The organism is Nitrobacter sp. (assembly GCF_047149785.1).
In the GTDB taxonomy this organism is placed as follows: domain Bacteria; phylum Pseudomonadota; class Alphaproteobacteria; order Rhizobiales; family Xanthobacteraceae; genus Nitrobacter.
On the sequence record NZ_BAAGBE010000001.1, the window covers coordinates 571695 to 628195 of the forward strand.

General features: G+C 60.4%; 53 protein-coding genes (2 of these 53 cut by a window edge). 28 read left to right on the plus strand and 25 right to left on the minus strand.

The window, feature by feature from the left end:
• Both ACMDCM_RS02625 and ACMDCM_RS02630 read left to right on the plus strand, forming a co-directional pair.
• On the plus strand, positions 1-1976 hold the 3' portion of the coding sequence (locus ACMDCM_RS02625; RefSeq protein WP_412772113.1) for a ribonucleoside-diphosphate reductase subunit alpha. It extends 934 nt beyond the left edge of the window; the window shows 1976 of its 2910 coding nt (coding positions 935-2910); its start codon lies off the left edge, out of view; it ends in the stop codon at positions 1974-1976.
• Between the two features lie 61 nt (positions 1977-2037).
• Entirely contained in the window at positions 2038-3207 is a 1170-nt protein-coding gene (locus ACMDCM_RS02630) for a ribonucleotide-diphosphate reductase subunit beta (protein WP_412772114.1), read from the plus strand.
• Between the two features lie 72 nt (positions 3208-3279).
• On the opposite strand, the gene ACMDCM_RS02635 is transcribed toward ACMDCM_RS02630, so the two are convergent.
• Complete coding sequence (locus ACMDCM_RS02635) at positions 3280-3726, minus strand: VOC family protein (RefSeq protein WP_412772115.1); 447 nt, start codon at positions 3724-3726, stop codon at positions 3280-3282.
• 144 nt (positions 3727-3870) lie between these two features.
• On the opposite strand from ACMDCM_RS02635, the gene ACMDCM_RS02640 reads away from it, so the two are divergent.
• Positions 3871-4356 carry a MarR family winged helix-turn-helix transcriptional regulator gene (locus ACMDCM_RS02640; RefSeq protein WP_412772116.1) on the plus strand — a complete coding sequence of 162 codons (486 nt, stop codon included), beginning with the start codon at positions 3871-3873 and terminating at the stop codon, positions 4354-4356.
• Positions 4357-4674: 318 nt separating this feature from the next.
• On the opposite strand, the gene rfbB is transcribed toward ACMDCM_RS02640, so the two are convergent.
• Together rfbB and rfbA are read right to left on the minus strand one after the other, a co-directional pair.
• Positions 4675-5742 carry a dTDP-glucose 4,6-dehydratase gene (gene rfbB / locus ACMDCM_RS02645; protein WP_412772117.1) on the minus strand — a complete coding sequence of 356 codons (1068 nt, stop codon included), beginning with the start codon at positions 5740-5742 and terminating at the stop codon, positions 4675-4677.
• A 25-nt stretch (positions 5743-5767) separates the two neighbouring features.
• The gene (gene rfbA, locus ACMDCM_RS02650; RefSeq protein ID WP_412772118.1) at positions 5768-6643 is read right to left on the minus strand and encodes a glucose-1-phosphate thymidylyltransferase RfbA; all 876 of its coding nucleotides are present in this window, start codon (positions 6641-6643) and stop codon (positions 5768-5770) included.
• 105 nt (positions 6644-6748) lie between these two features.
• On the opposite strand from rfbA, the gene rfbC reads away from it, so the two are divergent.
• Together rfbC and rfbD are read left to right on the plus strand one after the other, a co-directional pair.
• A complete protein-coding gene (gene rfbC / locus ACMDCM_RS02655; RefSeq protein ID WP_412772119.1) occupies positions 6749-7303 on the plus strand; it encodes a dTDP-4-dehydrorhamnose 3,5-epimerase in 555 nt (184 codons plus the stop codon).
• On the plus strand, positions 7303-8217 hold the full coding sequence (rfbD, locus tag ACMDCM_RS02660; RefSeq protein WP_412772120.1) for a dTDP-4-dehydrorhamnose reductase: 915 nt from the start codon (positions 7303-7305) through the stop codon (positions 8215-8217). Before rfbC ends, rfbD begins: the two co-directional genes overlap by 1 nt.
• Before the next feature lie 183 nt (positions 8218-8400).
• Here rfbD and ACMDCM_RS02665 read toward each other — a convergent pair whose 3' ends face one another.
• From ACMDCM_RS02665 to ACMDCM_RS02680, 4 genes are all read right to left on the minus strand, one after another.
• A complete protein-coding gene (locus ACMDCM_RS02665) occupies positions 8401-10752 on the minus strand; it encodes a glycosyltransferase family 2 protein (protein ID WP_412772121.1) in 2352 nt (783 codons plus the stop codon).
• A complete protein-coding gene (locus ACMDCM_RS02670) occupies positions 10749-12995 on the minus strand; it encodes a glycosyltransferase family 2 protein (protein WP_412772122.1) in 2247 nt (748 codons plus the stop codon). Before ACMDCM_RS02670 ends, ACMDCM_RS02665 begins: the two co-directional genes overlap by 4 nt.
• A gap of 306 nt (positions 12996-13301) precedes the next feature.
• Positions 13302-14192, minus strand: coding sequence for a hypothetical protein (locus ACMDCM_RS02675; protein ID WP_412772123.1), 891 nt, complete (start codon positions 14190-14192; stop codon positions 13302-13304).
• A 255-nt stretch (positions 14193-14447) separates the two neighbouring features.
• Entirely contained in the window at positions 14448-14675 is a 228-nt protein-coding gene (locus ACMDCM_RS02680; protein ID WP_412772124.1) for a hypothetical protein, read from the minus strand.
• Between the two features lie 277 nt (positions 14676-14952).
• Between ACMDCM_RS02680 and ACMDCM_RS02685 the strand changes: the two genes are divergently transcribed.
• Positions 14953-16311, plus strand: a complete 1359-nt coding sequence (locus ACMDCM_RS02685; RefSeq protein ID WP_412772125.1) for a glycosyltransferase family 4 protein — start codon at positions 14953-14955, stop codon at positions 16309-16311.
• 75 nt (positions 16312-16386) lie between these two features.
• Here ACMDCM_RS02685 and ACMDCM_RS02690 read toward each other — a convergent pair whose 3' ends face one another.
• Positions 16387-17118, minus strand: coding sequence for an HAD-IA family hydrolase (locus ACMDCM_RS02690; protein ID WP_412772126.1), 732 nt, complete (start codon positions 17116-17118; stop codon positions 16387-16389).
• Between the two features lie 312 nt (positions 17119-17430).
• On the opposite strand from ACMDCM_RS02690, the gene ACMDCM_RS02695 reads away from it, so the two are divergent.
• Positions 17431-17631: a hypothetical protein gene (locus ACMDCM_RS02695; protein WP_412772127.1), complete on the plus strand. Its 201-nt coding sequence runs from the start codon at positions 17431-17433 to the stop codon at positions 17629-17631.
• Positions 17632-18163: 532 nt separating this feature from the next.
• A complete protein-coding gene (locus ACMDCM_RS02700; protein ID WP_412772128.1) occupies positions 18164-18565 on the plus strand; it encodes a PadR family transcriptional regulator in 402 nt (133 codons plus the stop codon).
• 179 nt (positions 18566-18744) lie between these two features.
• On the opposite strand, the gene ACMDCM_RS02705 is transcribed toward ACMDCM_RS02700, so the two are convergent.
• From ACMDCM_RS02705 to ACMDCM_RS02720, 4 genes are all read right to left on the minus strand, one after another.
• Entirely contained in the window at positions 18745-19887 is a 1143-nt protein-coding gene (locus tag ACMDCM_RS02705; RefSeq protein WP_412772129.1) for an acetate/propionate family kinase, read from the minus strand.
• Between the two features lie 10 nt (positions 19888-19897).
• Positions 19898-22291, minus strand: coding sequence for a phosphoketolase family protein (locus ACMDCM_RS02710; protein WP_412772130.1), 2394 nt, complete (start codon positions 22289-22291; stop codon positions 19898-19900).
• Between the two features lie 450 nt (positions 22292-22741).
• On the minus strand, positions 22742-22939 hold the full coding sequence (locus ACMDCM_RS02715) for a hypothetical protein (protein ID WP_412772131.1): 198 nt from the start codon (positions 22937-22939) through the stop codon (positions 22742-22744).
• 94 nt (positions 22940-23033) lie between these two features.
• The gene (locus ACMDCM_RS02720; protein WP_412772132.1) at positions 23034-23327 is read right to left on the minus strand and encodes a hypothetical protein; all 294 of its coding nucleotides are present in this window, start codon (positions 23325-23327) and stop codon (positions 23034-23036) included.
• A 408-nt stretch (positions 23328-23735) separates the two neighbouring features.
• On the opposite strand from ACMDCM_RS02720, the gene ACMDCM_RS02725 reads away from it, so the two are divergent.
• Positions 23736-24164, plus strand: a complete 429-nt coding sequence (locus ACMDCM_RS02725; protein ID WP_412772133.1) for a hypothetical protein — start codon at positions 23736-23738, stop codon at positions 24162-24164.
• A 26-nt stretch (positions 24165-24190) separates the two neighbouring features.
• On the opposite strand, the gene nadC is transcribed toward ACMDCM_RS02725, so the two are convergent.
• The 4 genes from nadC to ACMDCM_RS02745 are packed head-to-tail and all read right to left on the minus strand — an operon-like array spanning position 24191 to position 28580.
• Positions 24191-25054 (minus strand): carboxylating nicotinate-nucleotide diphosphorylase, encoded by an 864-nt coding sequence (nadC, locus tag ACMDCM_RS02730; RefSeq protein ID WP_412772134.1) that lies wholly within the window; start codon positions 25052-25054, stop codon positions 24191-24193.
• Between the two features lie 12 nt (positions 25055-25066).
• A complete protein-coding gene (locus tag ACMDCM_RS02735; RefSeq protein WP_412772135.1) occupies positions 25067-26599 on the minus strand; it encodes an L-aspartate oxidase in 1533 nt (510 codons plus the stop codon).
• On the minus strand, positions 26596-27579 hold the full coding sequence (gene nadA / locus ACMDCM_RS02740) for a quinolinate synthase NadA (RefSeq protein ID WP_412772136.1): 984 nt from the start codon (positions 27577-27579) through the stop codon (positions 26596-26598). Before nadA ends, ACMDCM_RS02735 begins: the two co-directional genes overlap by 4 nt.
• A 50-nt stretch (positions 27580-27629) precedes the next feature.
• Positions 27630-28580 carry an NUDIX hydrolase gene (locus ACMDCM_RS02745; RefSeq protein ID WP_412774643.1) on the minus strand — a complete coding sequence of 317 codons (951 nt, stop codon included), beginning with the start codon at positions 28578-28580 and terminating at the stop codon, positions 27630-27632.
• A 276-nt stretch (positions 28581-28856) separates the two neighbouring features.
• Between ACMDCM_RS02745 and ACMDCM_RS02750 the strand changes: the two genes are divergently transcribed.
• The 4 genes from ACMDCM_RS02750 to ACMDCM_RS02765 are packed head-to-tail and all read left to right on the plus strand — an operon-like array spanning position 28857 to position 32234.
• Positions 28857-29150: a Dabb family protein gene (locus tag ACMDCM_RS02750; RefSeq protein WP_412772137.1), complete on the plus strand. Its 294-nt coding sequence runs from the start codon at positions 28857-28859 to the stop codon at positions 29148-29150.
• A 59-nt stretch (positions 29151-29209) separates the two neighbouring features.
• Positions 29210-30340 (plus strand): 8-amino-7-oxononanoate synthase, encoded by a 1131-nt coding sequence (locus ACMDCM_RS02755; protein WP_412772138.1) that lies wholly within the window; start codon positions 29210-29212, stop codon positions 30338-30340.
• Positions 30337-30978 (plus strand): dethiobiotin synthase, encoded by a 642-nt coding sequence (bioD, locus tag ACMDCM_RS02760; RefSeq protein ID WP_412772139.1) that lies wholly within the window; start codon positions 30337-30339, stop codon positions 30976-30978. Before ACMDCM_RS02755 ends, bioD begins: the two co-directional genes overlap by 4 nt.
• On the plus strand, positions 30975-32234 hold the full coding sequence (locus ACMDCM_RS02765; protein ID WP_412772140.1) for an adenosylmethionine--8-amino-7-oxononanoate transaminase: 1260 nt from the start codon (positions 30975-30977) through the stop codon (positions 32232-32234). Before bioD ends, ACMDCM_RS02765 begins: the two co-directional genes overlap by 4 nt.
• Positions 32235-32240: 6 nt before the next feature.
• On the opposite strand, the gene ACMDCM_RS02770 is transcribed toward ACMDCM_RS02765, so the two are convergent.
• Positions 32241-32717, minus strand: a complete 477-nt coding sequence (locus ACMDCM_RS02770; RefSeq protein WP_412772141.1) for a hypothetical protein — start codon at positions 32715-32717, stop codon at positions 32241-32243.
• Between the two features lie 182 nt (positions 32718-32899).
• Between ACMDCM_RS02770 and ACMDCM_RS02775 the strand changes: the two genes are divergently transcribed.
• The 5 genes from ACMDCM_RS02775 (at position 32900) to ACMDCM_RS02795 (ending at position 38770) form a co-directional block, all read left to right on the plus strand.
• On the plus strand, positions 32900-33571 hold the full coding sequence (locus tag ACMDCM_RS02775; protein WP_412772142.1) for a Crp/Fnr family transcriptional regulator: 672 nt from the start codon (positions 32900-32902) through the stop codon (positions 33569-33571).
• 264 nt (positions 33572-33835) lie between these two features.
• Positions 33836-35191, plus strand: a complete 1356-nt coding sequence (locus ACMDCM_RS02780) for a substrate-binding protein (protein WP_412772143.1) — start codon at positions 33836-33838, stop codon at positions 35189-35191.
• A gap of 117 nt (positions 35192-35308) precedes the next feature.
• Positions 35309-36184, plus strand: coding sequence for a branched-chain amino acid ABC transporter permease (locus tag ACMDCM_RS02785; RefSeq protein ID WP_412772144.1), 876 nt, complete (start codon positions 35309-35311; stop codon positions 36182-36184).
• 13 nt (positions 36185-36197) lie between these two features.
• The gene (locus ACMDCM_RS02790; RefSeq protein ID WP_412772145.1) at positions 36198-38075 is read left to right on the plus strand and encodes a branched-chain amino acid ABC transporter ATP-binding protein/permease; all 1878 of its coding nucleotides are present in this window, start codon (positions 36198-36200) and stop codon (positions 38073-38075) included.
• The gene (locus tag ACMDCM_RS02795) at positions 38072-38770 is read left to right on the plus strand and encodes an ABC transporter ATP-binding protein (protein ID WP_412772146.1); all 699 of its coding nucleotides are present in this window, start codon (positions 38072-38074) and stop codon (positions 38768-38770) included. Before ACMDCM_RS02790 ends, ACMDCM_RS02795 begins: the two co-directional genes overlap by 4 nt.
• On the opposite strand, the gene ACMDCM_RS02800 is transcribed toward ACMDCM_RS02795, so the two are convergent.
• The 3 genes from ACMDCM_RS02800 to ACMDCM_RS02810 form a co-directional block, all read right to left on the minus strand.
• Positions 38767-39207 carry an HIT family protein gene (locus ACMDCM_RS02800; protein WP_412772147.1) on the minus strand — a complete coding sequence of 147 codons (441 nt, stop codon included), beginning with the start codon at positions 39205-39207 and terminating at the stop codon, positions 38767-38769. The genes ACMDCM_RS02795 and ACMDCM_RS02800 overlap by 4 nt on opposite strands.
• Positions 39208-39295: 88 nt before the next feature.
• Positions 39296-39493, minus strand: a complete 198-nt coding sequence (locus ACMDCM_RS02805; protein WP_412772148.1) for a hypothetical protein — start codon at positions 39491-39493, stop codon at positions 39296-39298.
• Between the two features lie 119 nt (positions 39494-39612).
• Complete coding sequence (locus tag ACMDCM_RS02810; protein WP_412772149.1) at positions 39613-39882, minus strand: hypothetical protein; 270 nt, start codon at positions 39880-39882, stop codon at positions 39613-39615.
• 583 nt (positions 39883-40465) lie between these two features.
• On the opposite strand from ACMDCM_RS02810, the gene ACMDCM_RS02815 reads away from it, so the two are divergent.
• Positions 40466-41890, plus strand: a complete 1425-nt coding sequence (locus ACMDCM_RS02815; protein ID WP_412772150.1) for a methyl-accepting chemotaxis protein — start codon at positions 40466-40468, stop codon at positions 41888-41890.
• A gap of 633 nt (positions 41891-42523) precedes the next feature.
• Complete coding sequence (locus ACMDCM_RS02820) at positions 42524-43723, plus strand: pyridoxal-phosphate-dependent aminotransferase family protein (RefSeq protein ID WP_412772151.1); 1200 nt, start codon at positions 42524-42526, stop codon at positions 43721-43723.
• Positions 43724-44032: 309 nt separating this feature from the next.
• Here the strand turns inward: ACMDCM_RS02820 and ACMDCM_RS02825 are convergent, their stop codons facing one another.
• Positions 44033-44509 carry an arsenate-mycothiol transferase ArsC gene (locus ACMDCM_RS02825; protein ID WP_412772152.1) on the minus strand — a complete coding sequence of 159 codons (477 nt, stop codon included), beginning with the start codon at positions 44507-44509 and terminating at the stop codon, positions 44033-44035.
• Between the two features lie 196 nt (positions 44510-44705).
• On the opposite strand from ACMDCM_RS02825, the gene ACMDCM_RS02830 reads away from it, so the two are divergent.
• The 6 genes from ACMDCM_RS02830 (at position 44706) to ACMDCM_RS02855 (ending at position 50357) form a co-directional block, all read left to right on the plus strand.
• On the plus strand, positions 44706-45188 hold the full coding sequence (locus ACMDCM_RS02830; RefSeq protein WP_412774644.1) for an acyltransferase: 483 nt from the start codon (positions 44706-44708) through the stop codon (positions 45186-45188).
• Between the two features lie 17 nt (positions 45189-45205).
• Entirely contained in the window at positions 45206-46303 is a 1098-nt protein-coding gene (locus tag ACMDCM_RS02835; protein WP_412772153.1) for a DegT/DnrJ/EryC1/StrS family aminotransferase, read from the plus strand.
• A gap of 42 nt (positions 46304-46345) precedes the next feature.
• Positions 46346-47104, plus strand: a complete 759-nt coding sequence (locus tag ACMDCM_RS02840; protein ID WP_412772154.1) for a sulfotransferase family protein — start codon at positions 46346-46348, stop codon at positions 47102-47104.
• Between the two features lie 79 nt (positions 47105-47183).
• The gene (locus tag ACMDCM_RS02845; protein WP_412772155.1) at positions 47184-48224 is read left to right on the plus strand and encodes a Gfo/Idh/MocA family protein; all 1041 of its coding nucleotides are present in this window, start codon (positions 47184-47186) and stop codon (positions 48222-48224) included.
• Positions 48221-49237 carry an NAD-dependent epimerase/dehydratase family protein gene (locus ACMDCM_RS02850; RefSeq protein ID WP_412772156.1) on the plus strand — a complete coding sequence of 339 codons (1017 nt, stop codon included), beginning with the start codon at positions 48221-48223 and terminating at the stop codon, positions 49235-49237. Before ACMDCM_RS02845 ends, ACMDCM_RS02850 begins: the two co-directional genes overlap by 4 nt.
• Positions 49221-50357, plus strand: coding sequence for a DegT/DnrJ/EryC1/StrS family aminotransferase (locus ACMDCM_RS02855; protein ID WP_412772157.1), 1137 nt, complete (start codon positions 49221-49223; stop codon positions 50355-50357). Before ACMDCM_RS02850 ends, ACMDCM_RS02855 begins: the two co-directional genes overlap by 17 nt.
• Here ACMDCM_RS02855 and ACMDCM_RS02860 read toward each other — a convergent pair.
• The 4 genes from ACMDCM_RS02860 to cysD form a co-directional block, all read right to left on the minus strand.
• On the minus strand, positions 50283-50801 hold the full coding sequence (locus ACMDCM_RS02860) for a polysaccharide deacetylase family protein (RefSeq protein WP_412772158.1): 519 nt from the start codon (positions 50799-50801) through the stop codon (positions 50283-50285). The genes ACMDCM_RS02855 and ACMDCM_RS02860 overlap by 75 nt on opposite strands.
• Positions 50802-50996: 195 nt before the next feature.
• Positions 50997-51977: a glycosyltransferase family 2 protein gene (locus ACMDCM_RS02865; protein ID WP_412772159.1), complete on the minus strand. Its 981-nt coding sequence runs from the start codon at positions 51975-51977 to the stop codon at positions 50997-50999.
• A 105-nt stretch (positions 51978-52082) separates the two neighbouring features.
• On the minus strand, positions 52083-53969 hold the full coding sequence (gene cysN, locus ACMDCM_RS02870) for a sulfate adenylyltransferase subunit CysN (RefSeq protein ID WP_412774645.1): 1887 nt from the start codon (positions 53967-53969) through the stop codon (positions 52083-52085).
• Positions 53966-54976 carry a sulfate adenylyltransferase subunit CysD gene (gene cysD, locus ACMDCM_RS02875; protein WP_412772160.1) on the minus strand — a complete coding sequence of 337 codons (1011 nt, stop codon included), beginning with the start codon at positions 54974-54976 and terminating at the stop codon, positions 53966-53968. The genes cysN and cysD overlap by 4 nt, the downstream gene beginning before the upstream one ends.
• A gap of 202 nt (positions 54977-55178) precedes the next feature.
• Between cysD and ACMDCM_RS02880 the strand changes: the two genes are divergently transcribed.
• On the plus strand, positions 55179-55415 hold the full coding sequence (locus tag ACMDCM_RS02880; protein ID WP_412772161.1) for a hypothetical protein: 237 nt from the start codon (positions 55179-55181) through the stop codon (positions 55413-55415).
• Positions 55416-55691: 276 nt separating this feature from the next.
• Positions 55692-56501 carry the start of a hypothetical protein gene (locus ACMDCM_RS02885; RefSeq protein ID WP_412772162.1) on the plus strand. 1125 nt of this gene lie beyond the right edge of the window, so only the first 810 of its 1935 coding nucleotides appear in the window; its start codon is at positions 55692-55694; its stop codon lies beyond the right edge, outside the window.

Sequence of the window (56501 nt, forward strand, 5' to 3'; positions counted from 1 at the left end):
TCCTGCATATCCGCGGCACGCGTTTCGAACTGCCGCAAGCGTTCTTCATGCGCGTCGCCTGCGGTCTCGCGCTGCGCGAGATCGATCGCGAAGAGAAAGCGATCGCCTTTTACGACCTGCTCTCGTCCTTCGATTTCATGGCGTCGACGCCGACGCTGTTCAACGCCGGCACGCTACGGCCGCAACTCTCGTCGTGCTTCCTCACGACTGTCGCCGACGATCTCGACGGCATCTTCAAGGCGATCAAGGACAATGCGCTGCTCTCGAAATACGCCGGCGGTCTCGGCAACGACTGGACGCGCGTGCGCGGGCTCGGCGCGCACATCAAGGGCACCAACGGCGAAAGCCAGGGCGTGGTGCCGTTCCTGAAGGTCGCGAACGACACCGCGATCGCGGTCAACCAGGGCGGCAAGCGCAAGGGCGCGGTGTGCGCCTATCTCGAGACCTGGCACATCGACATCGAGGAATTTCTCGATCTGCGCAAGAACACAGGCGACGACCGCCGCCGCACCCATGACATGAATACGGCGAACTGGGTACCGGACCTCTTCATGCAGCGGGTCGAGCAGAACGGCCTCTGGACCTTGTTTTCTCCGGATGAGACCGCGGACCTGCACGACCTCACCGGCAAGGCTTTCGCCGAACGCTACGCCCATTATGAAGAGAAGGCCGCGCGCGGCGAACTGCGCGTGACCAAACAGGTCCGCGCCGTCGACCTGTGGCGGCGGATGTTGACCATGCTGTTCGAGACCGGGCATCCCTGGATCACCTTCAAAGACCCGTGCAACCTGCGCTCGCCGCAGCAGCATTGCGGCGTCGTGCATTCCTCGAACCTCTGCACCGAGATCACGCTCAACACCTCGAACACCGAAGTCGCAGTCTGCAATCTCGGCTCGGTCAACCTCGTCAACCACCTGTATGACGGCAAGCTCGACCTTGACCACCTCGCGCGCACCGTGAAGACCGCGATGCGCATGCTCGACAATGTGCTGGACGTGAATTTCTACACCATCCCGGAAGCGCGCGCGTCGAACCTGCGGCATCGCCCGGTCGGGCTCGGCATCATGGGCTTTCAGGACGCGCTCAATGTCCTGCGGCTGCCCTATGCTTCGGATGAGGCCGTAACCTTCGCCGATGAAAGCATGGAGGCGATTTCGTATTGGGCGATCTCCGGTTCGGTCGATCTCGCCGCCGAGCGCGGCCGCTATCCCTCCTATGAAGGATCGCTCTGGTCGAAAGGCATTCTGCCGCTGGATTCCCTTGCGCTCGTCGATGACGCGCGCGGCGCGCCGATCGACATCGACCGCTCCAGCCGTCTTGACTGGGACGCGCTACGCCAGCGCGTCATGACGATCGGCATGCGCAACTCGAACTGCATGGCGATCGCGCCGACCGCGACGATCTCCAACATCTGCGGCGTTTCGCAGTCGATCGAGCCCGCCTATCAGAACCTCTATGTCAAATCCAACATGTCCGGCGACTTCACCGTGGTGAACGCCCATCTCGTGCGCGAACTCAAGGCCCGCGGGCTGTGGGACGAGGTGATGATCTCGGACCTGAAGTATTTCGACGGCAGCGTGGGCCAGATCGATCGCATCCCCGACGATCTCAAGGCGCTCTATGCCACCGCTTTCGAGATCGACTCCGCCTGGCTGATCGACGCCGCCGCGCGCCGGCAGAAGTGGATCGACCAGGCCCAGTCGCTCAATCTCTACATCGCCAATCCGCGCGGCAAGAAGCTCGATGCGCTCTACCGCCATGCCTGGAAGCGCGGCCTCAAGACGACTTACTACCTGCGCTCGCGCTCCGCGACGCACGTTGAAAAATCCACGCTGAAAGGCACGGACGGCAAGCTCAATGCTGTCTCGGCATCGGTGTCGGCCGCGTCATCGAATGGCCACGCGACCGACGCCATCGAGAGCGAAGGCTGGAAAGCCTGCCGTATCGACGATCCGACCTGCGAGGCGTGTCAGTAAGCCGTCTGGTCGGCCACAAGCCACGCCATGACGAAGATTAAGAAATTCAGGAAACGTCACCATGCTCGACTGGTCCGACACCTCTCCTTCCGCGCCGGCGCAACCTGTTCCGCCGATGACACGCGCGCACGGCGCGACGGTGTCCTCGCCTCGCGCAAAACCAGCGGAAACCCTCACCGACACCACCGGCCTAGGTGACATCGATCGCGGCGCTGCGCGGGTGCGCGTCGACGACAAGCGGATGATCAACGCCGGCGCCGACGTCAACCAGCTCCTGCCGCTGAAATACCGCTGGGCGTGGGAGAAGTATCTTTCCGGCTGCAACAATCACTGGATGCCGACCGAGGTGTCGATGCAGGCCGACATCGCGCTGTGGAAGTCGAAGGACGGCCTCACCGAGGACGAGCGGCGCATGGTCAAGCGCAATCTCGGCTTCTTCGCGGCTTCCGAGTCGCTTGTCGCCAACAACATCGTACTGGCGATCTATCGCCACCTCACCAACCCCGAATGCCGGCAATACCTGCTGCGGCAGTCCTTTGAGGAAGCGGTGCATACCCATACGTTTCAGTACATCGTCGAAAGCCTCGGCCTCGACGAGGGCGAACTGTTCAACATGTATCGCGAAGTGCCCTCCATCACCGACAAGGCAGCCTGGGCGCTTAGGCATACCCGGCATCTCGACGATCCCGGCTTCAAGACCGGCACGCCGGAAGCGGACCAAGCCTTTCTGCGTGACCTCGTCGCGTTCTACGTCGTGTTCGAGGGCATGTGGTTCTATACCGGCTTTGTGCAGATCCTCTCCCTCGGCCGCCGCAACAAGATGGTCGGCATCGCCGAGCAGTATCAGTACATCCTGCGCGACGAATCGATTCACCTGAATTTCGGCATCGACGTCATCAACCAGATCAAGATCGAGAATCCCCATCTCTGGACCCAACCATTCCAGGAGGAGGTGCGCGCTATGCTGAAGAACGCCGCCGAACTCGAGGCCGCCTACGGCCGCGACACCATGCCGCGCGGATTCCTCGGTTTGAACGCGGCGCTGTGCGAGACTTACATGCACGTCATCGCTAACCGCCGCTGCGCCCAGCTCGGGCTTGCGCCGGTGTTCGCCGAGGCCGACAATCCGTTCCCGTGGATGAGCGAGGCGATGGACCTCAAGAAGGAGAAAAACTTCTTCGAGACCCGCGTCATCGAATATCAGAACGGCGGCGCGCTCGCCTGGGATTGAACGCGACCACGGAGGATGCGCCGGCACCCTCGGAGCCGCTATCCAATCGCGTTCCTCGCCTGGGACACGCAGTCAGCCCTGCGTCGGTTTCCAGTCAGCGGTAGGAATGACGTTGATCATCCAGGGGATGCCGAACTTGTCGGTCAGCGTGCCGAAGCCGGGCGACCAAAATGTTTCGCCGAACGGCATGCCTGCCTTGCCGCCCTCAGACAGTTGATCGAACCAGCGCCGCGCCTCGGCCATGTCCTTGGTGTGCAGGGTGACGTCGAAGCCGTTCTTTGGCTTGTCGATGTTGGGCGCCCATCCGACGTCCATGTCGGCGCCCATCAACGCCTGATCGCCGACATCGAGCCAGCAGTGCATCAGCCAGGTCTTGTATTTCTCCTCCGTGATCGGCATGCCCGGCGGCGCATCGCCATAGGGTATGGCCGCCTTGATCTTCCCGCCGAGGACCTTGGCGTAGAACTCGAATGCCTCGCGGCACTGGCCACGGAAACTGAGGCTGGTCACGATTTTCATGATTGTCTCCTTGTTTCGTCGGTGGGTGGTGCGTGCGGTGGCCGACGATCGAATGCTCCTCTGACCGCATCGTATGATGCCGCGTCCAGTTCCATTCCGATTGACGCCCTTTATATATGTTGATATCAACTTATCTGCTCACGGATGTCAACCTTGCAAGCGCGCGCCCCCGCCGATCCCACCTTCGAGACCACGATTCTGGTGCGCGACACCTGCCTGTGCCTGCACGCGCAGAGAGCAGCGCGGGCGATCGCGCGTCGCTTCGATATCGCGCTGAAGCCGATTGGCATCACCAGCGGGCAATTCTCCCTGCTCATGTCGCTCAATCGGCCGCAGCCACCGAACCTCGGCAGCGTGGCGTCACTACTGGCAATGGACAGGACGACGTTGACCGCTAACCTCAAGCCGCTGGAGCGCCGCCGCCTGGTCAAGACGATGGCTGATTCAACCGATAGGCGAGCGCGCCTACTGCGGCTGACGCTGGTCGGCCGGACAGTTCTGGCCAAGGCGGTGCCGATCTGGCGGCATGTTCATGCGGAGATCGAAAAGCAACTATCAGACCCGGATCGTCTGCGGGTCGAGCTCAACGTTCTTTCGAAATCCGGCAATCGTGACGGTGCCGCTGGGTAGGTCAAAGGATTGCACCGGCGTCAACTCTTGTCGTTTCCACCCGTGCCCACCATCATGGCGGCTGTGAAATAACGGCGGGCTTGCCGTCAGCTAGAGCCTTTCCGCTTCTGATGGAATCAGAAGCGGAGCTCTCTGATTTTGATTTGACGCGTTTTCTTGACGCGAACCGGTAGCCACTTTGCTTGAAAACGCTCTAATAAGCGGACGAAAGAACGACAGGTCTCCCGCTGCCGCAACCTCGCGAGCGATCTCCCTGACGCAATGATATTTGGAACGCGAATTAATGCCGGGCCGGTCCCCGACGGCTGGCGGATTGTACTACCCGCTGAGCCCGACGCGTTTCGCTGCATAGCCTCGCTCCAGGATCGCCCGCCACCACGGCCGTGTTTCGACGTACCAGCGAACTGTCTTCTCGATACCGCTTTCAAAAGTTTCCTCCGCCCACCAGCCAAGCTCGCGCTCGAGCTTTGACGCATCGATGGCGTAGCGGCGGTCGTGACCGGGTCGATCGGCGACGAATCTGATCAGACCCCGGCGCGAACCATTTTCTCCCGGTGTGATCTCGTCGAGGAGGTCGCAGATGCTCTCGACCACGTGCAGATTGGTGCGTTCGTTACGGCCGCCGACATTGTAGGTCTCGCCGACCACGCCGTGCTCGAGCACCAGCGCGAGCGCCCTCGCGTGGTCCTCGACATAAAGCCAGTCGCGGATATTCTTGCCGTCGCCATAGACGGGTAGCGGCTCGTCGGCGAGGCCTTTGATGATCATGTGGGGGATCAGCTTTTCCGGAAAGTGATAGGGTCCGTAATTATTCGAGCAATTGGTCACCAGGGTCGGCAGGTCGTAGGTCTCTCGCCAGGCGCGCACCAGATGGTCGGAGGAAGCCTTGCTCGCCGAATAGGGCGAGTTTGGTGCATAGGCCGTGGCTTCCGTGAAGGCGCCCTCATCGCCGAGCGAACCGAACACTTCGTCGGTAGAAACGTGAAGGAAACGGAAATGCCTGCGCTTCTCAGGCGACAGCGTGCGCCAGTAGCGCAACGTTTCCTGCAAGAGCGTGAACGTGCCGACGATATTGGTTTGAATGAATTCGCCGGGGCCGTCGATCGAGCGATCGACATGGCTCTCAGCCGCGAGATTCATCACCGCGTCCGGGCGATATCTTTCGAACAGATGGCGCAGGCCGGCACCATCGCAAATGCATTGCTTCTCGAAGGTGTAGTTCAGATTTTCGTTGGTGCCCGGCAATGAGTCGAGGTTCGCGGCGTAGGTGCACTTGTCGACGTTGACTACGCGGGCGTGGGTATTGCGCAGGAGATGACGAACCACCGCCGAGCCGATGAACCCCGCGCCGCCGGTGACAAAAATGGTCGAAGCTTTGAAGCGCATGACCGACCGCCTCCATGGGCTGGAATCAACACTCATACGAAAGGGCAACTGATTTCAGATATTCGCCGTAGCTGCTTTTTGCGTTCTTCTGGGCTGCTTTTTCGAATGCCTGAAGCGAGATGTAACCTTGTCGCAGCGCGATTTCCTCGGGGCAGGCGATGCGCAAGCCCTGACGCTGCTCCAGGATCTGGACAAAATGGCTGGCCTCGACCAGCGAGGAATGCGTGCCCGTGTCGAGCCAGGCAAAGCCGCGTCCGAGCACCTCGACATAGAGGTTGCCGCGCTCGAGATAGGCGTTGTTGACGTCTGTGATCTCGATCTCTCCGCGTGCCGAGGGCTTGATGCCGGCTGCGATCTCGACGACGTCGTTGTCATAAAAATACAGTCCGGTCACTGCTATGTTGGACTTCGGTCGTTTCGGTTTCTCCTCGATGGAGAGCGCGCGTCCGGTGTCGTCGAGTTCGACCACCCCGTATTGTTCCGGAGTGTTGACGATATAGCCGAACACCGTGGCGCCATTGTTGCGGGCGGCCGCCGCCGATAACATGCGTGGCAGCCCGTGGCCGTAGAAAATGTTATCGCCTAACACCAGCGCGACCGCGTCCGAGCCGATAAAGTCGCGGCCGACGATAAAGGCGTCCGCCAGCCCGCGCGGCGCGTCCTGCGTGGCATAGGCGAAACGCATGCCGATCTCGCTGCCGTCGCCCAGCAGGCGATGAAACAGCGGCCCGTCCTGCGGCGTCGAGATGATCAGAATCTCGCGGATGCCGCCCAGCATCAGCGTCGAGAGCGGGTAGTAGATCATCGGCTTGTCGAAAACGGGCAGGAGTTGTTTTGAGACGACCGTGGTCACCGGGTAAAGGCGCGAGCCCGTCCCGCCGGCAAGAATGATGCCCTTCATAGCCCTTCACATCCTATCGTCGATAACATAACATATAGTGTTAATCGCGCAAGTTTGTTATCAATGAGGAGGTATCATGAGTTAATAAATACGAAGCGACATGAGATGAATGTTATCAAGACGGAAATACCGGACGTCATCATCATCGAGCCGCGGCTGTTCGGCGATCAGCGCGGCTTTTTTCTCGAGACCTATCAATTTCTCCGTTACGCCGATCACGGGGTCGGTCGTCCGTTCATCCAGGACAACCTGTCCCGTTCCTCCCGGGGCGTGCTGCGCGGCCTGCACCTGCAAACTCCCGGCGCACAGGGGAAGCTGGTGACCGTGCTCCGCGGCAAGGTGCTGGATGTTGCCGTCGATGTGAGGATCGGCAGCCCGAACTTCGGCCGTCACGTTGCCGTCGAGCTGAGCGAAGAGAACAGGCAGCAGCTCTGGGTTCCCCGCGGCTTCGCGCACGGCTTTGTCGTTCTCTCCGAGACTGCTGACTTCTTCTACAAATGTGACGATCTCTACAGCCCGAAGGACGAGCTCTCGATCCGGTGGAACGATCCCGCGATCGGCATCGACTGGGGCATGGACACGCCATCCTTGTCGGCCAAAGACGCCGACGCGCCGCTGCTTGCCGACATCAAGAACCTTCCGGTCTATGGGCAGGTCTGATGCGAATACTGCTGACGGGAACCAACGGCCAGGTTGGCGGCGCGCTGCGTCCGCTGTTGGAGAAGGGGGGCACAGTCATCGCCCCGTCGCGGAACGAATTCGACCTGTCGAAACCGGAGACGCTTGCTGGGGCGCTCGACGCTTTCAAGCCCGATCTCATCATCAATCCCGCGGCCTATACCGCGGTGGATCGCGCTGAGGACGAGTGCGAGCTTGCCTTCGTCGTCAACGCCAGGGCGCCCGAGGCGATCGCGACCTGGTCGTCCCGGCATCGCGTGCCGCTGCTCCATTTCTCAACCGACTATGTCTTCGATGGCTCGGGGAATAGGCCGTGGCGCGAGGACAGTGCCACGGGCCCGCTCTCGGTCTACGGAGCGAGCAAGCTCGCCGGCGACCTCGCCATCCAGGCGGCCGGCGGGCCGCATCTGATCGTGCGCACCTGCTGGGTCTACTCTGCGAGCGGAACCAATTTTCTGCGCACCATCGCGCGGCTGGCCGGCGAGCGCGAGGAATTGCGCATTGTCGCCGATCAGATCGGCGCGCCGACCACCGCGAGCGCGATCGCCGATGCCGTTACCGGCGTCGTGTGGTCGAATGCATCGAATCTGGAAGAGGCGTTCACGCGTAAGGGCGGCGTGGTCAATCTCGCGTGCGCCGGCGAGACCAGTTGGCATGGCTTTGCAAGCGCCATTGTCGCCGGGTTGAGGTCGCGTGGCATGAGGCTTGCCGTGAAGACGATCACTCCGATCGCGGCGGCTGATTTCCCGACCAGGGCCGAGCGGCCTGCCAACTCCAGGCTCGACCTGTCGCGCTTGAGAGATCTGTTGGGCGTGACCACGCCGGCCTGGCAGAGAGCGCTGTTGTCGGAGCTCGACAGCCTCGTCGCTATGCAACGCGAGCAGGCCGACCATTGAGTCATTAGAGCGTTTTCAAGCGAAGTGGCTACCGGTTCGCGTAAAGAAAACGCGTCAAATCAAAAATATAGAGCCCCGCTTCTGGTTCCATCAGAAGCGGAAAGGCTCCAGAGCGGTTCACGTTTTGACGGAAGCGCAATCACGGCACTTGATTCCATGTAACGATGAATGGCCGGAGCCTCGTCAGAATCCCAACGGCAGATCGCGCGCGGCCGGCGGCCGATTGTAACGGGGAATCCGTCGTCCCGGAGGCCAGGCCAGGCCGCCGTACGGAACGCCGTCGCGCGACAGTTGCGGATTGTAGGTCGGGTCTTCGTTGAGCAACTCACCCCAGCGCGCGCGAAGCAGATTGAGTTCATGCTCGAGCCGAGTTTTCCGGTCGGCGCGGGTATCGCTGCCCCGGCTCATCGATTCGGCGTGAACCAGTTTTGCGTGCGGCGTAAAGATGATGCGTTTTCCGGCCTCACGCAGGCGCAGGCAATAATCGACATCATTGAGCGTTACGGCGAAGCGGGCTTGGTCCATTCCACCGACCGCAAGATAGTCGCTTCGTCGGGTCGCAAGGCAGGCCGCGGTCACGGCACTGCATTCGTGCGCCACGAGGAGTTGATCGAGAAATCCCGGATCATCGCCGAACCGATCCGTGAAGGCGTGAGCGACCGAAAAGTTCATGCCCAATACGACGCCGCCGTGCTGAACGACGCCGCCTGGCCAGGTCAACAACGCGCCGACCGCGCCGACATCCGGTTCGACGAGGCGCGTAAGCATCTCCTCGAGCCAGTCATCGGATGCTGCCTCGATGTCGTTGTTGAGAAGGCACAGGATGTCGCTGTCGAGCGTTGCTGCGGCCTGATTGTTAAGCCGTGCGAAATTGAACGGCCCCTCGATCCTCAATGTCCTGATGCCGCGCCGCGACAGATTGGACAGATAGTCGATTGTATCCGGATGGGCGCTGTCATTATCCACGACGAGGATATCGGCACCGCAGCGTTCGACCGCGGGCGCGATGCTGTCGAGGCATTTGCGCAGCAGCGACACGCGGTCGCGCGTCGGGATGATCACGGTCGTCCGCTTCTGCGAAAGCGATCGCCCGATTCGAACTGCGGGAAAGAAATGGCCTTGCTGCCCGGATACGGTTGCATCAATTCCGCGCGCCCGCAGGTGCCGGTGGCTCGCGGCCGATAGCAAGGCGCCGGCTTTTGTCGGATCGAGCCTTGGCATCGTCGCCAATGCTCCGGGCAGGTGAAGGATATCTGCGTTCAGCGGACCGGCCCGATCGAGCAGGCTGTTGAAAAGGCGGTAGAGGTTGTCCGGACGTGCCTTGGCGGCCGCCGTCAGGGCGTCGCGCCGGACAGCGAACAGGTGCGCGCAATACCCTTGCTCGAGCATCCTTTCGTAATCGAACGCCGGAAAGGCAAGCGGCCAGACGCGGCCGTCATTGGCGAGAAAGTCGAGGTCGCCGTATATGGCCACCGCGTCGGGATGGTCGTCGAACGCGGCTGCGATGCGCGCCAGAGCGTTTTGCTCAAGCGACATGCCCGCCATGGTCACGACGACGTGGCGCGCATCGGATGCGGCGTCCGCGAGGAACTCCAGCAGGGCATCGCTGTCGATCAGGAGCGGCTGACCGTCGATCGCGCCCGCGGTCCAGCTCTCATGGCTTTGCGCCTCCAGGCTGTCGAGCGTCTGCTGCGCACCGTTGCTGCCGGCGATCACGACGGCCAGCCGAAGCGGGCTTGGCTGCGGCTCCGGCAATGGGAAGCGATCGCGCCAGTCCGCATAGTCGTGCAAGGGCAGCGAAGCGGGAATAAGCTGATCGTACAATCTGCCGCGCAGCCGCTCGGCGTCGTAACCGCCGATGGCGTCGATCATTCCGGTAAGTCCGTCGGGAAACGCAACGAAGACGGCTGTTGCCGGGATTTGTTCGCCGTCCTCCCGCCGCAGCAGGATTCGATGGACACGGCCGTCGGCAAAGCGTTGCGGGACGTGGAAATCGAAGGCGCGAACGTTGCGTGACGTCTCTCCCTCGGCAGCGCCGCCGATATGCGTCCATGCCGCGGCGCGGACCTGCGCGACGGACTCGCCATCCACGATCGCTTCCAGCGTGACGGCGGTTTCGCTATCGATCCAGCCCTGGAAATGCAGGCCACCCAGCCAACGCAGCCTGCAGGCCGGGCGAAGATCGACCGGACACGCGCTGTCATTCTCAAGGTCGATGGGGTGGCCGACGGGAGTCCCGAGATTGGCAAGGCGCGCCGAAAGAAGGCGCGCGGCGCGGAGCAGATCGGGGTCGAGGGTCACCGCAAAGCCGCAAGTGTAGTTCCGGCCTTGCCGAGAGCCTTCCGGCGCGAAAGCATCGGCGTAGGCTGTCTTCAGCACCAGGCCGTCAAGCAGGATGTCGACCGTGAAGCGGCGTTCCGGAGCCTCCGGATCGAACACGAAACCGGACACCGTGCCGTCGTCGCCGAGCGCCAGCCAACTGACAAGCTTTGGCTTGGCGATCGGTGCTTTGCGGACCCGGGTGACGCGCGTCATGTTTTGGATCGCTCAACCCACCCGATAACGGCATCGACAAGCCGCTGGTCGTCCGCATCGGCAGCAACAGCGAGATCGCCCTTGCGGGGTTTGATCGACCCGACGGACCAGTCGCGATATGCGACAGGTATCGAGGCCCGTCTTGCCGTCTCGATGAGAGGATGCCCGAATAGCGGTTCCTCGAAGTCGGCGAGCAGCCAACCCGGATTATGCGGCGCGAGGACAGCACCGATCTCGTCGGCCGCGAGCGCTCCGGTTACGAAAACGTTGGGGTGTGACATCAAACGATCGTCGTTACAGGTCGCGCCGGCAATGACGATCGATCTAAAAGGATTCCGCCGTCGCAGACGCTCCACCAATCTCCGGATCAAGCGAAAGGATGCGGGCGAGGGCGCGGACGGCAGGATCGCAAGCGACCGGCTCGCGCCACGGACCGGTGGCAGGGTCAGCGCGCGGGTTGGCCAATCCTGGAGCACCACCTTGCGGTTGGGCCAGCGGGACTTTGCAAACGCCTTGGCCATCCTGCCGGGAGCAAGAAGGGGCGCTTCGTCGGCAAGCGAGATGACGGCTTCGCCGAGGTCGCCTGCCGTCAGCCACGGATTGATCGAAAGGCCCATTTTTCGTAGCAGCCCGACCAACTGCGGAAACGGATTCGGCTCGACAATCTCGACGCGGTCGGGGTGTAGCCGTGCAATGATGCCTGCAGCCTCGGCGATGGTCGCCTCGGCGCCGAAACTCAACCGGACGGTCTGCGGGCTGCTGCCGTCGGCCGCCTTGAGATGAACGGCGTCGCGCTCCCGCAACAGCAGGATCGCGCGCTCGCCACGCTCGCGGAGATGGCGTGCTCGCTCCTCGGCGACGGCGGCGAAGCTCCGCCGATTGCCGAGAATCAGCACCGAAGGCTCAGAAGGCCATGTCAGCGCACGATCGAGCCTTGCACGCGCGGGCCGCAACGGATCGGCGATTTCAAACGCGCGACATTCCTGCCGGTAGTCGGGAAATCGCCGGTCCAGAATCTCCAGATTGCGAAGCACCAGACCTCGCTTCTCGTGCTGGAAGGATTTCGAGCCGTGATGCCCGACATAGACCGACGGCGCGCAGACGTTGCGAAAACCCCTGGCGCGGGCGCGCAAGCAGAGATCGACATCCTCGAGATAGCCCCGTTCAAAGTTTTCAGATAGCTCCCCGATGGCGGCAAGACAGCCACGCGTAACATAAAGACAGAAGCCGATGCCGCTTGGCACATCGGTGACACCGCCGGCATTGGCTATGCCAGCGACCCGGTCGATCGCGAGAATGCTCTCGTAGCTTTGCATCGGGTTGAAGTCGTTCGGTATCGGAAACGAAAAGATGTCGCCGTTGTTCGACAGCGGGGTAACGGTCCCGATATTCGGCGCGGAGTGCGCCACGTTCGCCAGTCGCTCCACGAAGCCTGGCGGAACGACGGTGTCGGAATTGAGCAGCACGACGTCGCCTGCGGGCGTATTCTCCAGCCCGCGATTGACTGCACCGACGAAGCCGAGATTGGTTTCATTCACCAGAAGGTCGATCGTGCCGGTGGCGGCAAGTTCGCTCAGATAATGTCGCAACTGCGGCTCGGGGCTGGCGTCGTTGATCGCCAGAATTCGGAAAGCCGGTCGTCCGTCCGCATTCCACGCGCGCGACTTGATGAGGCTGTCAAAGCAGTCGAGCGTTGCCCGTACGTCCCGATATACCGGAACGATAACGGTGGGTGCGGTGGGATCGGATCGTAGCGCCACGGATTGGCGCGCATCGATCTGCAGACCGGGCGGAAAGGACAGGTTAGGAGCAAGCCGGCGAACCTGGAAGATCTCGCCGCCGCATGCCAGCGTCAGCATTTGAGGAGTTCTGGATGGCGGACGCCGAACTAGAAAAGCCGTCGCCTGAACGTCCATGCAGGCCAGCGGGTGAAACGAATTGGGTTCGAGTACGGTCGTGAGTGTACCGTTCTCAATGGCGAGGCTGACTTCGATCGTGTTTGCCGTGGTCCAGGCAACCCAGCCCGTCACGTGATTGTCGAACACCGAGCAACTCGCCCAGTGTCGGCCCCCCGCGCGCCGCAGGTCCTCGATGGCTGCCCGCAGAATCGCTGGATTACTGTCGCGTCCGATCAGATTGGCAGCCGCGGCGCGCCGTTGATCGCCTGTTGCCCAAGCGAGCATTCTGCGATTGGCGGCAAGATCTGACGGGTCGATGAGAAGTGCGGCAGCGAGGTCGGCCATGGCCGCATCCCTGCGCTCGAGCTTCCAGTTCGCCTCCGCGCGAAGAACGAAGCAATGGGCAGCCGATGGCGGCCTGACCCTGCACCGTCTGTCCGCGTACTTGAATGCTGAAAGAAAGTCCTGAGTTTTCAGGGCTTGCGCGGCCCTGCGTTCAAGCAGGACATGCGAGGGGAGTTCGAACCGTGCCTGGGTGTCACTGCCGGAACCGGGAATCATCTGGCAGCTTCCTGACCAGTTAACGCTTTGGTTGCTTCGAAGCGGTTGCTGGCCTCCGGAGCACGATCCGAAATTTCGGGAACCGGCTTTTTATCGGGCGGCGGCCGTCTGCCGCTGCTGGCTGCGGAAGACGCGCACCCGCGCCGAACCGGCTGGCTTGCGGGGCGCTGCGGGCGTCGCAACCTTTTCCATGGTCGCGATGTGTTCAATACCTATGCGAATGCCGACCAGCGGTTCGCGATTGGTCGGACCCGACAACACCACGCGCTTGCCGGTCGCGCGGAGGGTTGGCGCATTCAGAAATCCTGCCTCGGCGACAAACTTCAGATCGTCGGTGCCGCTCATTTCGAGAACCACGGCGGTAAGAGGAAGTGCCAGGCCGCGGGTGCCGGCATAGGTGCCAAGCGGCACCATTCTGCCGCTGCCGTTCTGACCGTTGGCGAACTGGACCGCATAACGGATATCCACGCTTGCGGGCCTGTCGGGCCATTCGAGAGCTACTCCCTCCACGCGGGACGGCGCGGCCGGGCCCGCGATCCATGCATTGGGGCCGACAACGACGTCGCCGCGGCCCGCGACGTGGCCGAGCACCTTCAGGCCTTCGGTTGCAATGTGGGTGTGTCCGATGCCGTTGCCCTGACCGGCGGCGGCGTCCGCTCGTCCGGCATGGATCTGTTCGACCCGCACGATAGCGGCCTGCGATCCGCCGGGTCTCGCCGGCTGGACCTGAACCCGCAAAGTGCCGGCCGCGTTGACCCGCACCACCAGACCGGAATTCGGCTTCCACAACGTAGGCTCGGTCGCGTCGGGATGCAGGATGATCTCCATGCGTTGCTCGTGCCCTTCGGCCGGCGCGACCAATACGCGAGGCGGAGAGACGGAATCGTCGGCGCTTTTGTAGTTTATGAAGAACAGCCCGCGGTCGAGACTCAGCACCTTGTGCTGCTCAGCGTCGTTCGTCGTCCCCCGAAACAGATCCACTGTTCATCTCCCTCGATCGTGCCAGTCCGCCATGCGCGCGATCCTGTCGGAAAGTCCGCTATTGTGTAGGCCGCCGCCGACAATCGACGCGGTGCTCAATGGTCGGCTTTCCATTTCAAAATCTCCCGGCCCGGATGCGTTCGTTTCCATTCCCGATAAAACGCAGCGGGAGCGTCGATCAAGATTTCCTTCAAGGTGCCAATCATGTGCGTGATGAATGGAGCTGTCGTTGCAAGGCACATGCGACTCCCAAGATCAGACCAGCAAGGCGGTCGATCGCGTCGGAGAGAGAGACTGCCGAATGCCGTCGGCTTCCACGCTCAGCATTGCGGCCATCTTGCGCAATCTGTCGTTCTCATCGCGCAGCAGAGTAATGGTATCTGCGATACTCTCGGCGGTATCCACCGCGTTAACGCTGTCCAAATCCAGGTGCGGGATCTGCGGCAGTTCGTTGGAAGAACGTTGTGTTAATTTAAGTCTCATTGCGAATGCCTCCGCGCTCACTCTTGTATTTTGGGATTATGCAGCGACTTCGGAATTCGTATCCAGCGGTCTCAACTATTCGACGGCTTTTAGGGCAGGAAGATGTCAGACGGAAGCTAAAGCTCATGAACAAAGGTCCCAGTTCATTTGGAACTTGTCAACGCGCGAAATAATTAGAATGAGAATGCTATTGAAGGCTTCATTGACAAAAAATTTTTATTAAAAGAGGCGACGCGCGTCGCCTTTTTCCAACCGAGATGTGCTTGATGTCACGCCGATGAAGATTTTATTCGTTCACAACAACTTTCCGGCGCAGTATCGCAATCTCGCGTCGGCTTTGGCTGGCGAGCCAGGCTTCGAACTCGCCGCCATTGGCGCATCGAACGCGCAGCCGATGCCTTCGGTCAAGTTGATTAAATATGCGCTTCCGGATTCCGACGTCTCCGGAACGCATCCATTTGCGAGACGTTTCGATCTCGAGTGCCGGCGGGCCGAACAGGTTCTTTATAGCCTTTCGACGCTAGCGAGTGCCGGTTTTGCGCCCGACGTAATTTTCGCTCATCCCGGATGGGGCGAAACGCTGCCGTTGCGCACTATGTTCCCCGAAGCTAAACAAATCGTCTATTGCGAGTTTTTCTACGGCGCTGAAGGCCGCGACATAGGATTCGATCCGGAGTTTCCGATGTCGGGCCGGGACGGCCATATCGGGTTGCAGCTCAAGAACGCGACGACGCTGCTAGCACTCGCAGAGTGTGATGTTGGAATTTCGCCCACATGTTGGCAACAGTCGACTTTTCCAAGGCATTATCAAAGCAAGATCGAAGTGATCCATGAAGGAATTGACACATCGCTCGTGCGGCCGGATGCGCAGGCGCGCCTGAGGCTTCCGAACGGCCGACAGGTCTGCCGTTCGGATGAGATTGTGACGTTTGTGGTGCGCAATCTCGAGCCGCTCAGGGGGTATCACATCTTCATGCGCGCGCTTCCCGAAATAATGGCGCGCCGTCCCAACGCACAAGCTGTCATTATAGGAAGAGATGGATTGTCCTACGGCCTTCCTCCGCCAGCCGGCAGCAACTGGAAGTCGATCTTCCTGGAGGAGGTACGCGACCGGTTGGATATGTCGCGCGTTCATTTCATGGGCGGTGTTCCGTATAACACTTTTATTGAAGCACTTCAGGTGTCGTCGGCGCATGTCTATCTGACATACCCCTTCGTACTATCCTGGTCGGCGCTGGAAGCGATGAGCGCCGGTTGCCTTGTGATAGGATCCGATACGGCGCCGGTGCGTGAAGTCATTAGTTCCGGAGACAACGGGCTGTTGGTTCCTTTTTTTGCCGTCGACGAACTGGCTGAAAAGGTCGTGGAAGCGCTTCAGGAACCGGGTCGCTTCGATGCGGTCAGAGAGGCTGCCCGCCGCTTCGTTATCGAGCGCTATGACGCCGCGCGTGTCTGTATTCCGCGAATGAGGCAGCTTCTCGATATGAATGCGCCCGCAGCGGCCGCGCGTCGAAAGGTGTGGGCGGCGCGGCCCTCGTCGGAATGGCCGAGCGCCGTCAGGCATTCCCCGCGAAAGTCGATCGCTCCGATCGAAATTGAATTGTCGGGCAAGGATGATTCCGGTCTGTCTCGATGAGATGGAAGAAACCTCGAGGAGGGGCGCTACGCTGACATGGAATTCGAGAAGCAGACCAGTGAAGGCTGTCGCCGATCAACGAATGTCTGTCACGTCGGTTAGATCGTCGATCGTACAAGCCGCGCCCGAAAAGTCATCGTCGCTAAAATATGCGCTGCGTGAGATCAGGACAGGGATTCCCGCGTCCGCCGCGGCGGCCAGACCGATTCCCGAATCTTCAACAGCGAGGCATTGATGCGCGGGCAGATCCAGTTTGGACAGCACCTTCAGATATACGTCCGGCGCAGGCTTCTTCCTTGTCACTTCGTCGCCGGCGGCAATAGCGGCAAACCACTTCTCCCAGTCCTTGCCCAGCGAGGCCGAAAGCAACACATCGATATTGTCGCGCGAGGTCGTCGTTGCAATTGCCAGGGGCTGACCGCGCCGCCGCGCCGAATCCAACAGGGCGCGAATGCCTGGTCGAAGCGGGCAGCCGCCTTCGGTTATGAGCTTTGCATAAAGACCGGTTTTGATTCGGTGTAGCTCGGCGATTTCGGAATCCGACAACAGCGGCGGTTGTCCGTCGCGCGCAGTGTCGAACGCGCGGATCCGCTCCTTTCCTCCCGCCACCCTGAGCAATTCCTTGTAGGTCGCGCGGTCCCAGTTCCAGTCAAGGCCGGCTCCGGCAAAGGCTGTGTTGAATGCCTGGCGGTGAGCCTCTTCGGTCTCGGCAAGCGTCCCATCGACATCGAAGATCAGGGCGCGCGCTTGAACAATCAATGCTCGGATACGATCCGGCGGCAAACTTGCGGTAAACGTCTCGCTCATTTTTCTCACATAGTCCGATTCATGATCTTCGGCAACGCATGCCGGCGGCGCAAGTGGCGCGGAGTCGTCCTGGCGTTTGAACGATACCCCGGGTGCGACAGGTGTGCATTGGCTCGATTCCGTCTAATTGACTAAATTCCTAATGCCGTGCATTGAGTGTCGAATCGGTCCGGTCCAGACGCGATAATTGACTCGCCTTCCGGCGGCGGAAGGCGCACACTGCTCTAACCACCACGAAGGTTGTGGCTCTGTTAGGGGATCACGAGAACGCTGCTCGCGCTTCGTCCCCCCTCAAAACAAGGGAGCAACGCCATGACGGTGCGACGTGGTATTATTCAGCAAAAGCCTTTGAAGGATCGTCTGGTCGAGTTTGCGGCAAACGCTCGCAAAGCTGCTGATGAGCTTCCTCCGGGCGCTCGCCGGGAAGAGGCGTTAAAGAGAGCACGCCAGGCGGATACGGCGGCTCATATCGATGCGTGGGTGAATTCGTCGGGACTGCAGACGCCAAAGTAGACGTAGATCCGACGCGCATCCACTAAAGCCAAGCGTTTGGACCCCATGGCGCGGCCCAGAGTGCGCACGAGCGCATTCGACGGCCGAGTGGACCGGCCGGGATCAAAGAAAAAGAGCCATCCCTTTCCGGGATGGCTCGAGGCGAAGCTTGGAGATCGTCCAGCCCTGTGTACTGCCGTTACCTTGTTTGCAGCCATACGGCTCCAGAGTGATCGATGTCCGGCTGATTCGGCTGTGACCGGATTAACACAACGCGCTTTTCTCATACGCCTGTCGTTGCATCAGCATATCGACGCGCGGCATTCCGGGTCGGTTACGATACGGACGCCGCGAGTTCCGGAACGTTACCTCGGAAAGACGGTTACGACAGGTTCGGACGGGCGCCTGATTGAGGCGGCGGACGTCCCGGAGCGCACGGAACACGGTCCAGCCGACCGGAGAAATATGTCTTGCGTTACAGCATAATATGGGTTTCTTTCGTGCAAAGATATCTTCACGGAGAACGAAAATGACGGCTCCATCATCAAAGGGTGTGGCCGAAGACGATCTGCGTCTGGTTGCACTCGCGCTTACTGCCGAGGCCCCCCGTCATGGTTACGATGTCATCCAAACGATCGAGAAAATGACGGCTGACTGGTTTTTGCCCAGCCCCAACGTTGTCCATCCCATGCTGGCGAATCTGGTGGAATCGGGCCATCTGACCGCATCCGCCGATCCTCCGAGGCTCTTTTCCATCACGGACCAGGGGCGCGCTTTCCTGGAGCAGAATCGCGATCGCGCCGACGCCGTCCTCAATCGCCTGAATGCGCTCGGCGAACGCGTCAGTCGCTGGCGGAAAGCGCTCGGACTCGCGGAAAGGTTGAAAGAGGCCGACGAAAACGCCACGGAAGGCCTTTTGGATGTCCTCGCCCGCGCCGCCATGCCGAGAAAATAAAGACGACGGGCAGGAGAGGGTACATGCGCGGGGGCCGGTCGGCGTTCGCTCCGGAGTGAAACCGGCGGCGGAGATAGTTTTGACACGGAGTGGCGCGGAGCCCGAGCGCTTGAGATGGGTTTCTGCCCGTCCGCATGAAGAACCGGCCGCCGCGGTGCCCCGGCGCTGCCGCGGGCATATCAGGTGTTGGCACGCTCGCTCACCTTGACCACTTGTCGTGCGATTACGAGTTCTTCGTTGGTGGGTATCACCCGAACATCGATCGTCTTGCCAGCAGTCGATGCCTTGCTCTTGTTCGAGCGAACACCCAGCCAGTTCAGGCGAGTGCAAACATCCTCGCGAACTTCGGCGCTGTTCTCGCCGATGCCGCCGGTAAAGACCAGCAAATCCATGCCGCCCAATGCGACAGCCATCACGGCGATGTGCTCGGCAACACGCGCGCAAAATTGGGTGACTGCTTCTTTCGCTTTTGGATCCGCACTGCGGAGCAGGACGCGCATGTCTGCCGACAAACCCGACACGCCGAGCAAGCCGGATTTATGGTAAAGCAGCTCCTCGATGTCGCCCAAAGGCATTTGCTCAGCCTGCTGCAAATAAAGGACAACACCGGGATCAAGGGTACCGCAGCGGGTTCCCATCATCAGTCCGTCGAGCGGTGTGAAACTCATGGACGTGTTGACGCTTCTGCCGTGCTGAAGAGCGCAGACACTGCAACCGCTGCCAAGATGCGCTGCGACGATACGCAGGCCGGGCTGGGTAAACTGACCCGCGATATATTCAAATGAAAGCCCGTGAAATCCATAGCGCCGAATACCGCGTGCCTCGAACTCAGCCGGCAGCGGCAAGCGGTGGTAGAGGGACGAAAGTGTGCGATGAAACGCCGTGTCAAAACATGCGACCTGACGCAGACCCGGCCGCGCCGACAAAAGACTGTGGATCGGCCGCAGGCAATCGGGCTGGTGCAGCGGCGCCATCGGCGCTAGCTGATCAAGTCTTTGGATAACGTCCCGATCGATCGAAACAGGCTCGGAAAAATCAGGTCCGCCATGAACGACGCGATGGCCAACGCCATCCAGTTCGCGACCCTCAAGCAAGGGCTCAAGTCGTTCCAGCAACGAGATTGTGAGATCGGCGTCGGGATCGGACGGAGGTTTATCGTCGCGAACGGGCATCCCGGCAGCATTTGTCACAACGAAGCGGCTGTTGTCGGCGCGTCGGTCCAGCATACCTCGGAATAGCAGTTGAGGCGCCGACGCCTGGATGTCGAAAAGAGCGAACTTGACGCTGGATGAGCCGGCGTTGAGCGCCAGAATCGTTTGCACGGTTCGCCCCTCAGTCGATGGTTTGCTTGCCTTGCCAGTGCCAGTTCCGAACCTCCGGCATGTCCTGTCCATGGGCTCGCACGTAGCGATGATGCTCGATCAGTTTGGCGTGAAACGTCTGCGTTGCTGACGCACCTTTCGCAGCAAGCGCCGGGATGCGTTCGATAGCTGCCATGGCGAGATGATATCGATCAAGCTCGTTGAGCACGACCATGTCGAATGGCGTCGTCGTCGTGCCCTTCTCGCGAAAGCCACGGACATGCATATTCGCGTGGTTGGCGCGGTGGTAGGTCAGGCGATGAATCATGTACGGATAGCCGTGATAAGCGAAGATCGTCGGCCTGTCGGGCAGAAAGATCCGGTCGAACTCCTTGTCGGATAGCCCGTGCGGATGCTGTTCTTGCGGCTGCAACGTCATGAGATCGACAACGTTGACGACGCGGATGCGAAGATCCGGAAAAGCCTCTCGCAGCAGCGTGACTGCTGCCAGCGTCTCCAGCGTGGGAACATCGCCGGCGCAAGCCATGATGAGATCGGGTGGTTCTGTTGCTTCCGTACCGGCCCACGGCCAGATGCCGATGCCGGCCGCACAATGCGTTTCGGCCTCCGCCATTGAAAGCCACTGCGGCGCCGGTTGCTTGCCGGCCACGATGACATTGATGCGGTCATATGTCCGCAAGCAATGATCGGTCACCCACAACAGCGTGTTGGCATCGGGTGGAAAGTAGATACGCACAATGTCCGCATCCTTGTTGGCGACGAGATCGACAAAGCCTGGATCCTGATGACTGAAGCCGTTGTGGTCCTGTCGCCAGACATGCGAACTCAATAGGTAGTTCAGCGAAGCGATGGGACGACGCCACGGCAGGCGGCGCGACACCTCGAGCCATTTGGCGTGCTGGTTGAACATCGAGTCGACGATGTGGACGAAGGCCTCGTAGCAGTTGAACAAGCCGTGCCGGCCGGTGAGGAGATAGCCTTCGAGCCAACCCTGGCATAAGTGCTCGCTCAACACCTCCATGACGCGGCCGCTCGGCGCGAGATGGACGTCGTAGGGTTCGATCTTTTCGGCCCAGACGCGATCCGTTGCTTCAAAAACGTCGTCCAGCCTGTTGGAGGCGGTTTCGTCCGGCCCCATCAGGCGGAATATTCTCGCTTCGGCATTAAGCTTGATCGCATCGCGGATAAAGCCTCCCATGATCCGCGTCGCTTCAGCCATGATGCTTCCGGGCGATCGAACCTCGACGGCGGCGGCCCGGTAGTCCGGCAACTCCAACTTGCGTTTCAGCGTGCCGCCGTTGGCATGGGGATTGGCGCCCATGCGGCGCGCGCCTTCGGGCGCCAACGCCTGCAAGTCAGTCACGAGGCGCCCGCCTTCATCGAACAATGCTTCGGGCTGATAACTGCGCAGCCAGGTCTCTAGAATTTCAAGGTGGGCGGGATTTGATCTGACGCCGTCAACGGGTACCTGGTGAGCACGCCAAAAGCCTTCCACCTTCTTGCCGTCGACTTCTTTAGGTCCTGTCCACCCCTTCGGGCTTCGCAAGACGATGAGCGGCCATCGCGGCCGCCGTGGGCTTTTTCCACTTCTTGCCGTTCGTTGGATGTCCACGATCCGGTCGAGCGCTTCGTCGACCGCCTTTGTCATGAGCCTGTGCATCTCGATCGGGTCATCGCCTTCAACCGCCAGCGGCTCGTGTCCATAACCTCTGAGCAGGCTGAACAACTCCTCCTCATCCAGACGTGCCAGAATCGTGGGATTCGCGATCTTGTAGCCATTGAGATGCAGGATCGGCAGCACGGCGCCGTCATGGACAGGATCGAGGAATTTGTTCGAGTGCCAGGAAGCTGCGAGAGGGCCTGTTTCCGCTTCCCCGTCGCCGATCACGCATGCGACCACGAGATCCGGATTGTCGAACGCCGCGCCATAGGCATGAACGAGAGCATAGCCGAGCTCACCGCCCTCGTGGATCGAGCCCGGCGTCTCAGGCGCGGCGTGGCTCGGAATCCCTCCGGGAAAGGAAAATTGCCGGAACAGTTTTCGAAGGCCTTCGGTATCGCGACTGATGTCCGGGTAGATCTCCGTATACGTGCCTTCGAGGTAGGTATTTGCCACCATGCCCGGGCCGCCATGACCCGGGCCGCAGACGAAGATCATGTTCAGATCGCGGGCTTTGATGACCCGGTTGAGATGAACATAGACGAAGTTCAGGCCCGGCGTCGTGCCCCAGTGGCCAAGCAGCCGCGGTTTGATATGCTCCGGCCGCAAAGGCTCGCGCAGCAGAGGATTATCCAACAGATAGATCTGGCCGACCGACAGGAAATTCGCGGCGCGCCAATAGCGGTCCAGCAATTGAAGTCCGGTGTCGGATCGAGTGCGCGCGGTCTTTTCTGTTGCAGACATCTTTGTCATACCCCGAATGGATGAGTGTCGGGCAGACCCGGTTGACGTGCGCCGGACCGTGATCGAAGTTCACACCGGCCTTCCCGAAATCAGCGAAGGCCGGGCGCATTCTCCATCTGGCGTCCGGGCATTTCCGAAGCGCGATCGCGATCGCCGGCCGCCGCCTTTTCACAGGATCGCCTTTGCGGCCCACCCGCACCGCTTCTCAGCTCACTGTGTTCGAGTTCGCGCATCACTCGTCCGGTGATTTGCTTGTCGGACTGATTCCGCCATTTCCGCCTCCTTACTGAGGGACATCTCAGGAAACAAAATCGCTCAAGCCCGGTTCCCGGGCCGTCGTTGTTATCCTAACTGCTCGCCGGGCCAGACGGATGACCGGATGAACGGGATTTATCCGCTCTCCGGGTTTGCCGCTCATGGCATCATGATCGTGATGCCGGTCAACTGGCATCAGGCACCGACAGATGCCGGTTGCCTTTTTATTGGAACGCCATCGCCGAGAGGGTTGAAGGCTTGCACGGTTTGCTCCAGAAAAGGACAGAGAGCCACAACGCGGATGGACAGGATCTCTACGACGGACACATGGCTGTGATCTTGATCCAGCATGGTTTGAAACACGGCCTTTGAAACGACGGAAGCATAAATCATGAACGATCTTCGGCACTGGCGCAGTTCTACGCGGGAATTCGAAGGAGGGAGGGATCGGGGCCGCCGGAACGGTTACATCCTTGGCGTATTGGCGCTATTTCTTGTTTTCATCATTGTCATTGCGCTTTTCAAATATGGAATGCCCTAAGATCACGATGATTTTGGATCGAATCGATCCAAGGTCATGGACGATCGATTCCAATATTTGGAGCGGGCTGCTATTGGGACTTCCTGACGCGCACGTAAAATTAAATTTGGCAGGATCGAAGAAACTCGTGACGTCGGAAATGGTCCGGTGCGTGAAATTACGGCCGACCGTGCCGGTGTTGGCGATCGGATCGTAACGCTCGCCGATTTCCGATAACGGTCGCGCGCTTGCCTGACGCATCGAGGTTGATGCGCGTCACCTTGCTGTTGTCGCGCAGCGACTGCGGTCGCTGCTCCTTGGTGCCTTTGACATAGGGACCGAGCTTGTAGAGACCCGACGAAGAGCCATAGGGACCCTTGAGTTGACGGTCGATAAAGACTGCGCAGGCATCGCCAGCACCATAATGCCGGCGATTGGCGGCGACGCCGATCGCAGATTATATCGCTCGCTCAGCGATCGCGCGCGAACGGTTAGTCTCAGAATTTGGGGGGAACGGCCTGCGCGAACCCAGGTCCCCTATGAAGCCACTGGCGGATTTCCCGATGTGGCTGCAGGGGCATACTCGATAACTGGAAATTAGCCCTGTTGCCCCCTTACATGAGCGCATAGAAGGCTATATAAAGATATATCAAAAATACATCATTGAGGATGCTATCGACCAACAAGGTTCTGATCCGTCCGGCACTCCCACAAGATACGGAAAACTGGACGATCACAATATCGATATGCTCGCCGACGGACCGCGCTTCCGAGGTAGAATTCGCCGGAGCCAGTCGAGAACGGTCAGGCTTACAAACAAAAACGAAAGGCACCGCTATGGAAGGTATAGGCAAAGGCAAAATTGTGATTCTGGTCGTGTTGACGGCCATCCTCATCATTACAGGCGTGTGGATGATCGCAGTCCTCAACCAGACCTCCGGCGCCGCGATGACCATACACGGCTGGATCGCGCTTGGCCTTGGCACGTTTTTTTCGCTTGTCATCGGATGCGGGTTGATGGTCCTGATGTTTATCAGCAGTCGCCGTGGTTATGATGAGGCGGCGGACCCGTTCAGGAAACACCCGCCTTCGAACTAACCCGATCCCAAGACGGCTCTTCGGTATCAGGCGCTTGCCGTGCTTTTGAAATCAAGCCCGATGTCGAGAACGCCGACGCTGTGCGTCAGCCAGCCGATCGAAATCAGATCAACGCCGGTCGAGGCGACGGATGGCGCCGTCGCCGGCGTGATGCGGCCGGACGCTTCGGTCACCGCCCGGTCCCCGACCATCGCGACGGCTTCCCGGAGCATATCGGGGCTCATGTTGTCGAGAAGCACGGCGTCGACGCCCTGATCGAGCGCCTCGCGTAGCTGATCGAGCGTATCCACCTCCAGTTCGATCTTGACCAGATGGCCGACGGAATTCTTCGCGCGCCGCAGCGCTTCGGTGACGCTGCCGGCGATGGCCACATGGTTGTCCTTGATGAGAACGGCATCGTCGAGGCCGAACCGGTGGTTGCTGCCGCCGCCGACGCGAACCGCGTATTTTTCGATCGTGCGTAATCCGGGCGTCGTCTTGCGGGTGCAGACGATCCTCGCCTTGTAGTCTCGAACCGCAGCGACCACCGACGCCGTCGCCGTGGCGATTCCGCTCAGGCGGCACAGGAAATTCAGCGCGACGCGCTCCGCCGTCAGAATGCCTCGCGCGGGGCCGGACAGGGTCGCGATCACGTCGCCAGGCTGGACGGTTGCGCCGTCGTCATGCGCGATGTGCATCTCGATCGCCGGATCGATAAGCTGGAAAGCGAGCCGCGCCAGATCGAGCCCGGCGACCGTCCCTTGCTGGCGAGCGACGACGAGGGTGGTGGCGCGGTGGCCGACCGGCACGATCGCGTCGGTCGTAAGATCGCCCGCGCGGCCAATGTCCTCAAGCAAGGCCGTGCGAACCAGCGGTTCGATCAGGATGCGCGGAAGGGCCGGGGAGGGCATCGTGTTCCTCGGCTAGCTGACCGGATCGGCGATGTAGTCTTGTGCGGCGTCGAGCGCATCGGACAGGCGCAGCGTCGCTCGTGTCGCGCGGACTGCCTGGTCGGGAAAATCGGTGCGCGCATGCGCGCCGCGGGTTTCCTCACGGCGAAGTGCTGCGGTCACGATCATCAAAGCGACGATGGCAGGATCGCTTGCGGCCTGCTGCGAGGCGGCAAGCGGCGACAAGGCGCGCGCGGCTGCGCGCAATCCGTCGCCGTCGCGCAGCACCCCGGCGGCGCGCGACAGGATCGGCCGGACCGGGGACGGATCGCTGCTGCCGATGCGTCCTGCGGGTGCCCTGACGGTTCGCCGCTTCATGGAGGGCGTGCCGGCGATGTCCTGCGCGACGAAGCCTGCGCACACCGCCGCCTCGAGAAGCGAATTGCTGGCCAGCCGGTTCGCGCCATGAAGCCCCGTGCAGGCGGCTTCGCCGCACGCCCAGAGACCGGCGATGGACGATCTCCCCCGTCTATCGACGGAAATTCCACCCATGTGATAATGCGCGGCCGGACGGACCGGGATCGGCTGCGTTACGGGATCGATTCCTGCCTCGCGGCAGAACGAGGTGATCGCCGGGAAACGCCGCGCGAAATCGATCCCTCGCAAGTTCCGCGCATCGAGAAAGACACGGTGGCCGACTGTCATATGTCGCCAGACGGCGCGCGCGACGACGTCGCGGGGCGCGAGGTCGGCGCCGGGCGTATCCGCCATGAAACGATCGCCTTGCTCGTCAATGAGGATCGCGCCCTCGCCACGCACCGCCTCGCTGACGAGTTTCAGCGGGAAGGAGCCGGTGTCGAGCGCGGTCGGATGAAACTGGACGAATTCGAGATCGGCCAGGATCGCGCCGGCCCGCGCGGCGAGCGCCAGACCCTGGCCGCACGATCCCGCCGGATTGGTCCCGTGAAGGAACAACCCGCCGATGCCCCCGGTGGCGATGACGACGCGGTCGGTGACAAACGCCACGGGATCGCGCTCGGTCTGGCAAACGACGCCTCTCACCGTGTTGTCCTCGACGATCAGCCGCTGCGCGCGGGTCGCCTCAAGGACCGTGATCGAGGGCGTCTCGTAGACGCGGCGGGCGAGGGTGCGAATGATATCGCGTCCGCTCGCGTCCCCTCCCGCATGGACGATCCGGCGGCGCGAATGAGCTGCCTCAAGGCCAAGCGCGAGGTTGCCGTTGGCGTCGCGGTCGAAAGCCACGCCGAGTTGCAACAGCCGGTCGATCGCAGCCGGTGCGGCGGCGAGGATTGCCGCGGCGACAGCCTCGTCGCAAAGGCCGTCGCCGGCGGCGAGGGTGTCCGCCAGATGCAGCGATGCGTCGTCATCCGGCCCGATGCTGGCGGCAATGCCGCCTTGCGCCAGGATGCTCGATGTTTCCAGGCCCAATGATGCGCTGCTCAGAAGCAGCACCGGCTGCGGCGCCAGCGCGAGCGCCGTCATCAACCCGGCGAGGCCCCCGCCGATGACGACGGCGGCGCCGCTAGTGTCGTGCATAGTTGTCATTTTATCGCCAGCATTCGCTCGACGGCGAGGCGCGCGCGGGAGGCGATCTCCGGCGCGATCGTGACTTCGTGCCGCATCGTTTCCAGCGCATGGCGGATATTGCCGAGCGTGATCCGTTTCATGTGCGGGCACAGATTGCAGGGACGGATGAACTCGAGCCCGGGATAATCGGTCGCGATGTTGTCGCTCATCGAGCATTCCGTCAGCAACATGACTCTGGGCGGCCGTCGGGTGGCAACATAGGAAGCCATCGCGGCGGTCGATCCGGCGAAATCGGCTTCAGCCACGACCTCCGGCGGACACTCCGGATGGGCCAGGACGACGACGCCGGGGTAATTGTCGCGTAGCTGCCGCACCTCTTCGGCGCTGAAACGCTCGTGGACCTCGCAATGCCCGCGCCAGGCGATGATCTTGATGCGGGTTTCGGCCGCGATGTTCTTCGCCAGATATTCGTCGGGCAGCATGATGACGCGCTCGACGCCGAGCGACTCGACGACGGCTTTCGCATTTCCGGACGTGCAGCAGATGTCGGACTCCGCCTTCACCGCCGCCGACGTGTTCACATAAGTCACGATCGGAACGCCGGGATAGGTCTGCCGCAACAGCCGCACGTCTTCGGGCGTGATCGAATCCGCAAGCGAGCAGCCGGCGCCAAGGTCCGGAATCAGGACCGTCTTTGCCGGATTGAGCAACTTGGCGGTTTCCGCCATGAAGTGCACGCCGGCGAGCACGATGACGTCGGCTTCCACCTGCGTGGCCTCGCGGGCCAGCGCGAGGCTGTCGCCGACGATATCGGAGACGCCGTGAAAGATCTCCGGCGTCTGGTAGTTGTGCGCAAGGATGACGGCGTTGCGACGTTTCTTCAGCTCGATGATCGCATCGACGTCGTCGGCGAATGTGGGCCATTCGATCTCGGGGATCGCGTGCCGCACTCTGGGGTAGATCCGGGTCGACGGTCGCAGTTCCAGGATTGCCGACATGACTACACTCCGATCAACATCCATTATACTGATATTGAGTATAAGTCTTGTCAAGACCCGGAAATGGGTAATTTGGTCCCAGCGATCGCGCGCTCCGCCAGCACCGCGCGGCGGAAACGGAAGAGTTTCGCCGGCCGTCCGCCGGTCTCCTGGCTCGTCGCGCCGGTATCCTCCACAAGCTCCTGCTGCTCGATCAAACGGCGAAAGTTCGGTTTGTGCACGAGTTTCCCGGCCAGCGCCTCAACGCAGCGTTGCAATTGCAGCAGCGTGAACGTGTCCGGCATCAGCTCGAAGACGACCGGGCGATATTTGATTTTGGCCCGGAGTCTCGCGATCCCGGTCGCCAGGATCCGACGATGGTCCAAAATCATGGGATCGCCCGGTATGGTCGCGGCGTCGGCCGCCGGTGCGGACGGACGATCGCCTCGCAGGGCTTCCGGGATCAGCCGCGCCTCGTAGAGCAACTCGTAGCGTTGCAGGACAAGTTCCTCGTTCCAGAGATGACCGTCGAAACCGAACAGCATCGCCGCTCGTTGCCGGCGGTCGCGTCGTGTGGCGCGGTCGGGCGCCGCCCCGGCCCAGGCGGCAAGGCCGGACCGGAGCGCCTTTTCCATGGGCGGCGTGCCGAGGCGATGATCTTCCCATGGAAAATAGTCGTACCAACTGCGCCAGCTTGCCTCATATTGGCCGGACTGGGCCTGCTCCCGGGTGAGGCCGAGGTAACTGATCGAGATGACGCGCTGGTCGGAGGAGCCCGTGCGATCCCGATCCGCGAAGGTGTAGAGTTGCTCGACATAGCCCAGCGGCAGTCCTGTCTGGCGCTCGACCCAGGCGCGGAGTCCCGATTGCAGCGACCGATGAGCCAGTTCGAAAGGGCCTGACGGGAGCGCACGCTGATCCTGAATGGTCAAAACGCGGGGGTCGCCGGCGGTGACCGCCGCCAGCAGCGCGATCAGGTCGGCCGCGATCCCTTGTTTGGATGCGGCGGAGACCGGGCGCATCTGTGCCTCGGGACGTACGTGGCCGGCCGGATCACTCATTGCAAGCGGGTCACTCATCGAGCGTGTTCAGGCGTCGAGATCGGGTGTATCGGTTGCCGACATCGGAAGAGAGCTATCCCTATAAGGGCAGTATTTGACGCAATATTCAACCGGACGTCTCCGGCTTGTGAAAATCACCGCACCAACGGAGACATTGCGCCACGCCGTTAGCGTTGCGTCGGAGGTGATGGCAAGATAGTCATGAGATCAGGATCCTCCTCTACTTTACGGCCAGCCATGATTCGTCACATCGTTTTATTCACCGCGAAAGACAAGCGCGACATCGACGAGATGATCGACGGTCTGTCGCTTCTCATGGCGATCCCGCACGCGCGCCGGCTCGAAGTCACCCGCAACCGGAAGACCGATCAACTCGGCAATGACATCGACATCGTCGTTTACGGGGAGTTCGACAGCGAGGCGGAACTCGCGGCGTACAAGGCGCACGATCTCTACCGGGAATCGACAAGGCGGGTGCGGCCGCTCCGGGATCTGCGCTTCGCGGCCGACTGCGATGTGACGTCGGAGTAGCTCGCCGCTGTCGTTGGCGGCCTGGGCCCGGCGCTTGGTTCTTGCCGGGGGATATCATGATGCACGAAATCTATGACGCAGATCTGAAGGCGCTCGAGGGTCGCGGGCGTCTTCGCGCGCTGCGCGGTCGCTCAGGCATCGATCTCGCTTCGAACGATTATCTTGCGTTGGCGGCATCGGAGGAATTGCGACAAGCCGCTGTGGATGCGCTGAGGCGAGGGGCGCCGATCGGGGCCGGAGGGTCGCGTCTGTTGCGCGGCAATCATCCTGAACATGAAGCGCTGGAGCGCGAAGCGGCGGCCTTCTTCGGCGCTGAATCGGCGCTCTATTTCGGTGGCGGCTATGTCGCCAACTTCGCCATTTTCTCGACGCTGCCGCAGCGTGGCGATCTCGTCGTGCATGACGAACTGATCCACGCCAGCGTCCATGAAGGTGTTCGCCGTGGCCGCGCCGAATCCATCGGAGTCCCGCACAACGATATCAACGCTTTTGAATCGGCGATCTCGAAATGGCGCGCGGCCGGCGGCAAGGGCCGGCCCTGGTTGTCGGTTGAAAGCCTCTACAGCATGGACGGCGATAGCCCCAATTTCGCGGAGTTGTTTGCCGTTGCCGACCGTCACGACGCGATGATCGTGATCGACGAGGCGCACGCGACGGGCGTGCTGGGCCCGCAGGGGCGGGGGCTCGCCGCACCGTTCGAGGGGCGCGACAACGTCATCACCCTGCATACCTGCGGCAAGGCGCTCGGCACGTTCGGTGGATTCATCCTCGCGCCGAAGATCATCCGCGACTTTCTGGTCAATCGCGCGCGCCCGTTCATCTTTGCCACCGCGCCTCCGCCTCTGGTCGCCGCAGTGACACGAACAGCGCTTGAAATCTCCCGGACCGATCCCGAGCGTCGGGAACGCCTGGCGCGTCTGGTGCGATTTGCCGGTAGCGAACTGCGCCGCCGTTGCAACATCGAGCCGTCCGGCTCGCAGATCCTTCCGGTGATCGTCGGCGCCGACCAGGCGGCGGTCGCGCTGGCGGCGTCATTGCAGCGCAGGGGGTTCGATGTTCGGGCGATCCGCCCGCCGACAGTTCCCGAAGGCACCGCGCGGCTTCGCATCGCGCTGACGCTCCACGTCGATGAGGCGATCCTCACCGATTTGTTCGGGGCTTTGGCCGAAGACATGCGAGCCGTTGCGTGAGCGCGCGGATCATCGTCACCGGTACGGATACCGGCATCGGCAAGACGGTTTTCTCGGCCGCGCTTGCCGGCGCTCTCGACGGATTTTACTGGAAGCCGATCCAGGCGGGGCTGGACGAGGAAACGGATTCGCAGGCCGTGCTGCGGCTGTCGGGACTGGCCGCCGGGCGCATTCTGCCTGAGGCCTATCGATTGCGGACGCCGGCGTCGCCGCATTTCGCCGCCGAGATTGACGACGTGACGATCGAACACCAGAACCTCGAGATTCCGGAGAAAGCACGTCCGCTGGTCATCGAAGGCGCGGGCGGATTGCTGGTGCCCTTGACGCGCAGCATCACTTATATCGACCTTATGGCGCGCTGGCGCGTTCCGGTGGTGCTCTGCGCACGTACCGCACTTGGCACCATCAATCACAGCCTGTTGTCGATCGAGGCGCTGCGCGCGCGGGGCGTTGCGATGCTCGGCGTCGCCTTCATCGGGGACGAGAACATCGAAACCGAACGGATCATCATCGAGATGGGCAAGGTGCGGCGTCTCGGTCGGCTGCCGCGCGTTGCGCCCATGACGCGCGATACGTTGCGTCAGGCTTTTGCTGGCGCGTTTGATATCGGCGATTTCCTTGAGGGACTGGACCGATGAAGCCAGCGTCTCCGGTCTGGCACCCGTTCACCCAGCATGCGTTGCAGCCCGAGGCGATACCGGTCGCCACGGGTGAGGGCGCCTGGCTCGAGACCGTCGACGGCCGACGCATCTTCGATGCGATTTCGTCGTGGTGGGTGGTGACGCATGGTCATCGTCATCCTCGGATCGTGCGGGCGATCAAGGATCAGGCCGAGCGTCTCGATCAGGTGATCTTCGCCGGCTTTACCCACGAACCGGCCGAACGGCTTGCGCGTCGGCTTGTCGCCATGACGCCGCCGGGGCTCGACTACGTCTTCTTCTCCGACAGCGGCTCGACCTCGGTCGAGGTTGCGCTGAAAATGGCGCTCGGCTTCTGGCGCAATCGCGGCGAACGGCGCAGTCGCATCCTGGCGCTGGACGGCGCCTATCACGGCGATACCATCGGCGGCATGTCGGTCGGCGCGCGAGGTATTTTCAACGCGCCGTATGACCCGCTGCTGTTCGACGTGGAGCGCATTCCCTTTCCCGCGGCGGGCCGCGAACAGGCGACGCTGGATGCGATCGCGACGGCATGCCGGAACGCCGGCGTCGCGGCGCTGATCGTCGAACCGCTGATCCTCGGCGCCGGCGGCATGCTGATCTATCCGCCCCGGGTGCTCACGGAAATGAAGCGGATCTGCGAGGCCCATGGCGTTCTGTTGATCGCCGACGAGGTGATGACCGGATGGGGCCGCACCGGAACCCGCTTCGCCTGCGAGCAGGCCGGCGTGACGCCCGATATCGCCTGCTACTCCAAGGGCCTGACCGGCGGCACGCTGCCGCTTGCGGTGACGCTATGCCGAGCGGATATCTTCGAGGCGCATTATTCGACGGACCGCGGCAAGACCTTCTTCCATTCCAGTTCCTACACAGCGAACCCGATCGCCTGCGCGGCCGCTTGCGCCAACCTGGAGATCTGGCGGGACGAGCCGGTGATCGAACGGATCGCGGCGGTCGCGCGCGCGCATACACATGGCCTCGATCGCTTTCGCGGGGATCGCCGTTTCACCAACGTCCGCCAGATCGGAGCCATCGCCGCGCTCGATGTCGCGACCGGTGATCCCGGCTATCTGGCCGGCATCGGCCCGCGCCTCTATGATGGTTTCCTCGCCCGCGGGCTGCTGGTCCGGCCGCTCGGCAACACGATCTATCTCATGCCGCCTTATTGCAGCACGCCGCAGGAACTCGATCGCGTGTTCGACGCGATCGGCGAGATTGTCGACGGGATCGGATAACCGCGATCAAAAGATCGACCATCCATGGCTTCCCGCGACCGCGCCGAAGACGGTCACCAGGCTGAGCCCGAGCAGAATCCAATGCGCCCGATGCAGTCGCGCAAAAGCGGCTTCCGGCCGCTCGGTTGCGAACCGATGGAAGTAGCGATGCAATATTAAGGGCTCGCCGATGAAGAGCACGAAGGTGAACAGCAGCCAGAGGCCCACCATGGCGTCCATCCACCAGAACGACGGCATCCGGAACCGGTCCCAGAGGTCGAGCTGCCACGTCATGTAGAGGCCGCTCAAGCCGACGATGATGACTGAGGTGCGGGCTTGCCAGATGAAACGCCGCTCGATCGCCTCGAATGCCTTGAGCCAGTTCTGTCCAAGATCGCCGCGCCGGAGCGCCGGCAGGGCCACCGTTGTCGCCATCGAGACGCCGCCGATCCAGACGACCACGGCGAGGACGTGGAGGGCGCGCGCGAGGACGACGTCATTCATGAAGCACCTGCATCCTTTGGCGACTATGAGGACCATTGAACCTGTACGGCAACGCCGTTCGACAGGAGTTGCGCAAACGCAATTCGCTATCATTTTTGGCGTGGTCGCATTACTGTTCGCGAATGCGTAAAGCTCCGCCTCTGTCTCGGCAGATCCTTTCAAACCTCGAGCTTTTCCGAGGCTTGCCGACGGCAGCGCTGGATGACGTTCTTGCCGCCGCCAGCACGCGTTCATTGGAGCGCGATTTTCGTGTGTTCAACCAGGGCGAGACGCGCGTTCGCGCTCATGTCCTTATCGATGGCTGGATCAGGATTTCCCAATCCGGCAGCGACGGCGCGCAGATCGTCGTGCGCTTCATCGGACCCGGCGACATTTTTGGTGCGATCTCCCTGTTCACGGATCGGCGCTATCCCGCCGATGCCGACACGTTGACGGATGCAACCGAGGTGAGCTGGAGCGATAGAGCCTTGCTCGACTTGATGAACAACCACCCCCAGATCGCCATCAATGCCGTTCGCATCGTCGGCCGTCGGTTGCAGGAGGTACAGCATCGGGTTCGCGAACTCGCAACGCAGCGCGCCGAGCGGCGCGTGGCTCATGCGCTGTTGCGGCTGCTCCGGCAGGTGGGCGCAACGACCCCGCGAGGCATCGTCATCCGTTTCCCGCTTCGTCGGAGAGACATCGCCGATATCGCCGGAACGACGCTTTATTCGGCGAGCCGCATTCTGAGCGGCTGGGAAAAAGCCGGGTGGCTGAAGACGCTCGATCGGCGCATTGCGGTCGAAAGTCTTTCGGAACTGATGCGGATCGCCGAGGACGAGAGCGGAAGCGATATCACGCCACCGCCGCCATGAGCCGCCATGAGCAATCGTCCCCCGGGACCCTCCGGCCGGCTTCGACGATGGCCCCCGAAGAGAGCGTAGCGCGCTGGGCAGACGCCTGATTTTTCGGCGGAAATGCCATTCCCTTCGACGAAAGTGACATTGACAGACCTGTGACGAAGGGGACTTGTAGTGACGGTACCCTGGTCGGCGCTGGTTAACGAGCGCGCCAGCCTGTTTGTTGGATTTCGGCGATGGGTTGAGTTTGCACATAAACGTTTGGGAGGAGCATGCGCGATGACGAAGATTTTTGAGCAGGAATTGAATGCGGCGGTGTCGCGCCGCTCCCTGTTGCAGGGCGGCGCGGCCTTGATCGGCGGCGTGATGCTGCCGGGAGGGTTGATCGTGCCGGCCTTCGCCGACGACAAGCCGCCGATCGGCACCTGGCCCGCCGGCTCGTCCGGTTCATCGGTGTCCATCGGCGTCGCGGTGCCGCGCACCGGCACCTACGCCGTGCAGGGCGAGGACGAACTCAAGGGCTGGGAACTCGCGGTCGACCATCTCAATTCCGGCCACGAACTGATGAAGAAACTGTCGCCGAAGACCAAGAAGGGCGTGCTCGGCAAGGAAGTGAAGCTGGTGGTCGCGGATTCCGGTGCCAAGCCGAACGAAGCCGTGCAGGCTGAGCAGCGCTTCATCAGCGAGAACAAGGTCGTGCTGATGACCGGCTCGACCTCGAGCGCGGTCGCCGTCGCCCTCAACAAGCTGGCGCAGCGCGAGCACGTGCTCTACGTCGCGGGGATCTCCGGCTCCAACGACACCACCGGCAAGGATTGCGTGCGCTACGGATTCCGGCAGGGCTTCTACGGCCAGACCGCGGCCGCCGCCATCGCGCCGGTGCTGATCAAGCAGTTCGGCAAGAACAAAAAAGTCGCCTACATGACGCCGGACTATACCTATGGTCACACGGTGACCAAGTCGATGCAGGACATGACCAAGGATGCCGGCTGGACCACAGTGACCAACCAGGTTTCGCCGCTCGGCGCGCCGGACTACTCGTCCTATCTGCTCAACGTCGCCAACTCGGGCGCGGACCTTCTGATCAACGTCAACTGGGGCCATGATGCGGTGCTGTCGATCCAGCAGGCCAAGCAGTTCGGCGTGCTCGACAAGATGAAGCTCGTGGTTCCCTATCAGGTGCCGTTCCTGGCGCGCGAAGTCGGCGGCGGTCTGATGGCCGGCGTCTATGCCGCGACCGACTATTGGTGGACGGTCGAGGACAAGTATCCGCTCGCCAAGCTGTTCAACGAATCGTTCAAGGCGAAATACGGCTACAATCCGGAGTGGGGCGCGGAAAACGCCTATGTCAGCTTCGCGCACTGGGCGCGCATGGTCGAGGAGGCCGGCACCTTCTACCCGCCTGATGTCATCAAGACCTGGGAGAAGGGCGAGACCATTCCCTCTCTCCTCGGCGATGTTCACTACCGGCCGGAAGATCACCAGTGCGTCCGTCCCGTCATCATCGTCAAGGGCAAGGATCCCAAAGCGATGAAGAACAAGGAGGACTACTACGACATCGTCGAGATCGTCCCGGGCGAGGGCATTATCCAGAAGCCGGACGCCTTCGGCTGCAAGCTCGGCGGCTATACCTGATCGAAAATAGACGACGGCGCCGCGGTCGGTCACCCACCGCCTCGGCGCCGGTTTCGCATTTCCCGATGCGTCTTGTGAACGATCTTCCTTTCCAATCGTCTTTGGCGACAGCGTTTCATGATGAACTGGCCAAATTTGGTCTCGCAACTTTTCAACGGGCTGGCGCTCGGCGCCTTGCTGGCGTTGATCAGTTCCGGCCTGACCATCATCTACGGCACGCTCGGCGTGCTGAACCTCGCGCACGGCGCCATGTTCATGCTCGGCGGTTATGCCGGCTATGCCGCGTACACCTATACCAACTCGTTCGTTGTTGCGGTGATCGCGGGCTCGCTGTTCGTCATGATCCTCGGCATCGTGATGGAGCGCGTGATCATCCGCCACTTCTATCATCGTCCCCATGAAGACCAGCTTCTGGTGACGTTCGGCCTGGGCATCTGTTTCGTCGAAATCGTTCGGTTCATTTTCTCCAGTCAGTCGCAGATCGTGCCGCCGCCGCCGCTTCTCCAGGGCATTACGTCGCTCGGCTTCGTGTTCTATCCGACCTATCGCATCGCGGTCGTCGGCATCGTCGCCGTCGCGCTCGCCGTCCTGTTCATCATGCTCTACCGCACGCGGCTGGGCATGATCGTGCGGGCCGGCATCGAGGATTCCGTCATGGTGGATTCGCTCGGGATCAACGTCTACCGGGTGTTCATGGTTGTGTTCGGGATCGGGGCGATGGCGGCCGGCTTTGCCGGTATCATCAACGCGCCGGTGGTGTCGCTGACGCCCGGCATCGGCGACGACATCCTGGTCCAGACGTTCGTGGTCGTGGTGATCGGCGGCGTCGGGTCGTTTCCGGGCGCCATTCTGGGGGGGCTGATTGCCGGCGAGATCATCAGCATCACCTCGATGATCAATCCCGGTTATGCCTACGTCATGCTGTTCGTGGCGATGACGCTCGTGCTGGTGCTGCGGCCTCATGGCCTGCTCGGCGCACAGGGACGCGAATGAGCGCGATCGTCAGATGCTGAGGCAACGCCGTTTCCTGATTGAAATTCTGACCGTGATCGGCCTGGTCGCCGCGCCGTTCGTGCTGCCGCATCTCGGCTTCGCGCCCAACACGGTGAACCGCATCCTGGTCTGGGGGCTGTTCGGCCTCGGCTTCGACATCCTGTTCGGCTTCACCGGCCTGCTGTCTTTCGGGCAATCGGCGTTCTACGGCACCGGAGGTTTCGTGGCGGCCTACCTGCTGACCCGGGCCGGATTCCCGAACGTCTTTCTCGCGCTGGTGATCGGCATGGTCGCGGCTGCCGTGACCGGCTACTTCATCGGCCTGATCGCGCTGCGCCGGACCGGGATTTATTTCGCCATGATCACGGTGGCGATCGCGGAGGTTTTCTACTTCGTCGAATTCAATCCGTTGGCGGAATGGACTGGCGGCGAGAACGGATTGCCTGGCGTTCCGACGCCGAGTTTCAATCTCGGCTTCACCACGCTCCATTTCACCACCGGCTGGTCGCTCTACCAGTTTCTGGCGGCGTGTTATTTCGTCGGCGTGGTGATCGCGCTGCGCATCGTGCGCTCGCCGGTCGGCGCGATCTTCAGCGCGATCCGCGACAACCCGCTGCGCGCCACCGCCGTCGGCCACAATATTCACGGCTACAAGCTGACCGCATTCGTCATCGCTGCCGCCTATGCCGGTTTTGCCGGCGGCCTGCTCGGCGTGATGCAGGCGTTCATGCCGCCGGACGCCTTCATGTTCGATACGTCCGGTCAGCTCATCATGCAGACCGCGATCGGCGGTCCCGGAACGCTGTTCGGCCCGCTGGTCGGCGCGGCCGTCTGGCTGTTCCTGCAGGATTTCCTGCAGTCGGCTCTCGGTCTGGGCGCAGCATGGAAACTGGTGCTCGGAGCGGTGTTCGTGCTGCTGGTCTGCTTTCTGCGCCGCGGTATCATCGGCGGGATTGCCGATCTCTATCGTCTCGTCGTCGGCCGGCGCGTTCACCGCGAACCGGTCGCAGCGCCGGCGACGGCTTTGACCGCCGAAAAGGAACAGGAGATTGCGGAGGCCAAGCTCGCGAAGCAGCCGGATCCGCCGCCGATGGCCCCGATGCATCGTGCGGCTGACAGTTATGCCGGCCCGATCCTGCAGGCGACCGGGCTGACCAAGCGTTACGGCGGTCTGCTTGCCAACAGCGATATCGATTTCACCGTCAACCATGGCGAGTTGCGCGGCATCATCGGCCCGAACGGCGCCGGGAAGTCGACGTTTTTCAAGATGCTGACCTGCGAAGTCGCGCCGACGTCGGGCAAGATCATATTCGAGGGGCTCGATATCACCGGGATGAACGTCACCGACGTGTGCCAGCTCGGGCTGACCAAGAGCTACCAGGTCAATCAGTTGTTCTCGGGGTTGACGGTGCGCGAGAATCTGACCATCGCGGCGCTCTCGGAACTGCGCGGCAAGTTCCGCCTCGACATGTTCCGCAGTCTTCAGAGCATTCCGGGATTGTCGGAACAGGTCGAGCGCACGCTGGCACTCGTCAACCTGACGACGCGGCCGGACACGCCGGTGTCCGAGCTTGCCTATGGCGAAAAGCGAAGGCTGGAAATCGGGCTGGCGCTCGCGACCTCGCCAAGCCTGCTGTTGCTCGACGAGCCGCTCGCCGGCATGAGCCCGCGCGAGCGCGTGGAAACGGTCAAGCTGTTGAAGTCGATCAGCAAGGGCCGCACCATGATCATCATCGACCACGACATGGATGCGCTGTTCGAACTGGCCGAACGCGTCACCGTGTTGCAGGAAGGCCGGGTGCTGGTCGAGGGAACGCCGGACGAAATCAAGAACAACGCCGCGGTCCAGGAAGCCTATCTCGGGGGCGTGCACGGAGTGCTCGACGCATGAGCCTGCTCGAGGTCAAGGGTCTGAACAGCTATTACGGGGATTCCCATATCCTCTTCGATGTCGCGCTGCGCGTCGAGCGCAACGAGGTGGTGGCGTTGCTCGGGCGTAACGGCGCCGGCAAGAGCACCACGCTGAAGAGTCTGATGGGCGTGGTCACGCCTCGCACCGGCAGCGTGATATTCGACGGCGCCGACGTCGCCGGCCGCAAGAGTCACAAGATCGCACAGGCCGGAATGCAGCTCGTGCATGAGGAGCGGCGCATTTTCGGCAGCCTTAGCGTCGAGGAAAACATCGTGCTTGCGGGACTGACGGCCGCGAAACGCTGGCCGCTCGGCCGCATCTACGAGATGTTCCCGAGGCTGAAGCAACGGCGGAATAACCGCGGCAACGAATTGTCCGGCGGCGAACAGCAGATGCTGGCGATCGCGCGCGCTCTGGTCCGCGATCCCAAAATCGTCCTGCTCGACGAGCCGTTCGAGGGGCTCGCGCCGGTGATCGTGAAAGATCTTATGAGGGCCTGCCGCGATCTGGCGGCAGCCGGACAGACCATCGTGCTGGTGGAGCAGAACCTGGCGGCGACGCTCACGCTTGCCCAGCGCATCTATATCATCAACAACGGTCACATCGTGCATGAGGGGCCGGCGCGGGAACTCAAGGCGCAGCCGGAAATCCTGCAACGCTACCTCGGCGTTTAGGGCCGGGCGAGCGCGGCGATCAGCCGCGCGGCGTGATCCTCGAGCACACTGACATCCTCTTTCCGGCTCTGGGGCGGCAGCAGCTCGACCCCCGACTTCATCGGCATGACGTGCATGTGCAGGTGAAATACCACCTGTCCGCTGGCGGCTTCGCTGAACTGCTGGACGATGATTCCGTCCGCATCGAAGGCCTTCATGGCGGCGATCGCGATCGTCTTCGCGGTTCGCGCGACTTCCGCGAAATCGTCCGCTGAAATGTCGAGGATTCCGCGGGCGGAGGCCTTCGGGACCACCAAAGTGTGGCCCGGCGCGCGCGGCATAATGTCGAGAAACGCGAATGTCCGCGCATTTTCGTAAACCTTGAAGCACGGTATCTCGCCGCGAAGGATCTTCGCGAAAATGTTCTGATCGTCGTAGGCCGGCACCGTTCCCAACATGTCTGTTCCGGGGGTTGGCGCAACTTGCGCTTGGTCCATTCTCGCATGTTCGCGGGGCGAATGCATGGCGCGGGCCGCGGGCCGAACGCTAGGCCTGCTCCCCGCTGCGCGACCGCTCCACCGGCTTTGTCAGGCCAAGCTGGCTGATCCGCTCGCGTGTGAGTTGGTCCCGCGCGCCTTCCTCGATCAGCAAGTCAATGAACGCCAGCCGCTTCGATTCGTCCGTCGCCTCGGCCAGCAGGGTCCGGTAGCGTTTGTAGTCGTATTTCTTGTTCTGTTTGTCCATGTCTCAGTCTCGCAGACCCCCCCTGTCATCACGCCAATTCTAAACGCGCGTCCGCAATCGCGCCATGCGCTATGCACAGGTTTGGGGGACCGAAGGTCGCGGTCCGGCGGAACCGGGGCTCAATTGCACGGATGCGGGCGGCCGTCCTGGCCGCGATAGGAGGCGGCGCTCTGCTTGCAACGCAGGTCCGCCGATCCGTCGTAATAGGCGAAGGGTTGATCCGGCGTGACGGCAGGCCCGTAGTTGTGCAGGTAGATATCGGTCTCGGACGAATGATGGTGGTGGTGGTATTTGTGGTGGTGCTTGTGGTGATGAGACCGCGCCAGCGCTGGCGCCGAGACCGCCATTGAAACCAAGGTGGCTGCGGCCAAAATCCTGAGAATCATCATTGGGCCGATCTCCTGTGCGGCGGATGGCGTGGCGGGATGCCCTTGCGGGTGGAATAGTTCGGAACCTGATGCGAGTTGGTTTCATGTTCGGGCCGGCCCCGGCCGCTGTCAATGGGCCGGAACCGAAGCGGTCGCAACCAAGAAAAATACATGGCGCATTTCTGGCGCTGCAGGATTCCCCGCAACCGGCTGGTCGTGTCGGCGGAATGGAGCTGTTACCGGTTAAATCCGCTTCCAGAAAGCTGTTTATAATCTGGTGGTACTTTCTTGCCTTTGTCGGATTGGGACATGAATATAGCGTTGCGAATGTTCTGCCTACTCTGTCCAATCGAGTGCCGCATGGAGACGGCATATCTTGGAGCCTAGGCTCGCCAATCCCGTTCCCGTCTCGACCGGAAACTTCATCGGTAACATTTTTCTCGGCGCCCGCTTTGATTGTGTTGGTGAGAGAAAAATGGCGGACAGTCCTTACGTAGTCTTTCTGCAGGTGAGGAAAATTGGGGGGATGCCGTGTTTGCTCATGAAGATAAGAGAACGACTGAAACAGCGCAGCTGAATTCTCCGCTTGGCAAGGTACAATGCCATGCATACTGATCAGGTCAAAAAGATTTCTGCACCGGGCGGAGTGCCCGCCGAGACACATCTGCTGCACTTGGTGCATGCGTTGCAGAGCCTGTTTAAAACGGGCATCGAAGCCGACTGCATTGTGCAGTTACTCGAAGTTGTGACGAAGAATCAGAACATCAATATCCAGACGTTGGGAGCAACCCTTGGAACCATAGCATCAAGCGCGGAAGAGATTTCCGTGACATCGGACGATATTAGGCGCCGCTCGGATAATGTTGCTAAAGAAACGACAGCGACCAGTGCCGAGGTGACGCGCCTCGTCGATGTCGTGAAAGACCTCAATGAATCAAAAAACCAATTCGGCGCTGTCCAGGAAATGATGGAGGACATCACTAAAACGGTTAAGTTGATTAACAAAATTGTCGATCAGACGAAACTGCTTGCGCTTAATGCGACGATCGAAGCCGCTAGAGCCGGGGAGCAAGGCAAAGGGTTTGCCGTGGTAGCATCGGAGGTTAAAAACCTCTCTGAGTCTACAAGAGTCGCGGCCGAGGAAATTCGAAAGAACATCGAACGTGGTCAGAGTACGCTTGATTCCATTTTCAACGTGTTGAAACAGCAAGTCGAGGAAACCAGCATAATATCTGACAAAGCCTTGCGATCCATTAAAATAGCCGATGCTGAAACGATCAGTGTCGCCGATGCCATCTCCCAGATTGTCGTAGGCATCAAAGATCAAAGCGCCGCGATGCAAAAGTTGAATATTACGATGAGTGGCTTCGTTTCGATGTCAACTCAGAACAGCAATATTATTGCAGAGCTTTCCGAAATTAAAGACGAATTGGGTATCAGCTCAAGACAGAGCATGGACGCAGTTCGGGCTGTCACGGCCATGCAGAATGCCGAAGGGGATTTTAGCAAGACATCCTGCATGATACTTGAGCAGCTCGGTAAGAAGATAAATCAAACGCACGACATAAAGTTAGTTCTTCAGGATTTGGTTGCTCTGATATGTAACAATTTTGGCTGGCAGATTGCGCACGTCTTGATTCCTGATGCGTCCGGCATAACCAAGTCGGCTAAAATATGGAGCATCTCTTCTCGTCAACTGAATAGCAAGTTTGTTCAGATGTCCGAGGCGGGTGAATTTGTACCGGGTAAAGGTCTGCCGGGACGTGTATATCAGAGCAAAAAACTCGAGTGGATTTCCAATGTTACGCTCGATACCAATTTTCCTCGCGCAGAAGCGGCTAAAGAACTCGGGCTGGTTTCCGGATTGGCGCTTCCATTACTCTCAAGAAAGCGTGAGGTGCTCATGGTCATTGAATACTTCGCCACCCGTGAGCAAAAACCGGAAGAGAGCTTCTGCATGATTTTAGAACAATGCGGTCAGATTATTGGCAAGCTGATCATAAGCGAGAAGATCTCTCACGCTTCGTAGGTGCCGCCGTCTTATTCGTCGGCTTTAAGGGGAGGGCCAGTGAAGGCTGTTAGGGATTTTTCTCTGTTCATGATTTATGGCGGCCGATCGTTGCGGCTTTACGATGTGACTGCCCAAGCTCGACGACGTCAATCCGCAAGTGATTCGGTTTGCGCCTCGACGCGAGATAAGCCCGTTCAGATGTTTTGAAAGATCGATTACGGGGGCCGTCATTGAAACTCGGGCCGTATTGCGAGGCGCCGCCGCCGTGACGATCCAACCGTCGTCCTGTGCAATGGCAAGCGCGCGCCGTGCTTCGTCCCACGCCGCGGACAGCACGCCGCCGCTGGTATGATCTGATAGAACGAAGCGTCCTAGCGTCGTGCCGAGGCGTCGAACAGGGCCACCAAAACGGTCTCGCGGGAGGGATGCGCGGGGGAGGGCGCTGTTTTCAAGGCAATCCGGGGCTTTCGCGGCCCTCGTCGTCGCCGTCCTCGCTCTCGCGTGGCCGATGTCTCGCATCCGCGATCCGGCTTTGCAGGGCATGGCCCGTATTCTTGAGCATTGACGGACGCCTGCAGGCGCGGGACAACGCTGGCGGATAATGATATTCGATCCTGCAACACCACAAGATCCCTCCGGAAAGGCCCCCAGATGACGCTGCACACAGGACGGCATTTTCTCCAGATTCCAGGCCCCACCAACGTGCCTGACCGCGTGCTGCGCGCCATCGACATGCCCGTCCTGGATCACCGGGGCCCGGAATTCGCGGAGTTGGGTTTTGAGGTGCTGGCCGCGATCCAGCGGATTTTCCGCACCAAACAGCCGGTCATCATCTATCCCTCGTCAGGCACCGGCGCATGGGAAGCCGCGATCGTCAACACGCTGTCGCCGGGCGACAAGGTGCTGATGGCGGAGACCGGTCAGTTCGCCACGTTGTGGCTGGCCATGGCCGGGAAGTTCAGGCTCGATGTCGATGTGCTGCCGACCGACTGGCGTCGCGGCGCGCCGCTGGACCTGATCGAGGAGCGTCTCAAGGCCGATCGGGATCACACGATCAAGGCCGTCATGATCGTGCACAATGAGACCTCGACGAGCTGCGTGACCTATCCGCTCGAAGTCCGCAAGGCTCTCGATCGCGCCAAACATCCGGCGCTGTTGATGGTCGATACCATCTCCGGCCTCGGTTCGCTCGAATACGAGCATGACGCCTGGGGCATCGACGTGTCGATCGCGGGTTCCCAGAAAGGCATGATGCTGCCGCCGGGCCTCGGGTTCAATGCATTGTCGGAAAAGGCGTTGGCGGCCTCGAAGGCCAACACCTCGACGCGTTCCTATTGGGATTGGCACAACATGATCGCCAATAACAAGGAGGGCTCGTTTCCGTTCACGCCGGCCACCAATCTTCTTTACGGCCTGAAGGCCGCCATCGCGATGATGGAGGAGGAGGGTCTGGAGAACGTATGGGTCCGCCACAAGCGTCACGGCGCCGCGACGAGGGCTGCCGTGAAGGCGTGGGGACTGGAACTCGTCTGCCAGGATCCGCACGCCTATTCGCCGGCGCTGACCGCCGTCATGGTGCCCGACGGACACGATTCCGACGCCTTTCGCAAGGTGGTGCTCGACAATTTCGACATGTCGCTCGGCGCCGGCCTCAACAAGATCAAGGGCAAGGCTTTCCGCATCGGCCATCTCGGCCATATGAACGACCTGACGATAATTGGCGCGCTGGCCGGCATCGAGATGAGCCTCGACATCGCCAGGATGCCGCATCGCGCCGGCGGCGTCGCGGCGGCCATGGAGGTGCTCAAGGGACGCGACGGTACGCCGATGCTGAAGGCTGTTGTCGCCTGAGTTGGGGATCGTTGGGGAGGCCTACGCGCCGTCCCGCTGCCCGTTGAGCGAAGTCGCAGCGCGACTCTGCGTGTAAAGCAAAGAGTGGACGCAGTTCTGTCCGCCACCTCGCAGCGTCAAGTCATGCGGCTGTCAGGTTAGCCGACCGGGTTTTGCGCGCTTCCGACCTTCGAGCCGGCCATATGCCAAGGGCGATAGAGCCCCGATGTCGAGTTGAAAGTAACGCAACCTAGAGCATGATCCCGAAAAGTGGAAACCGGTTTTCGGAAAAGATCATGCTCAAACAAAAAGATGAGCGACGAGTCTGGTTCAACGCAGTTGAAACAGACTCTCGTGGAATGAGGCGGGTTCATCTTGGAGTCGTTCGACCAGATACGTGATCTTCAGATCAATCGATGCGATGCCATCCGTTGGATCGGTGATATCTATGTCGTGGATGTTCCAGTAGGTGACACGATCCTGCCACCCTAAAAATCTTGCATAAAGCAATTCACGATGTTCAGCCTCATCCAACGCCACAACCATGTTCGCGCGCGCGAGGTCGTCGATCGTGCAAGACTTGGGCAGACGGTCGGCAGCCGAAGGAAGGATACCGCGATGTCTGAGCGCGTCGCGGGTGTAGGGCGATATGGGGCCGACATTCGAGGAGCCTCGTTCGAGCGCCAGGCCCCGGGACGATGCGATCCAATCCAAACCAATAAAGCTGACGCGATGGTTGAATAACTCTTCCGCAAAACGGCTCCTGTAGTAGTTGCCGGTGCATAAAAACAGGATGTGCCGCTTCATCGATTTGCCTATGGGTCGCTCTCTATTACAGCACTTTCCAAGCTTCGCGTCGCCCTCAATTGACATCCGGGAGATGTCATTCGAACAAAGGCAGAACGCGATGTCGGCTCACCGATGGTATATTGAATTCGCCCTATCGTATTCAGTTGACCGAACTTGGCTAACTTGGCATCTCAAGACCGAAGAGGGATATGATTTGCCAATCGCAGCCAATGTTCAGCTGGGAGAACGGACGCGGATTCCTCTCCCGGATCTGGTGAACCTTTATGGGTGCTCCATCGGGGATGACACCTTCATTGGCCCTTTTGTTGAAATTCAAGCAGGGGCGACGGTCGGTCGTCTCTGTAAAATTCAATCACACTCCTTCATTTGCGAAGGCGTCGACATCGGGCATGAGGTTTTCGTCGGGCATGGTGTCATGTTCACCAATGATCTTTTGCCTCGCGCCACCGATGAGTCCGGGCGGCGGATTACGGACAATTGGGTAATGTCGCGCACGTCGGTGGAGTTTCGTGCCTCGATCGGTAGTCGGGCCGTCATTTTGCCCGTTAGGATTGGCGCATCCTCATTGATCGGTGCCGGATCTGTTGTAACGAAGGACGTCCCGCCATATGCCATTGTGGCAGGAAACCCGGGGCGGGTGATCGGCGATGTGCGCGATAAGCGCGATCCGCGCTAGCTGATACGGAATACCTCGTGAAAGTACCTTTCAACGATCTGACATGGCAGTGGCGCCATATCGAAAGCGGCGTGCGATCTGATTTCGACCGTGTGTTTGCAAGCAGCCAGTTCTCATCAGGCTCGTTTGTCGATGCCTTCGAGCGTCAGATCGCGGAATGGTTGAATGTCCCGCACGCGATCGGCGTCAATTCGGGAACGTCGGCGCTTCATCTCGCGCTTCTCGCTGCCAACGTCGGCAGTGGTGATGAAGTTCTGTTGCCTGCGCATACGTTTATCGGCAGTGCCTGGGGCATTTTGTATATCGGTGCGGTCCCGGTGTTCTGCGATGTCGATGAACGGACCGGAACGATCGATATCGAGGCCGCGCGTCAACTTGTGACTCCGCGGACACGCGCCATCATTCCCGTTCATCTATATGGCCAGCCGGCAAACATGGACGCAGTCGCCAGCTTCGCTCGGGATCACAGTCTAAAGGTGATCGAAGATGCTGCACAATCGATCGGCGCGACTTGGAATGGACGTTCCACCGGCACGATGGGAGATCTGGGCTGCATCAGTTTCTATCCCGGAAAAAATCTCGGGGCTGCGGGCGAGGCGGGATTGGTCGTAACTTCTGACGATAACTATGCCGGTCGTTTGCGCTCATTGCGCAATCACGCCCAGACCGAGCGATATATTCATGCGGAGCTCGGCTTCAACTATCGGATGGACGGGCTGCAGGCGGTTGTTCTGAAACACAAGCTGCCGCTTCTGTCAGCGTGGACGAAACGGCGGAGCGAGCTCGCGCTCAGGTATATTGCAGGCCTCGAGGGGCTGCCGCTCGAAATCCCATCCATCTGGCATCAAACGCATTGCTGGCATCTTTTTGTCATCCGCACGCACTCGCGCAACGCGCTCCGCGATGCATTGTCAAAATCCGGGATTGAGACCGGGCTGCACTATCCGGTGCCCCTGCACCGGCAACCTTGCCTGTCTGCCTATGTGAAGCCCGGTGCAACGTATCCGGTGGCTGATAAATGGGCAGACGAAGGCCTCTCGCTTCCGCTGTTTGACGGAATGACGGACGAGCAGTTTGATTACGTGGTCAAGACGGTTACTGCCTTCTATCAATAGGCCTTGTGCCACAGGCGGCGATGCCGGGGGAGATGATTTCACATGTCCAATCTGCCCGACATCGTCATTGGAGGGGCTCCGCGCTCCGGGACCAGCTTTCTGTGCGAGGTTCTCGATAAGCATCCCGACGTGTATCTGGCAAAGCCGATCGCACCGGAGCCGAAGGTGTTGCTGACCGGGCATCCAGATGGCGACGCGGGAATTCTGAAAAGATACGATAGCTATTTCGCTGATGCCCCGCCGCATCTGGTGCGGATCGAGAAGACCACCAACTATTTCGAGAACGAAGATGCGCGATTGCGATTCGCGCGATTGCTGCCCAAGACCAAGCTGATCATACTGCTGCGCAATCCTGTCGACCGCGCTTATTCCAATTGGCTCTGGTCGCGCAAGAACGGCCTTGAGACATTGAGCTTCGAGGAAGCCCTGAGTCTAGAAGGCAAAAGACCGAGTCCCTTGCCGCCAGGGCGAGAAGCTGCACGGCCGTTCGACTACACCACGCGTGGGCGATACGGGAGTTTGGCGAGAGCCTGGATCGAGGCGTTGGGTCGCGATCGCATCGGGTTCTTCATCTTTGAGGATATTTTGAGTCGACCGGAATATTTCGTTGCTGCAATCCAGGCGTTTGGAGGTCTAACGCAGCTTTCCTGGTCCGTCCTGCAGACAGGTCGCATCAATGCGACAGAAGCGGATAAGCCCATCGACCCCGAAACGGCAAAGCGACTCCGCGAGCGGTTCGTTGTTGAAATCAGCGATTTTCATGATCTCACAGGCGTTGATGTGTCCGCCTGGGGCGTTTAATGCGACGACTGCGCGGCCGCAGCGCCGCAGCAGCGCACAGGTTTGTTGCTAGAATGGCGTTGGCGTAACGCGCGCTGGGATGGATGGCAGCGGAATGACAATCGGAATTGGATTGGTAGGTTATGGCTACTGGGGGCCGAACCTGCTTCGAAATTTCCGCAGCAATGCGGATTTCCGTGTCATTGGAGTTGCAGACAAGAAGAGCGAGACCCGCGAGCGCCTCTCGGCCGCATTCCCTGATATTCGCACTTTCGAGGAAGCTGAAATGCTCATCGCCCACCGCGATGTCGATGCCGTGGTAATTGCGACTCCCGTCGCGAGTCACTACGGCATCGCGCGACGGGCGCTCGATACCGGGAAGCATGTGCTGGTCGAAAAACCGATGTGTGCCACATTGGACGAGGCCCGCGATCTTGTTGAACGGGCCAGGCGGAAGTCCCTGGTCCTCATGGTCGACCACACCTTTCTGTTCACCGGTGCGGTCCAGATGATCAAGGAACTGGTTGCGCGTTCGGCGCTCGGTCAGGTCTGCTATTTCGACTCGCTGCGTGTGAACCTCGGCCTTTTCCAGCCCGATGTGAATTGCCTCTGGGATCTGGGGCCTCACGATTTGTCCATCATCAACCATCTGATTGACGACGAACTGATTGACGTCGAAGCCTCCGGCTACTGCCACGTCAATCAGGATGCGCCCGACATGGTGTATCTCACCTTGCACTTCCGGAAGAACTGCATCGCGCACCTGAACCTGAGCTGGATGTCTCCGGTCAAGATCCGCCGCTTCACAATCGGCGGGACCGACAAGATGCTCGTTTGGGACGATCTGGACGAGGACCAGAAGATCAAGATCTACAGTTCCGGAATCCACTTTCAGCCAGAAGAACAGCGACCGATGATCATTCCGCAATACAGGATTGGCGACATCCATTCGCCGCGATTGCGGAAAACGGAAGCGCTCGTCGGCGTCGCGCAACATTTTTCTGATGTTATCCGGGGCAAGACGCCGTCTATCATGGACGGAACCGAGGGACTGAAGATCGTGCAGACCCTGGAAATGGCCCAGTCGCGCCTCGATGACAATCTAAAGCGGGTGCGGGCACGGCGGGACGTGCCACAATGACGCGAATTCTCGTCACCGGCGGTGCCGGATTCATCGGCAGCCATCTTGTCGATCAGCTCGTTGAACAGGGGCGGCCGGTGACCGTGCTGGACGATTTTTCGGTCGGCTTCGAGCGCAATCTGACTGAAGCGAATGGTAAGGGCGACGTGCGCATCGTGCGCGGATCGGTCATCGATGCCGAGGCGGTGGCGGATGCCTTCGATAATTGTGAAGTAGTCTATCATCTGGCGACCCAATGCGTGCGTCGGTCTCTCACCAGGCCGATGGAATCTCACCACGTCAATGCGACGGGGACGATCACACTGCTGGAGGAGGCGCGGCGGCGGCGCATCGGCCGCTTCGTGTACTGTTCGAGTTCGGAAGTGTACGGAAACGCGTCGCGGGCAGAACTGCGCGAGGACATCACTGTCTGCGCCCCGATGACCGCTTATGGCGCATCGAAGCTGGCGGGCGAGTTGTACACCGAGGCGTACTTGCGGACCTATGGTGTGCCCACGACCGTCGTGCGCCCCTTCAATGCCTATGGGCCGCGGGCCTATCAGACCGGCGTCCGCGCCGAGGTCTTGCCACGGTTTGTCGGGCGGGTTCTGAACGGGCTCAGCCCGGTCGTGTTCGGCGATGGTACGAATGCCCGCGACTTTACCTACGTGACCGAGATTGCGCGCGGCATTCGGCTTGCTGGCGAAACCGATGCCGTCATCGGCCAGCGGGTCAATATCGCACGCGGAAAGCCGGTCACGGTCAACGATCTGGCGCGAGAGGTTCTCACGGCCCTTTCTCGAAATGACCTGACTATCGAATATCGCGGCGACCGTCCCGGCGATGTCGCCTATCTCCATGCGGATACCGGAAAGGCAAAGGCGTTGCTGGGCTACCGGGCACAGATCGAACTCCGCGAAGGGGTGCGCGATTACATCGACTGGGTGCGCGCGACGGTCGATCCGCAGGGTCTGCTGGAGCAGAAAGTCGAGAACTGGGTCATGGAAGGCGATGCCAATGCCGTCCGTTCCTGAGGTCGCATTCAGTCGGCCATGCTTCGGCATCGAGGAGGAAGAGGCCGCAGCGCGCGCGATCCGCAGCCGCTGGGTGGTCGGCGGACCCAGCCTCGCCGAGTTTGAAAAGCGATTTGCCGAAGTCTGCGGTGCAGAGAATGCCGTCGGGGTGTCGTCCTGGACGACGGGTGCGTTTCTGCTGCTGAAGGCGCTGGGGATCGGTCCAGGCGATGAAGTCATCGTGCCGTCCCTGACGTTTATCGCCTCTGTCAATGTCATTATGCATGCGGGGGCCACACCCGTCTTTGCGGACATCGATCCGGCGACATTCAATATCGATCCGGAGGATGCCGAGCGTAAGGTTACGCCGAGGACGCGAGCCATCTTGCCGGTCGATCAGATTGGTCTGCCGTGCGAGATTGATCGCTTCCGGACGCTGGCGGCTGCAAAGAATCTCATTCTTATCCAGGATGCCGCCTGTTCGTTCGGAAGCAAGTTCCGCGGAGCCCCCGTCGGTTCGCTCGCACCATATTCGGTTTTCAGCCTCCATGCCCGGAAAGTGATTACAACAGGTGAGGGCGGCATGATCGTGACCAATGATGGCGAGCTATCGGCGAAACTCCGCCGCCTGCGCCATCAAGGAATGTCGCTCAGCGACTATCAGCGGCATGCGAGTTCGCCGACCACGTTCGAATCCTATCCTGAAATCGGCTATAATTTTCGTATCACCGATATCCAGGCCGCAATCGGTGTCGCGCAGATACAGAAACTCGACGGGTTTCTTGCGCGCCGCCGTGCGATCGCGCAGGCCTATATCGACGGTTTGAAGGATAATGCAATCGTCGTGGCGCCCAGCGTACCGCAGCATGTCGCGCCGAACTGGCAGTCGTTTCAGGTCAGAGTGCGTGACGGCAAGGTATCGACGCGAAATGCGTTGATGGAACATTTTTATTGTCATGGCGTGGCGACGCGTCGTGGGGTCATGGCGTCGCATCTTGAAGAGCCCTATCGTCATATGGCTGCCAGACTGCCGCATACCGAGGCCGTGGCGTTGTCGTCGCTGCAACTACCGATTTTTCCCGACATGACGAATGCGGACGCCGAACGCATTCTGGAAGTCCTGTCGCGTTTCGCAACGTAAGCAGATTGTCTCGCGAGATTCGAATCCGATCGAATAGTGGGAAGCAAGCTCCTCGATCATGACCTTCGTGCGCACGAGCGATGGCGCGCGGTAACCGGCGGTTTTGAATCCCGTTCCCACCTGCGCGCCGGCTGCGAGGCGTACGTGCCGTTCTGCCGTTGGTGCAAACGGCGTTCGATTCGAGTGATCGTAGCCGTGTATACCGATTTCATGGCCGCGATTGTCGATCTCCGAGGTCAGGCCCCTGTCGATCGGCCAGGCGCGAGGCACGATATAGTTTGCCGACCGGACATCGTTGGATTCCTCGATGGGTAAAAACCACTTGACCAGATTGTTCGGGCATTCCGCGCTGTCGATGTCGTGGGTGAGGAGAACGCGGGTCCGCGCCGGTCTTTGAAACAGCAGGTTGCCGAGGTCCGCCGCGGCATCCGCTGAAAGGTCCACGGGCCAGCCCGGGAAACTGGCCCACCGGGACTGCTGTCTTGCGCTTGCGACCGTACTGCGCCGTTACCCCAGTCGACATTGCCACTGCCGACCAGAGTAGCTAATTTGGCCGGCAGCATAATATCAAGCCCGTCGGCCCAGGATGCCGCCGCAGGCAATATCTGCCAGCATAGCCGTACTTTGATCAGCGAAGTCTCAGACATCGCCTGCTGGCCTCATTGATGGTGGTTTGGTTCTTTTTGAAACGAAATAGAGCGGGCGCTTCTTTGTCTCGATGAAAATACGATAAAGATATTCGGCGAGCATTCCGACCATCATGAACAGCAATCCGAATAGCACGGTCATCATGGTCATGATGCCGGTCCAACCGGGCTCCACGTCGTTAAGCGACCAGTTTATCAGCAGATACAGCAGGAATAGGATACTGCCGGTGAAGACGGTGAACCCGAGTATTGCAACGAACTTCGCGGGAACTGGCGAAAAGCCGACAAAGACGTCATAGGCTGTGTTCAGCATCTGGCCGAACGACCATCGTGTGGTGCCGTGGACGCGTGCTTTGCGGTCGTAAGGGACTGTGGCCTGGTCGAAACCCGTCCAGGCGACCAGAGCGAACGTGACACGGTTATGCTCGCGGTATTGTAGAAAACAATCGAATGCGGTGCGATCCATGAGCAGGAAGCTGCCGGTCCTGAACCGTGAATTCTTCGGCATCGCATAGCGTCTCAGGACATGGTTCAGGATATGCGACGCGGTTTTGCGCGGCCAGCTATCGGCGCGTTCACGGCGCGCGCCCCAGACGACATCGGCACCGTTGCGCCATTCCCGGATGAAATCGAGAACGGTTTCGGGTGGATCCTGCAGGTCGCAGGCCAGCGTGGCGATAATGTCCTGGTCGGGCTCGACGTGATCGAAGCCGGCCGTCAGTGCGTAGTGCGCGCCGAAATTCCGTGACAGCCGAACTCCGGAAAAACGAGACGACTTGCGGGCCAGTGCTTCGATCCTGGCCCAACTGTCGTCCGATGACCCGTCGTCGACAAAAATGACGTGGCCGTCGATCTTGGGGTCGGCGAAAATGACGCGGATGACTGCATCCGCGCACGCGTCGATATTCGACGACTCATTGAATACCGGGGTAATCAGGGTCAGCCGCGCTGGGCGTGCTCTCTCGTTGGTCATTTTGAACCGTGCGAAGTGTGCCTGATTACTTCTGGAATTAATCTCTGCATAACGTTGAACCCGCACCAAGTCCATCGTCCGGAACGGCAGAATTCCTCGTGCGGGCTAGGAGCTTTTGATCCGGGGAAGCAGCCATGCTGCGACGCGAGAGACAGCATCGGCCACTTCTTCCGTACCCATGATGTGGACGTCCGGCCTCTCCGGTGGTTCGTATGGTGAATCGAGACCGGTAAAGTTCTTGATCTTGCCAGCAAGCGCCGCTGCGTAGAGGCCTTTCGGGTCGCGCCGTATACATTCCTCGAGCGATGTATCCATGAATATCTCGACGAATTCATCTGCGCCGACCAGTTCACGCAAGCTATCCCGTTCGGCCCGGAACGGTGAAATGAAGCAGCAAATAACGATCAGCCCGGCGTTCAGGAGCAGCCTTGCAAGTTCGCCGACCCGTCTGATGTTCTCAACGCGATCGGCATCGGTAAATCCAAGGTCGCGATTCAGGCCATGTCTGACGTTATCGCCATCGAGCAAAAACGTGTGGTATCCGAGATCGTGTAGGATTTTTTCGAGCTGATTGGCAATCGTGGATTTTCCGGACCCGGGCAATCCCGTGAACCAGAGAATAGTCGGCTTTTGCTGTTTAAGGGCCGCATGCTGCGCCTTGCCGATCAAATGCTCATGGTGGTGGATATTGGTCGCACGGCGAAGCGGAAACGATATCATGCCGGCGCCGGCCGTTGCGTTGGTGAAACGGTCGATCAGGATGAAAGATCCTGTCCTCCGGTTGTCCGCATAGGGATCGAAAACCAGCGGCGCCGAGGTCGAGATGTTGCAGGTTCCAATCTCGTTGAGGCCCAACGTTCTGGCGGCTCTCTGATCGAGCGTGTTGACGTCGATCTGATGTTTCAGCGTTGTGATACGCGCCGGAATCTTTTGGGTGCCGGATTTCAGAAGATAGGATCGTCCCGGCAGCATCGGACTGTCATCCATCCAGATTAGTTTGCATGCGAATTGATCAGCGACGGCCGGCCTGTTCTGCGGGTCCACCAAAACGTCCCCGCGCGTGATATCAATCTCGTCACCGAGCACGAGTGTGACCGAGTCGCCCGCCGCGGCCTGTTCGCGTTCGCCGTCGAACGTGACGATCCTTGAGACGGTCGTTTTGCGGCCCGATCGCGCGACCACGACATCGCCCCCGCGAACGACCGAACCGCCGGCGACGGTGCCGGCATAGCCACGAAAATCTGAATGCGGCCGGCTTACAAGCTGCACGGGAAATCGGAACGGCTGAGAATCGGAGCACGCGGAGATATCGATATGCTCAAGATGCTCGACGAGGGTAGGGCCCTCGTACCATGGCGTTAATGAGGAGCGGACGACGACATTTACGCCGAAACGGCCAGATATCGGAATTGCCGCCACGGAACGAAACTCCAGAGGCTCGGCGAACGCACGATAAGCCTCAACGATCCGGTCGAATGTCTCGCGCGAATAGCCGACGAGGTCCATCTTGTTGACGGCGAGCATGACGTGCCGGATGCCGAGCAGCGAGCAGATGAAACCGTGCCGTTTCGTCTGGGTCAGGAGGCCTTTGCGGGCATCGACGAGAATGATTGCAATATCGGCCGCCGAGGCTCCGGTGGCCATGTTGCGCGTGTATTGTTCGTGTCCCGGTGTGTCCGCGACAATGAAGCTGCGGTTTCGGGTAGCGAAGAACCGATAGGCGACGTCGATTGTGATGCCTTGCTCGCGTTCGGCTTCAAGACCATCCAGCAGAAGCGCGAGATCGACGTCCTCGCCGTTTGTGCCGTACCGAGCCGAGTCGCGCTCGACGGCGGACAATTGATCTTGAAAGATGGATTTCGAATCGAGAAGAAGGCGGCCGATCAGGGTCGATTTGCCGTCATCGACAGATCCGCAGGTCAGGAGGCGGAGCAATTCGCCTTCGCGCCTCCCGCTGCAATCGGGGGACTCGTTTGAAGGTGCAGTGGTCAGAAGTACCCCTCCCGCTTCTTTCGTTCCATCGATGCGGTTTCGTCGTAGTCGATAAGGCGTCCTTGACGCTCCGACATCATCGAACCCTGCATTTCAGCGATGATATCGTCGACGTTCGCAGCTCGCGATTCCATCGCGCCGGTCAATGGATAACATCCCAATGTTCGGAACCTGACGGGCAGCATTTCCGGTATTTCGCCGCGATTCAAGGGCATTCGTTCATCATCCCGCATGATGAGGGCGCCTGAGCGACGGACGATAGGTCTTGATTTGGAGAAGTAGAGCGGGACGACTGGGATCTGCTCCAGCTTGATGTAGGTCCAGACATCCAGTTCGGTCCAGTTCGACAGCGGAAAAATCCTGAGCGACTCGCCGTCCTTGATCCGGGTGTTGTACAGGTTCCAGAGTTCCGGGCGCTGGTTGCGTGGGTCCCACGCGTGGGAGGCGTTGCGGAACGAAAACACTCTTTCCTTGGCGCGGCTCTTTTCCTCGTCCCGGCGTGCGCCGCCAAAGGCAGCATCGAACTTCCACTTATCCAGCGCCTGCCGCAGCGCTTCTGTACTCATGACTTGCGCATGCGTGCTTGCTCCGGAGGCAATAGGATTGATGCCGCGGCGCAAGCCGTCTTCGTTGGTGTGGACCCGCAGCTCGATACCGAGCGCTTCCGCGATCAGATCGCGGAACGTGATCATGTCCTGAAAATCCCAGGTCGTCGCGATATGAAGGACGGGAAACGGCGGCTTGTCCGGGAAAAAAGCCTTTCGGGCGATATGGAGCATCGTCGTCGAATCTTTGCCGATCGAATACAAAAGGACCGGGTTTGTCATTTCGGCGACAACTTCGCGCATGATCTCGATCGACTCGGCTTCCAGCCGCCGCAGGTGGGGAGTGAGATCGCGCCCCCGCGGCGTATCCGCGCCCTGCCGCGCATAGCGCGAAATGATCTCCGCAAGCGGCGTCTCTGCCGTCTGTAGAGTGCGCGGCTGCAAGGCGTTGCGGACTGTCATGTGGCTTCGAGGCTTCTCATCTTGCGCGTCACAGTGAAGATTGTAGGTGCGATCCCCAGCATGGAGCGGCGCCCTACAAACGGAAAATCGAGAAATTTGATCGGAAAAAAACGAGACAAAAGATCAGGTAGAGGAATGCTTCGGGGCGCTCATTGCCAAACGAGAAAATCACAGCCAGGACTTCGGTCCGCGGATCGATGCGATGATTGCCGGCGCCGATATCGATGACAAGCTGTTTGTCGGGGTCGGCAAAACGCAAAACAGCGGCACGGTCATTGAAAGGGAACGTCGGCGCGAAGACCGTAATCCCCACCGCGCAGTAGGCCTTTCCGAGGATCTGCTTGAGCCGATATTTGACGATGTCGAGTTCGTCTGTCGCGTCGGGGGTTTCGATAAAATAGATTTTTCCGTTCCTGACCGGATAGTCCGCCGAACATGAGGAGCAGCAAAGAGACGACGGCGTGTCGACGAGATCAGCCCGGCATGCCGGGCACCAGAGCGCGCCGCGCACTTTCGCCAAACGTGCACTCTGCTGGAGGTCTGCTGGACCGGTCATCGCAACCCGCTCAACTCCACTGTTTCGTCGGCTGCGACACGTTTTCCTAGCTGACGCGGTCGGGGAAGTTCAGCCCGAATATCATAGAATCGTCCAGATCAGGAATATTTTGCAAATAGACTCATTCCGGCCTAATGAGGGGCCTGATCGGAGTTCGGGTTGCTGTCGGCGGCCGTGGTGAACCTATCACGACAGGAATATGGAGTGAGCGCGGAATCGGAGGATATAGGCGGGTCGCTAGTCTGGAAATTCTGGCGTGCTGCAGGCTACCTCCTGGTTGCCCTGAATATTGGTCTCTTCATTTTATTTTGCACGCGCGGTCTCGATCTGACCGACGAAGGCTTTTACCTGAACTGGATCAAGAACCCTTGGGAGTATTCCTTTTTTCTCACTGCGACTGGATTTTTCTTTCATCCTCTCGCGCTGATTTTTCCAGACAACGTCGTTGCTTGGCGATGGGCTGGCGGCGCGCTGCTTCTCGGTTCCGCCTTTGCATTTGGCTGTAGCATTCGATCGTATGTCTATCGATGGCTTCCCGAGAAGCCGGAATTACCGTTGTCGACCATTCTGGTTCTGTCCACGACGGTCCTGTTCTTCTATAGCTGGTGGCTGCCTTCTCCCGGATACAATCTGCTGAATCTTGCAGGATGTTTGTTGTTCGCGGCCGGTTTGCTGTTTAGCGCGGCCTTTGAGGATTCTGGCGTCGCCATTTATTGGCGTCTTGCGCGAAGTGCCGGATTGACGACGTTCGGTGCGGTTGCAATCTGGATGTCGCGACCTTCTACCGTCTTCCCAATGGCGCTGTTCGCTCTGATTTTTCTCGCAGTTCATCGACGACGTGGAGTTCTATGGTCGCTGATCCTTGCCGGTGTTCTGACGTTGGCTTTGAGCGCACTTATCGTTCTTGAAATTGGCGGAACGTTTCAGGGGCTGATTGAGCGTTATCAGCAGGGATTTGCAATCATCAGT

What these genes read in the sequence shown, in the direction of transcription:
- ACMDCM_RS02685 (WP_412772125.1), top strand. Translation starts at nt 14,953, where the DNA reads ATGAAGATTTTATTCGTTCACAACAACTTTCCGGCGCAGTATCGCAAT.
- ACMDCM_RS02720 (WP_412772132.1), bottom strand. Translation starts at nt 23,327, where the DNA reads ATGCGTCAGGCAAGCGCGCGACCGTTATCGGAAATCGGCGAGCGTTAC.
- ACMDCM_RS02690 (WP_412772126.1), bottom strand. Translation starts at nt 17,118, where the DNA reads ATGAGCGAGACGTTTACCGCAAGTTTGCCGCCGGATCGTATCCGAGCA.
- ACMDCM_RS02790 (WP_412772145.1), top strand. Translation starts at nt 36,198, where the DNA reads ATGCTGAGGCAACGCCGTTTCCTGATTGAAATTCTGACCGTGATCGGC.
- ACMDCM_RS02825 (WP_412772152.1), bottom strand. Translation starts at nt 44,509, where the DNA reads ATGAAGCGGCACATCCTGTTTTTATGCACCGGCAACTACTACAGGAGC.
- rfbA (WP_412772118.1), bottom strand. Translation starts at nt 6,643, where the DNA reads ATGAAGGGCATCATTCTTGCCGGCGGGACGGGCTCGCGCCTTTACCCG.
- ACMDCM_RS02750 (WP_412772137.1), top strand. Translation starts at nt 28,857, where the DNA reads ATGATTCGTCACATCGTTTTATTCACCGCGAAAGACAAGCGCGACATC.
- ACMDCM_RS02865 (WP_412772159.1), bottom strand. Translation starts at nt 51,977, where the DNA reads ATGACCAACGAGAGAGCACGCCCAGCGCGGCTGACCCTGATTACCCCG.
- ACMDCM_RS02785 (WP_412772144.1), top strand. Translation starts at nt 35,309, where the DNA reads ATGATGAACTGGCCAAATTTGGTCTCGCAACTTTTCAACGGGCTGGCG.
- ACMDCM_RS02845 (WP_412772155.1), top strand. Translation starts at nt 47,184, where the DNA reads ATGGATGGCAGCGGAATGACAATCGGAATTGGATTGGTAGGTTATGGC.
- ACMDCM_RS02780 (WP_412772143.1), top strand. Translation starts at nt 33,836, where the DNA reads ATGACGAAGATTTTTGAGCAGGAATTGAATGCGGCGGTGTCGCGCCGC.
- ACMDCM_RS02745 (WP_412774643.1), bottom strand. Translation starts at nt 28,580, where the DNA reads ATGCGCCCGGTCTCCGCCGCATCCAAACAAGGGATCGCGGCCGACCTG.
- ACMDCM_RS02800 (WP_412772147.1), bottom strand. Translation starts at nt 39,207, where the DNA reads ATGTTGGGAACGGTGCCGGCCTACGACGATCAGAACATTTTCGCGAAG.
- ACMDCM_RS02670 (WP_412772122.1), bottom strand. Translation starts at nt 12,995, where the DNA reads ATGGCCGACCTCGCTGCCGCACTTCTCATCGACCCGTCAGATCTTGCC.
- ACMDCM_RS02820 (WP_412772151.1), top strand. Translation starts at nt 42,524, where the DNA reads ATGACGCTGCACACAGGACGGCATTTTCTCCAGATTCCAGGCCCCACC.
- ACMDCM_RS02715 (WP_412772131.1), bottom strand. Translation starts at nt 22,939, where the DNA reads ATGATTTATGCTTCCGTCGTTTCAAAGGCCGTGTTTCAAACCATGCTG.
- ACMDCM_RS02855 (WP_412772157.1), top strand. Translation starts at nt 49,221, where the DNA reads ATGCCGTCCGTTCCTGAGGTCGCATTCAGTCGGCCATGCTTCGGCATC.
- ACMDCM_RS02755 (WP_412772138.1), top strand. Translation starts at nt 29,210, where the DNA reads ATGCACGAAATCTATGACGCAGATCTGAAGGCGCTCGAGGGTCGCGGG.
- ACMDCM_RS02665 (WP_412772121.1), bottom strand. Translation starts at nt 10,752, where the DNA reads ATGACGCGCGTCACCCGGGTCCGCAAAGCACCGATCGCCAAGCCAAAG.
- ACMDCM_RS02735 (WP_412772135.1), bottom strand. Translation starts at nt 26,599, where the DNA reads ATGACAACTATGCACGACACTAGCGGCGCCGCCGTCGTCATCGGCGGG.
- rfbC (WP_412772119.1), top strand. Translation starts at nt 6,749, where the DNA reads ATGAATGTTATCAAGACGGAAATACCGGACGTCATCATCATCGAGCCG.
- ACMDCM_RS02765 (WP_412772140.1), top strand. Translation starts at nt 30,975, where the DNA reads ATGAAGCCAGCGTCTCCGGTCTGGCACCCGTTCACCCAGCATGCGTTG.
- ACMDCM_RS02815 (WP_412772150.1), top strand. Translation starts at nt 40,466, where the DNA reads ATGCATACTGATCAGGTCAAAAAGATTTCTGCACCGGGCGGAGTGCCC.
- ACMDCM_RS02770 (WP_412772141.1), bottom strand. Translation starts at nt 32,717, where the DNA reads ATGAATGACGTCGTCCTCGCGCGCGCCCTCCACGTCCTCGCCGTGGTC.
- ACMDCM_RS02710 (WP_412772130.1), bottom strand. Translation starts at nt 22,291, where the DNA reads ATGTCTGCAACAGAAAAGACCGCGCGCACTCGATCCGACACCGGACTT.
- ACMDCM_RS02850 (WP_412772156.1), top strand. Translation starts at nt 48,221, where the DNA reads ATGACGCGAATTCTCGTCACCGGCGGTGCCGGATTCATCGGCAGCCAT.
- ACMDCM_RS02840 (WP_412772154.1), top strand. Translation starts at nt 46,346, where the DNA reads ATGTCCAATCTGCCCGACATCGTCATTGGAGGGGCTCCGCGCTCCGGG.
- ACMDCM_RS02635 (WP_412772115.1), bottom strand. Translation starts at nt 3,726, where the DNA reads ATGAAAATCGTGACCAGCCTCAGTTTCCGTGGCCAGTGCCGCGAGGCA.
- ACMDCM_RS02630 (WP_412772114.1), top strand. Translation starts at nt 2,038, where the DNA reads ATGCTCGACTGGTCCGACACCTCTCCTTCCGCGCCGGCGCAACCTGTT.
- ACMDCM_RS02795 (WP_412772146.1), top strand. Translation starts at nt 38,072, where the DNA reads ATGAGCCTGCTCGAGGTCAAGGGTCTGAACAGCTATTACGGGGATTCC.
- cysD (WP_412772160.1), bottom strand. Translation starts at nt 54,976, where the DNA reads ATGACAGTCCGCAACGCCTTGCAGCCGCGCACTCTACAGACGGCAGAG.
- ACMDCM_RS02640 (WP_412772116.1), top strand. Translation starts at nt 3,871, where the DNA reads ATGTCAACCTTGCAAGCGCGCGCCCCCGCCGATCCCACCTTCGAGACC.
- nadA (WP_412772136.1), bottom strand. Translation starts at nt 27,579, where the DNA reads ATGTCGGCAATCCTGGAACTGCGACCGTCGACCCGGATCTACCCCAGA.
- ACMDCM_RS02725 (WP_412772133.1), top strand. Translation starts at nt 23,736, where the DNA reads ATGCTATCGACCAACAAGGTTCTGATCCGTCCGGCACTCCCACAAGAT.
- ACMDCM_RS02695 (WP_412772127.1), top strand. Translation starts at nt 17,431, where the DNA reads ATGACGGTGCGACGTGGTATTATTCAGCAAAAGCCTTTGAAGGATCGT.
- rfbD (WP_412772120.1), top strand. Translation starts at nt 7,303, where the DNA reads ATGCGAATACTGCTGACGGGAACCAACGGCCAGGTTGGCGGCGCGCTG.
- nadC (WP_412772134.1), bottom strand. Translation starts at nt 25,054, where the DNA reads ATGCCCTCCCCGGCCCTTCCGCGCATCCTGATCGAACCGCTGGTTCGC.
- ACMDCM_RS02810 (WP_412772149.1), bottom strand. Translation starts at nt 39,882, where the DNA reads ATGATGATTCTCAGGATTTTGGCCGCAGCCACCTTGGTTTCAATGGCG.
- ACMDCM_RS02680 (WP_412772124.1), bottom strand. Translation starts at nt 14,675, where the DNA reads ATGAGACTTAAATTAACACAACGTTCTTCCAACGAACTGCCGCAGATC.
- ACMDCM_RS02880 (WP_412772161.1), top strand. Translation starts at nt 55,179, where the DNA reads ATGATTGCCGGCGCCGATATCGATGACAAGCTGTTTGTCGGGGTCGGC.
- rfbB (WP_412772117.1), bottom strand. Translation starts at nt 5,742, where the DNA reads ATGCGCTTCAAAGCTTCGACCATTTTTGTCACCGGCGGCGCGGGGTTC.
- ACMDCM_RS02805 (WP_412772148.1), bottom strand. Translation starts at nt 39,493, where the DNA reads ATGGACAAACAGAACAAGAAATACGACTACAAACGCTACCGGACCCTG.